The following is a 54,324-nucleotide window of genomic DNA, read 5'->3' on the forward strand; positions in this document are numbered from 1 at the left end:
CCTCGGAAGCGGGCGTCGCAGCCCCCAGGCGACCGTCGCCAGGCACAGCGTGCACACCGCGGCGACGATCGCGAGGCCCCCGGTGTACGGCAGGACGGGTGTGAGCGCGGCCAGCAGCGTCGGCAGCAGGAAGCCGAGATAGGCGAGCGAGTAGTAGACGCCGGTGATCCCTGCGAGGTCCCGCGGAGTCGCGAGCGACTGCGCGATGACCAGGCCCGCCACGACGCACACCCCGTAGGAGGCGCCGAGCAGCGCGGCGACCCCCACCACGAAGGCGGGGTGGCGGAGGTCGGCGGCGACGGCCGCGAGGATCATCCCGAGGCTCATCCCGGCCATGCCCACCACGAGCGCACGCCCGCGGGTGAGGCGGTCGATGAGGCCGACGGCACCCTGCGCGATCGCGCCGATGCCGAGGGTCAGCACCGTCAGGCCGGTCGCGTAGATCGTCGCGGCGTCCCCGATCTGCGCCTCGACGGTGGAGGGCAGGATCGCGTAGGCGACGCCCGCCGCGGCGAACACCCACGGCCCGGCCGGCAGCACGAGCCGCACGAAGGTCGGATGCCCGACCGAGGGGACCCGCAGGTCATCGCGCAGCGCGCCGCGGGTCCGCAGTTCGCGGGGCAGGCTCTCCGGCGCGCCGAGCAGCGCGAGGGCGGCCAGCAGGCACAGTCCGAGATGGACGAGGAAGGGCAGCTGCCCGGGCAGCGGCGCCCACTGGGCGAGCGAACCGGTCACGCCCGCGCCGATCGCGAAGCCGAGGGTGAGCGTCATCGAGGAGCGGCGCGCCCCGGCGGTCGGGGCCGCGTGGGGATCGTGCGGGGCGGAGGAGAGCTCCTTGATCCAGCTCGAGCCCACCGACATGCCCACGCCCACGCCGATCCCGGCGAGCACGCGGCCGACGCACAGCAGCACGAAGTCCGTCATGCTCGCCGCGAGCAGCACGCTCGCGAGCGCCGCGGCGAGGAGCCCGATGATCGCGATCGGCCTCCGGCCGTGCCGGTCCGAGAGACCCGCGGCCAGCAGCATCCCGGGGATCAGGCCCACCACGTACATCCCCAGCAGCAGGTTCGCCTGCCAGGGCGCGTAGCCGCCGACGGTCTCGTAGACGTGCAGCAGGGGAGTGAAGTGGTTCCCGCCCCAGGCGAGCACGAAGCCGGTGGGCGCGACGGCCAGCCAGGTGGGGAGGTGCCCGCGGCTCACTCGGCCACCACCTGGTAGCCGTCGTGCCCGGAGCGCAGGTGGCGGTCGATCATCTCGCGGAATCCGGCGACGTCGCCGCGTGCGACGGCGCCGGTGAGCTCGACGTGCTCGCGGTGCAGCGCGGGCAGGTCCGCGGTGGGGGAGAGGATCGCGAGATGGGTGAGGCGGAACAGGCGCGGGCCGAGCGAGCGCAGCACCTCCTCGACCACGCGGTTGTCGTCGTGCGAGGCGAGGGTGAGGTGGAAGGCGTAGTCGTGGACGGCGAACTCGGCGGGCTGCCCGACGGCGGACTGCTGGGCCTCGAGCACGGGGGCGAGCGCCTCGAGCAGGCTCTCGCGACGGGACTCGTCCGGGGCGATCCGGGCCACGGCGTGCCCCTCGAGCATCGCGCGCACCGACAGCAGCTCCTCCCGCTCCCGCGCGGTGGGCGTGGTGACCAGGGCGCCCTTCTTGGGGATCAGGCGCACCAGCCCCCAGGTCTCCAGCTGCAGCATCGCCTCGCGCGCCGGGGTGCGGCTCGCGCCGTGCTCTTCGGCGAGGTCGACCTCGCGCAGCAGCTCGCCCGGCTCGATCGCGCCGACGGCGATCCGTCGGGCGGAGTCCGCGGCGATCTGTGTCGCGATCGGGCGGTTCTCACGGTCATCGAGCCAGGGGAGGGTGGGGGAGGGCATGACGCACAGACTAATGCATGCATCAATGGATGCAAGATGGGGTCCGTCACGGGTCGCGGCGCCCTGTCGGCGCTGAGGCGAACGAGCGCGGGCGCGGCCGGGATGTCCGGACACGTGCCCGCGCTCGCGGCGATGCTCACCTCTCGAAGGGGTCATCCGCCTGGAGTCCCCAGTGGAACCCGCGGTCGTAGAGCACCGTGCCCCCCGCTGCCGGGGCGAGATCCTGGTCGATCCCCTCGCCCGCCACGGTGATCGTCCCGTCCTCGTGCTCCGTCACAGTGACCTTGTGACGCTCGGCGGGAGAGGCTGCATGCTCCGCGACGGTCTGACCGGGCCGCTGGAGCGGGCGGAGCTCGATGCTGAGGATGTCCCCCTCACGTCGGTACGTGCCCGACAGCAGCTCGCCCTGCGCGGTCCGGACCTGGACGCCGAGCTTGCCGTCCTCCGCGACTCGGCCCAGTGCCATGGCTCTCCACGGGCCGCTCTGGTCGATCGGCGCCTCAGCGGTCTCCTGCGCGATCCAGACTCCGCTCGGTGCCTGGTCATCGACCGTCCTCGCGGGCTGTGACGAGACCACCAGCCCCGCGACGATCAGGACCGATGCACCGCCGAGGACGGGTCCGGCGGCGGAGAGCAGCTTCGCGGCGCGGTGGGAGCGCAGCAGCACCGGCCGCCGGCGCGGAGCGGGTGTGCGGTCGAGCAGCAGTGCGGTCATGATGCGCTGCACCCACGGTGCCGCCGCTGTCCCCGCCAGCAGCAGGAGGCCGATCGAGAGCTCCTTGCCCGGCATGTCGTACCCGAGGTTCAGAACGAGGATGAACGACATGGAGGCAAGGCTGAGGAGGGCGCCGACGGCAGCTGTGCGCCACCACAACAGCGCCAGCGCGGCGCCGATCTCCGCGGCGCCGGCGAGGAACTGGAACAGGGGAGAGAAGCCCACCATGCGGGAGAGCAGGCCCATCGGGCTCATCTCGCCCTGGGTGATCAGAGCGTCGGCGACGTCCGGCACCCCGAACTGGTGGAGGCCGAGCTTGATGGCCCCGTTGTAGGCGAGCACCAGTGCGAGGACCACTCTGGCCGCGCCGTGCAGCCACCACATCAGCTGCACGCCCCGGGAGCGGTCGCCCTGCAGAGCCGTCGAGCTCTCGGCGGTCGGTGCGTTCGTGGTCGTTCCTCTCCTCGGTCCCGACTGTGCACTCATGCGATGCACCGCGCGTCTTCTTCGGGGACCTCCAGATCGACCAGGTAGTCGGCGACCGCCTCGTTGACGCAGTCGTTGGCACCGGACATGGCGATGGTGTGCTGCTTGCCCTCGACGGTCAGGTGCGCGCCGTCCAGCTGCTTGGAGAGGGACAGCCCGCCCTCGTAGGGCGAGGCGGGGTCGCCGGTGACCGAGATCGTGAGCGTCTCCGGGAGGCCCTCGGGGTGCTCCGCGTAGGGGAACCCGAGATCGGGGTCCGCGGGCCAGGCCTCGCAGCCGTCGCGTGCTCCGGCGACCCCGTCGCCGGGATCCATGAAGGGAGCCACGCCGCGCACCTCGGCGCGGAACTCCTCCTCCTGCTCAGGGGTGCGGCGCTCCTCGTCCATGCAGTTCACGGCGAAGTTGGCTTCGAGGTAGTTCCCCCACACCCCGTTCTCGTCGCGCATCCCGAACTCGTCGCTGATCGCGAGCAGGGTGTCCGCCCGCCCTGCGGCGAGCTCCTCGATGCCCGCGAGGACGTCGGGCCACTGCTCGGAGTTGTAGAGGCCCGCGGTCACCGCGCCGACCGCCACGTTGTAGTCCACCGTGCGGCCCGCCGCAGTGGTGATCGGCTCGTCGATGAGGGGCCGGGTGATCGACTGGAACTTCTCCACGGCCTGGTCGGGGTCCGTGCCGAGTATGCAGTCCTCCTCCTTGCTGCAGTCGGTCGCCATCGAGTCGAACGCCGCCTGGAAGCCGGTGTACTGGGTGATCCGTCGCTCGACGGTCCCGAGCGTCGGGTCCGCGGCGCCGTCGAGCACGAGCGCGCGCACGTTCTCGGGGAACATCTCCGCGTACACCGCGCCGAGGCGCGTCCCGTAGCTCTGGCCGAGGTAGCTCAGCGTCTCGTCGCCGAGGACTTCGCGCAGCACGTCCAGATCGCGTGCTGCATCCCGTGTGCCGACGTTCGCCAGGAAGTTCTCGCCGCCGCTGGCCTCGGCGCAGCGCTCGACGAGCTCCTGCGTCTGCTCAGCGCTCCAGCTGCCCTGGAGCGCCGCCTGGGGGAAGAGGTTTCCGCCCTGATCGGCCGACTCGTCGCTCACGCAGTCGGCGCTCGGCGTCGAGGCGCCCACACCTCGGGGGTCCATGCCGATGATGTCGAAGTTCTCCGTGATCGGGGTGCCCGCCAGATTCGCATCGGCGACCACTCCCTGCAGGAGCCCGGAGCCTCCGGGCCCGCCCGGGTTGACCACGAGCGAACCGATCGGGTTGCCGTCGGCGGCGAGCCGTGTGACGGCGACCTGCGCGGTCTCCCCGCGGGGATCCTCGTAGTCGACCGGGACCTGGAGGTAGGCGCATTCGGCCTCCTCCACGGCGTCGAAGACGAGATCCTCGAGGGCTGTGGTCGCGAACTCGGCGCACGAGCCGAACGCGAGGTCCTGCTTGTAGTACTGGGCGAGCGGATCGCTCTCCGTCGGGTGCGGTACGCAGGAACCGGCAAGGCCCGCGACGAACAGCACCGGCACCATCGAGATCGCCAGGCGACGTAGGGTCGTGTGTCTGGTGGTCATGTCTCTCCTCGTCATCGCGCCCTCGTGGCGCGTCTGAGCCCATGGGACACTTGGCCGTCGCGGCACAGTCAAGGCCGGCGTGCCGGATGCGATCGAGGGGTGGACGTGATGGGGTGGAGCACCAAGGAAGTGGCGACGCTCGCCGGCACGACGCTGCGTGCGGTGCGCCACTACCACGAGATGGGACTTCTGGCCGAACCCCCGCGCTCGTCGAACAACTACAAGAACTACGGCGTCACCCACCTCACCCAGCTGCTCCGCATCCGTCGCCTCGTGGCGTTGGGCGCCCCGCTCGCAGAGATCCGCGACATGGCACCCGAGGCCGAGGACTACGCGGACACGCTGCGCGCTCTCGACGCCGAGGCGAGCGAGACCATCCAGCGCCTGGAGCAGGTGCGGCGCGAGATCGCGGAGCAGCTCGCGACGCCAGCGGCCGAGGTCCCGGCCGAGAGCCCTGCCCTGCTGCGAGCGGATGAGGACTTCCTGATGGTCCTCTCCCGACTGTTGGAGGACGACTCGTACGAGGCCTGGCGTGAGATGGCGGACCACGCTCCTGCCGACGGTGCGCTCCAGGAGTTCGCGCATCTGTCCGAGGACGCCTCCGATGCGGTGCGTGAACGGATCAGCAGGCGTCTCGCCGAGGTCGTGCGGAACCTCCACCAGGAAGCACCCCTCCTCCGCGCCCCCGACTTCCGGCCGAGCGGGAAGGCGGGCCTGGCGCGCAAGAGCCTCCACGTGGCCCTCGCCGAGCTCTACAACCCCGCCCAGACGGACGTCCTGGCGCGCACCGGTCGGCTGCTCGAGACGCCGCGGGGGTAGATGCGCGGCGAGCCCCGCCACTCGCGGTCCCGGGGGACATGCACCGAAGAGCGCCTGCGCGGGACGGACGCTCACGGACGGTGTCCGCACGGCCATCCGGTTCCGCGCCCGAGGCGATGTGCGGTTGACTGGCCGCATGAGGGACTGGACCGCCACGGCGGAGAGCTGCGACCGCTCCTTCGCGACGCTCTGCGAGCGGCTGCGCGGGCAGGCTCTGCAGGCGGTGCTGCCCGAGCTGCCGCTCGAGGAGGTCTGAGAGATGCTCGCGACCCTGTTCCTCACCGTCGGCCTGCCCGGCACCGGCAAGACCACCGCCGCCCGCCGGATCGAGGCGGAGCACGATGCGCTGCGCCTGACCAAGGACGAGTGGATGAAGGCGCTCTACGGCAGTGGCAACCCTGAGCAGGCCTCCGACGTCATCGAGGGGCGGCTGGTGGAGATCGCGCTGCGCCCCCTCGAGCTCGGAGCGAACGTCGTGCTCGACTTCGGGCTCTGGGGGAAGGACGAGCGCTCCAGCCTCCGACAGGCCGCCGCCGACCGCGGCGCCGAGGTCGTGATGCTCTTCTGCGACCTCGACCCTGTCGAACAGCGCCGCCGCCTGGATCGGCGCCTCGCCGAGGAGCCGCGCACCACCTGGCCGATCTCCGAGGCCGAGCTTGCCTCCTGGGCCGACGTCTTCCAGCGCCCCACCGAGGCGGAGGTCGACGGCAGCGAGCCGATCCCGGCGCCGCCGGATGGCTTCGCGGACTGGGGTGCGTGGCGCGAGGAGCGGTGGCCTCCCGCGATCCTCTGAGCCGAGTGTCAGTCGCAGCTCGGGTAGCGCTCCGTCGCGACCTGCGGCTCCAGCCCGAGATTCTCCGCGATCATGGCGGCCGAGGACTCGGCGTCGTGGTGCTCGGTGTCGACCTCCAGATCCACCGGCGGCTGCTCGACCTCGTGATCGTCGAGACGGGTTCGGCGGAGAGTCTCGAGGTCGTTCAGCTTGTGGAACTCGCCGCGGTCGGGGTTCTCGATCCGCCGCTCCTGCTCCCGCTCGCTCACGGCGAGCCTCACGAAGCGGACCGAGCCGCCGTGGCGCTCGACCGTCTCCCGCACGCGGGCGGGAAACCCGGGACGCACGGTCGCCTCCGGAGTGAAGGTGAAGAGCAGGGAGCGACCGGTGCGCGCGGCCTCCTCGAACACGTCGAGCCAGAACTGCTCGCGCAGTCGGACGAACGGCTCGCTGCCGAAGGGGAACATCGTGGTCAGCGTGTCCACCACGAGATGGTTGTGGAAGACCGGATAGCCCAGGCGACGCTCGAGCGCCCGTGCGGTGGTGAGCTTCCCGGCGGCTGCGGGGCCGTGGAGGACGATCAGCTGCATCCGAACATGGTGGGGCCCCGAGACGGTCGAGACATGAGGAAGACGGGGCCGCGGCCCGGTCCCGTCCGTCACGATAGGGGGATGATGGTCCACGCCTCCCTGGTCACGCTCTTCGAGGGTGTGCGGAACCTCCCGTACGACACGGCCGCGGCGTACGACGCGGAAGGTCTGCGCGCCCAGGGTCGGGGGAACTGCGTCGCGAAGGCCGCGCTCCTGGCCGAGGAGCTCGGCGCGCTCGAGGTGCCGTGCAGGACAGTCTCCTGGGAGTACGAGCTGCCGCTGCTGGTGGACGTGCAGCAGCGTCTCGGCTTCCGCACCGACATCCACACCGCGGTGCAGGCCCATGTCGGTGGCCGGTGGGTGCTCGTCGACGCGACGCACGATCCGCCACTGGACGCCCTGGGTCTGCCGGTCGGCCGCTGGGACGGTCGCAGCGCGACGGAGCCCGCCTATCGGCCCATAGGGCCGCGCGTCGTGCTCGGGCAGAAAGGACCAGGTTCCGAGCAGCTCCAGGAGGCGGGGGAACGTATCGGGCGCCAGGTCGAGGCCACCCGCCCAGAGCTGATCACGCAGTATCGGGATGAGCTGAACGCGCTGTTCGAGGGCTGTCGGCAGGGGCGAGAGCCGTTGCCGATGCGGGACGGCGACGGACCTCTCGCCTCAAAGGCCTAGCCGGCCGAACGGGCACGGAGGAGGTCGGGCCAGGACTCCTTCCCGTCTCCGGAGGTGAGCGCGAGGAGGTCCAGGAGTGTCGCGCTGCGGGGAGCGGCCCAGTTCCTGTCCTCCGAGGTGGAGGGCTCTTTCAGGAGACGCGCGAGCGCCAGGTAGAGGTGATACCAGAGTGCGTCCCGCTCGAGCTCGAGCTCGAGGTCGGAGCCGTCGTCAGTGCGATATCCCGCGAGGAGATCGGGCAGGTCCTCGAGCGGCAGGCCGACGAGATCACGGGCCGGGGAACCCCACTCGGCGCATCCCCAGTCCAGCAGGGCGGTGACCTCTCCCGCGCCGTCGACCATCACGTTGGAGGGGGCCACGTCCCGGTGCACCAGCACGGGGTCCGCGAGCGAGGGGCCCTCGGGGCGGAGGCGCTCGAACTGTTCACGCAGCCAGACGTGCTGGGCGCCGCCGATCTCTCCGGCCTCGACGAGGCGGTCGAGCAGCTCGGGGAGGGAGAAGGCGTAGGGCTCGGGAAGCGCGTCGAGGGGGCCGACCCGCTGCATGCGGATCTCGTGCAGCGCCCGCAGGATCTCGCCGAGCGCGCCGAGCGTGCGTCGGCGCCCCGTCCTGTTGAGGGGCCGTGCCGCGAGGGTCTCGCCGCGGGCGCGGCGGAGGACCATGTAGGGCACGCTCGCGTGCCGCAGGGACGTGTCGAAACTGATGATCTCCGGCGCCGGCAACCCGGCGTCGCGGACGAGCGGGATCACCAGGGACTCCTTCGCCAGCAGGCCCTCGGCCCGAGTGGTGCGCGGGAGTCGGAGGACCAGCTCGTCGCCTAGGAGGAGCGAGAGGTTCACCTGGCCCTGGACGGGGACCGGCACCACGTCCGAGGGGGCGACGCCGTGCTGCCCGGCGACCGCGCGCGCGATCTCGCGGGCATCCTGGGGCAGGTCAGGGGGCTGTGGGGCCGCGCGTGCAGCATCCACCCTCGAGCCCTCCCTTCGCATCGGCCGTGCACTGTGGGTACAGAGTTCGCGGCTCGCGGTCAGCGCACCACGTCGTAGACCAGCTTCACCACGCCGTTGCCGTAGGCGACGGAGTCGCGCAGGCGCAGGTCCTGCCGGTCGTGCGCCGAGGTGGGGAGGAACCGCTTGCCGGTCCCCAGCGTCACCGGGAACAGCAGCAGGTGGTAGCGGTCGATGAGGCCCGCCTCCCCGAGCCGGCGGGCGAGCTCGGCGCTGCCGTGGATGAAGATCGTGCCACCGTCGCCTGCCTTCTCCGTGGCGACGTCCTCGGTGGAGCGGAGGATCCGGGTCTCGCCCCAGCCCTCGTGCAGGTCTGCCTCGTCCAGCGAGGAGGAGACGACGATCTTCGGGATGTCCTGGTACGCGGCGTGATCGGGGGAGCCGTTCCACTCCGGGGCGAAGTCCTTGTAGCTGCGCCGGCCGAACATCAGCGCGGAGGTCTCGGCGATCTCCTCGCCCTTGAGGGAGAACGCCTCCTCGTCGAAGGGCGTGCTGAGCACCCAGCCTCCCTGCGGATGCCCCTCCACCACCCCGCCGGGGGAGTCGACGATGCCGTCGAGCGTCATGAAGCCGGTCCAGACCAGTTCTCGAGCCATGATGTCTCCTGGGGTGAGACGGCTCGGGGGCGTCTCCGTCCGGGTGCCCGATGCACCGGGGCCGTCACGTGCACAGTAGTCAGCCGCGGGTGAGGGCGCACCCCCTGCGGGCCGGTGGTCAGTCCCGGCGCTCGCCGCGTCGAGGCCGCGCGCCGCCGTCGGCCTGCCGGACGCCGGAGGCGATTGCTGCCCGCACCACGAGGTGCAGCCCGCCCACCACGGAGACCACGGCGAGGGCGATGCCGAGCAGCACGACGATCTCGAATCCGTCGATCCCCAGGACGTCCATGTCCTGACTCTATGCGCCGAGAGATCGTATCGAGGTGTCCCGCGGCGTCTCGGCACGCATATCCGCGGGGCGATGCTCGTCGGTCGGCGCGCACAAGGCGTTCGGCGCGAGCATGGGGAGGAGTCTGGCAAGCCGCGGGGGTGGTCTCGCCGAAGGATGGGAGATCCCAGGTCCGCCCGGCGGGTCAGAGCTTCCGCGCCGCGGCGGCTCGCAGCATCGAATGGACGACCGGGCCGTCGGGGATCTGCGTCGTCGCGGTGACGGTGAAGCCGTGGCGGGAGTAGAGCTCCACGTTGCGGGGGTCCGAGGTCTCCAGCACGCAGCTCCCACCGGCCGCATCGACTCGGCGCAGGCCCTCGACGAGCAGTGCGGAGCCGATGCCCTGCCCGCGTGCCGAGGGGTGGACGCCGAGGGTCGCGAGCTCCCAGGCCTCGGGCGGACGCGGCGGCAGCTCGGCGGCGAGGAACGCGTCGAGCCGCTCGCCCAGCAGGTGCACGACCCGCGCCTGCGCTGCGTCGGCCGGGGCGGGGGAGTGCGGCCGGAGCAGGGCGGCCACCCCGTCCAGCCGCTCACTCACGAGCACGATGCCACTGGTCAGGGCATGCTCGAGATAGATCGACTGCAGCTCCTCGAGCCGTTCCGCATAGTGGTCCTCGGGGATGGACCACCGTGTCCACGGGTAGTCGTCGAAGGCCGTGGCGAGAGTGCCCGCAGCAGCGGGAACGTCGGCGGGCAGGGCATCGCGGAGTGGGATCGGCACCCCGGTACGGTAGTCCACCTCGTCCAGGGCGCGGCCGGCCGCTGCACTCATGACGACTCCCGCATGCGCGCCCTGAGCACGTCGAACTCGCAGCCCGGGGCGTCGGGATCGAAGCCGTGCTCGAGCAGCCAGCGCGCCGCGGTGAGGCTCCGCAGCGACCACCAGGCGCGGATCGCGCCCCGGTCCACGTCCGTGCCGTAGCCCGCGAGCAGGTCCTCCAGGCGCTCCTCGTGGCCGAGGGTGAGGATCGCGAGATCGAACATCGCGTCTCCCGGCGCGCCCTCCGACCAGTCGATGATGCCGGTGACCTCGTCGTGCTCGACGAAGACGTGGGTGATCTGCAGATCGCCGTGGACGAATACGGGCCGCCGCGGCCGCAGCGCCCCGCGAGCGATCCGCCGATTGCGCTGCACCACCTCGGCGGGGAGAGGGGAGTGCGCGAGCAGCCACTCGCACTCCCGCTCGAGCTCCGCCTCGACCTCCTCCAGCGGCCGCCCGGGCCACGCCGGGAGCGGCGCCTCGTGGAGCCGACGGAGGGCGCGTCCTGCCGCGGCCCACGCCGCGGGCGATGCCTCCGACGGGGCGCCGAGCACGCCCAGGGCCGTGCCGGGCACCGCCGCGAGGGCGAGCGCCGGCGGCTCGTGCCACAGCACCTCGGGAGTCGGGACCGGGGCGAGCTCCATCGCCCGGACCTCCCGCGCGGAGCGCCCGGGATCCCCGTCGACCTTCAGGAACACCTCGCCCACGCGCAGGGTCGCCCGCTCGCTGTGCGCGACGACCAGCTCGACCTCGTCCATGCGGCCATCCTCCCCGCACGGCGGCGGGATGTCGCCGGATTTCGAGGAGGGCCGACGCGCCGCGTGACTCGCGCCCCGGGATATGAGACAGTTCCCTCCACAAAGTTCGGCATGCCGAACTCCGAATGACAGCAGAGGCGAAGAGGTGTGCTCGTGAGGCATGGAGGACGGGTCGGGACGAGGGCTGCGGCGATGGCGGCGGCGCTGGTGATGCTGCTGGCCGGGTGCGGGGGCGCGGGCGACCAGGACACGCGGGACGTGCCCGTCGTGCTGACCACCTTCACGGTCCTGCAGGACGTGGCGCAGAACGTCGCCGGGGAGCATCTCCGCGTCGAGTCGATCACCAAGCCCGGCGCCGAGATCCACGGCTACGAGCCCACTCCCGGCGACGTCGCCAGAGCCTCCGAGGCGGATCTCATCCTCGACAACGGCCTGCACCTCGAGGCCTGGTTCGCCCAGTTCGTCGAGACCGCCGACGTGCCCCACGCAGTGGTCTCCGACGGGGTCGAGGCGCTCGACATCGCCGGGGATCCCGGCACGCCCAACCCCCACGCCTGGATGAGCCCCGAGGCGGCGCAGGTCTACGTCGACAATATGGCCGGCGCCTTCAGCGAGCTCGACCCCGAGCACGCCGAGGACTACGCGAGGAACGCCGAAGAGTACTCCCGGCAGCTCCAGCAGATCCACGACGAGCTCGTCGAGACCGTCGGCGCCCTCCCGGAGAACCAGCGAGCGCTCGTGACCTGCGAGGGAGCCTTCTCCTATCTCGCCCGCGACGTGGGCCTCGAGGAGCACTACATCTGGCCCGTCAACGCCGAGCAGCAGGCCACCCCGCAGCAGATCGCCGCGGTCATCGAGACCGTTCGTGACCAGGACGTCCCCGCCGTGTTCTGCGAGTCGACCGTCTCCGACGCCCCCATGCAGCAGGTCGTCGAGGCGACCGGAGCCCGCTTCGGCGGCACCCTCTACGTCGACTCGCTCTCGGAGGAGGGGGGACCCGTCCCCTCCTATCTCGCTCTGCTCCGTCACGACGCCGACGTGATCGTCGAGGGCCTGACCGGGACGGAGGCCGCCGCATGAGCATCCACGTGGACGACCTCACGGTCCGGTACGGCGAGGTCACCGCCCTGGACGGCCTGAGCGTGCACGTCGCGGCCGGAGAGGTGACCGGCCTGGTCGGCATGAACGGCGCCGGGAAGTCCACCCTGTTCGGCGCGATCATGGGCACCGTCCCGATCGCCTCCGGACGGATCCGACTGGACGGCGACGATCCCGTCCGGGCTCGCCGTCGCGGCGCGATCGGGTACGTCCCGCAGGGCGAGGCGATCGACGTGGCCTTCCCTGTCAGCGTGGGCGATGTGGTGATGATGGGCCGCTACGGCCACCAGGGCCTGACCCGTCGGCCCCGCCCCGCGGACCGCCGCGCCGTGGCCGAGGCGATCGAACGGGTCGAGCTCGAGGGGCTCGCCCGTCGGCCGATCGGCGCGCTCTCCGGCGGTCAGCGGCGCCGGGCCTTCGTGGCCCGCGGCCTCGCCCAGGGCGCCCGCACCCTCCTGCTGGACGAGCCCTTCGCCGGCGTCGACAAGCGCAGCGAGGCACTGCTGGTCGGCGTGCTCCGCGAGCTCGCGGCCGACGGCTGCACCGTGCTGGTCTCCACCCACGACCTCCACGCGCTGCCCGACCTCGCGCACTCCGCCGTGCTGCTGCGGCGCCGACTCCTCTTCCACGGCCCGGTCGCCGAGGCGCTCGAGCCCGCCATGCTCGCCCGAGCCTTCGGCCTGGACCCGCTGACCCGGCAGGAGGCCGGCCGATGAACCCGCTCGACCTGCTCACCGAGCCGCTGCAGTACGACTTCATGCTGCGCGCGCTCGCCGCCACCTCCCTCGCCGCCGTGGTCTGCGCCCTGCTGTCCTGCTGGCTGGTGCTCATCGGCTGGTCGCTGATGGGGGACGCGGTCTCCCACGCCGTGCTGCCCGGCGTGGTCCTCTCCTACGCCCTCGGCCTGCCCTTCGCGCTCGGCGCGATCGTGTTCGGGATCCTCGCCGTGGTGCTCATCGGCGCGGTCCGCGACTCGCGACGGGTGGCGGAGGATGCCGCGATCGGGATCGTGTTCACGACCCTGTTCGCTCTCGGTCTGGTGCTGATCTCCGTCACCCCGAGCCACACCGACCTCGGCCACATCCTCTTCGGCAGCGTGCTCGGGGTCTCCCGGGGCGATCTCGTGCAGATCGCGCTGCTCGCCGCCCTCGTGCTGGTGCTGCTGCTCATGCGGCGTCGCGACCTCACGCTCTACGCCTTCGACCCCACCCACGCCCGGGCGATCGGCCTGTCCCCGCGCCGCCTCGGCGCCCTGCTGCTGGGGCTGCTGGCCGTCACGGCGGTGGTCGCGCTGCAGGTGGTGGGCGTGATCCTCGTGGTCGCGATGCTGATCATCCCCGGCGCCACGGCGCGCCTGCTCACCGACCGCTTCTCCCGCATGCTGCTGATCGCGCCGACGTTCTCGGTCGCGGCCTCTGCGGCTGGGATCCTGCTGAGCTACTGGCTCGACGCCGCCTCTGGCGGACTGATCGTGCTGGTGCAGGGGACGCTGTACGCGCTCGTCCACCTGTTCGCACCCCGCTACGGGCTGCTGGCCCGGCATCGGGTGTGGCGCGGGGACGGATCGGAAGGCTCCGTCTCGTCGGGCGCGGCGTCATCGGCCGACGGATCGGCGGCGACGGGATCCTCGGAGACGACGGGATTCTCGGAGACGACAGGAGTCGCGGTGCCGACGGAGCGTCAGGCGCCGCCGGTCTCCGACGCCCAGATCGCCTCGGTCGCCGAACGGCCCAGCGGCACCGCGCCGCTCGATCCGACCAGCGACACCTCGAGCGCGTCGGAGAACTCCGGCCCCTCGCGGACCTCGAGCTCCGCCCCCACCACGATGCCCTGAGCGGCGCAGAAGGTGAGCAGGCGAGGATCGGCGTCGGAGATCCGCTCCACGCGCACCCGCGTCCCCGCCGGGAGGGTGGCGAGAAGCTGCGCCTCGGGCTGGTCGACGGACCCGTCGGCCGCGGGGATCGGATCCCCGTGCGGATCACGGGAGGGCCGGCCCAGGTGGGCGTCGAGCCGCTCGACGAGCAGGTCGGAGACCGCGTGCTCGAGCTGCTCCGCCTCGTCGTGCACCTCCTCCCAGCCGTAGCCGAGGTCCCGCACCAGGAACGTCTCGATCAGCCGGTGCCGACGCACCATCGCCAGGGCGTGCGCACGACCCTGCGCGCTCAGCGCGATCGCGCCGTAGCGGGTGTGCTCGACCAGCCCCTGCTCGCCGAGCTTCCGCATCGCATCGGACACGCTGGAGAGCCGCACCCCCACCCGCTCCGCGATCGCGGAGACCGTCACCGACTCCTCGGACCACTCGCCGAGGCTCCAGACGGCCTTGAGGTAGTTCTGGGCGCTGGTCGACAGCTCGGAGACGGACATGGGAACACGGTAGCCAACGGCAGGCGGGTGCCGCGGCGGAGTGGGGGCGGGCGCGGCCCGGTTGCGTGCCGCCACCGGATCCAGTGACGTCAGATGACCCGCGAGCCCCGCATATGGGCCTCGTGGGTCATCTGACGTCACTTCTTTCGCGCCGCGGCGCGGCGCGGTGGCGGGCGCCGGGGATGCCCGGGCCCCGGCGCCGTCACTCGAGCGCGCTCCCGGGGACCCTCAGGAATCCGCGAACACCCCGAGCCGGTTCCCGCTGGGGTCGGTGAACTCGAAGCGTCGGCCGCCGGGGAACTCGTAGGGTCCCGCGACGACGGTGCCGCCCGCGTCCATCACGGCGCCGACCGTCGCGTCCAGATCCTCCGAGAACAGCAGCACGAGCGGCCCCTCGGCCGACGGGGCCGCGCCAGGGTTCAGCCCTCCGATCTCACCCTCCCCGTCCGGGGCGGCGATGCTGCTGTACGCAGGCCCGTAGTCGTTGAACCGCCAGCCGAAGGCCTGCTCGTAGAAGGCGCGGGCGGCAGACAGGTCGGTGACGCCGAGCTCGATGTAGCTGATCGCGTGGTGGGTCGGTGCGGGCATGGGATCTCCTCCGTGCGGTCGTGAGCCGGCCGAGCGGTGGCTCCGGCCTCGTGTCCCTGACGCTAGGCGTCGTCCCGGACGCCGTCTTCCAGGAATCGGACAGCAGTGATCCCTGTCAGGCGACGCACCTCGTCGTTCATGTGAGCCTGATGCGCATAGCCGGCACCGAGCGCGCGCTCGGCGGAAGTGCGGCCGGGCGACGCCCTCAGGCGCTGAAGCCGCGTCACCCGCGCCAGCAGCTTGGGTCCGTACCCGACGGCGTGCACCGTGCGACGGTGCAGCGTGCGCTCGGTGACCCCCAGGTCGGCGGCCACTTCGGCGACGCGAGCCCGCGGGCGTCCGAGGCGCTGCGCCGCGGCGGCGACGAGGCCGTCCGGGGAGGCACGACGCTGCGAGACCGCGGCGGCGAGCAGCTCCAGGCGCCGACGGGGAGAGGCGGCGGCGAGATCCTCGACGAGCCGACCCGCCCCCGTTCCCCAGACCTGCTCGAGAGGCACCCGCAGGTCCCGCAGTTCCGAGGCGGGCAGTCCCAGGACGGCGGCCGCGGCGCCCGGCCGAAGCCGGATCCCCGAGGAGCGCCGACCGGCCGGGAGCAGCACCTCATGGGCGGAGGTGTCGGGGCCGGCGACCACGAGCTCCTGCTCGGCGAGCCAGATCAGGTCGACGCAGCCGTCGGGGTCGATCCGTCGGCCCCGCGACACATCGGCCTCGTGCTCCCACACGCACGACACCAGCGGGCCGAGACCGCCGGGCGCTGGGAGCTCGCGGTAGAGATCCGACATGGTGTCAGAGCGTATCGGCGTGGCTGTCGACCACGCCCCGGGCTGCGCCTGCTCGCGTGCGGCCAGTCGTGGCCCTTCTCCGCGAGCCAGGCGGCGGCCGCCTGCTCGGCGGAGTCCTCTGCCGCCTGCGGATGAGCCGCGGACGATCAGGTCAGGGCCGTTCGATGCTGAACCGCTGCTCGACCGTCCCGTCGGCCTCGACCGTCTCCTCGAACGGCACCGGGATCGCTCGGCGCCAGAACGAGGTGGCCTCGGGGTTCGAGGCCAGCTGCGTGATCGACCAGGCCCCGGCGTGGGCCTCGAGCAGGTGACGCGCGGCAGCGAGGCCGACGCCCTCGCGCCGATACTTCCGGAGCACGAAGAACTCGGCCATCTGGATCCGCTCCGCCTCCCGCACCAGGGCGAATCCCGCAGGACGGCCCTCGACCCGGAACACGTAGGCGTGGCGGCCCTGCTCGTGGCGGTACGCATCGAGCCAGGCGTAGTGGAAGAGGCCGTGCTCATCGACGTCCCAGCCCGTGTGCTCGGAGAAGTCGTGGAGATAGAGCTGCAGCAGCCCGGCGAGGAGGTCGAAGTCCTCGCCCCTCGCCGGGCGGACCGTGGGAGCTGAGGCGGAGCGGGGAACGGTCATACGGTCACCGTAGATGTGGCTCCTACGTGAGAGCTCGTGCTTTTCCGGGGGAGACTGCCGCTGGGGACGGACGCCGCCCTCGCATCACTGCCTCTCCGCCCAGTCCTCGAGGAGCAGGTCGAACGCGCTGCGAAGTCCCGCGACCTCGCCCGGTCCGAGGAACGTGGCGAACTCCGGATACTGCTCGACGAGGATCAGCAGCTGCTGCGCGGTGATGGATCGGTGGACGGCCGCGGAAGCGGTGCCGGCGGCGGCGCTGTAGGCCTCGATCACCTGGTCGCGGGGGATGCTGCCGGCTGCTGCTGCCGCTCGGGTGAGGGCGAAGGCCACGTCGCCGATCGACGGCCCGACGTGAGCGGACTGCCAGTCCACCAGCAGGAGCGTCCCGTCGGTCGTCAGCACGACGTTCCCGAGGTGGCTGTCGCCGTGCACGAAGGATGCGGGTCCGTCCGATACAGCGTCGTGGAGCCGGTCCAGGGCGCTGCACGCGGCCTCGAGCCGGGCATCATCGCCCTCGCCGTTCCAGAGCTGCTGGGCGAACACGGCGAGCTCGTCGACGGGGCGCGAGCTCACGGCGTGGAGGGGAGCGAACCGCCCTGCGAGCTCGCGCGATCCCGCGTGCAGCTTTCCCAGCAGGACTGCGAGATCGTGCCACTGCGCCGATGTCCACTCCGACGCCGGAGGGGCGGGCCGGTGCCGTTCGAGGGCGATCGCGATCCACTCCTCCGTGCGGTGTGCGGCGACGAGGCGAGGAGCCGGGAGCGGCACCCGGAGCAAGAGCTCGGTGTAGACGTCGAGCTCGCGTCGGGCGCGGTGCGATGACTCCGGGGTTCCGAACGAGCTGACCTTCACCACCACGGGCTCTCCGCCGGGCGTCACCGCTCCCAGCACGCTCGAGCCCGACATCCCCCCGGTGAGAGCAGGGGCGACGGGGTCCGCATGCACGCCCAGCGCGTCGAGCACCTCCGCGACCGAGATCCCTGGCATGGCGGCAACGCTAGACCCTGTGGGGGACGGAGGACACCTCGCGTTCTCCGCGTCGGGAGCGCCGACGCGGTCAGTCGTCGCTCTCCGCGGCTGGGCGCTCGGCCTCGCCGGGCTGGGGTTCGTGCCGACCGCACTCCTCGCGGCCCTGAGCCCGACGCTGAGGCGGCTCGAGGCGGATGGGTGATCCTGCGATCCCCTGACGCAGCACGCCGGACTCAGGCTCAAGCTCGGCGGCAGCGCCCTCATCGAGGTCAGCCGACGAGCCGCTCGGCCGCTCGGCGCACTGCCTGCTCCCGGCGGCTGTGCGTCGCCGAGATGGTCTCCCGGACCTGTGCGGGGTCGGCCTCCGGTCGATCGGGACGGCCGGCATCGAAGGGCGGCTGCGGATCGTACTCCAGAGCCAACTGCGCACTGCGCGCCGTCTCCGGGTCGTACAGCTCGGCGGCGACGGAGAGCGCCATGTCGATGCCCGCGGTGACCCCGCCGCCGGTGATCACCGGGCCGTCCCGCACCACCCGGGCCCGCTCCGGGATCGCACCGAGCAGCTCGAGCATGGCGTGGGAGGCCCAGTGGGTCGTCGCGCGCCGGCCCGTCAGCAGGCCGGCCGCACCGAGGACGAAAGCGCCTGTGCACACGCTCGTCACGCACTGCGCCCCGCGGGCCTGACGGCGCACGAAGTCCAGAGCGCTCTCGTCCTCGAGCAGGTCGAACGCTCCCTGCCCGCCCGGGACGAGCAGCACGTCGGCCTGCGGGGCGTCCTCGAAGGACACCGTCGGCACGATCGAGAACCCCACGTCGGTGAGTACCGGCGCGTCGTCCCGCCAGGCGAGGTGCACGCGCGCTCCGGGCAGGCGGGAGAACACCTGCACAGGCCCGGTGAGGTCCAGCTGGGTCACGTTCGGGAACAGCACGGCCACCACGTCGAGGGTCATGGGGTCAGTATTCCCCGTGGGGTGCGGCGGGGCAGCGGGCGCCGCCCTGTTCGCGACGGTCCGGGGTCTGCGCTCAGCAGTCCAGGATCACCTCGGCGAGGAGATCCGGCTGCGAGATGTACGCCGAGTGGCTCGCTGTGAGGTGCCGGCTGCTCGAGCATCTCGCCGCCATCCTGCGCTGGAGCGTCGGGCTCACGGCGCGGTCGTCGTCACAGACGACGTAGTGGCTCGGAGCGTGCCTCCACGTCGCACGCCTGACCACTCCCCGACCGTGACCGCTGGCCTGCGGCACCAGCAGCGCGGTCGCGCGCTCGGCGTCCTCCTCCGTGCAGTCGGCATAGAACAGCTCGGACGCGTACTCGTCAGGGATACAGCTCCCACCGGAGGGGTGAGGACGCACCCAGGAGTTGACGAGCGCGTCGGGACCGCCGAGCTCGGCGCAGCTCTCCCCGGTCTCCGGCACGAACGCGGCGACGAAGACGAAGGACCGGCCGCCGAGCACGTCGGCGATCACCGCGCCGCCGTAGCTGTGCCCGACCAGCACGGGAGCGGACGGGCACCGGTCGACCGCCCGCTGCACGGCGCGGACATCCTGCTCGAAGCTCCCCCGGTGCAGCCTCGGGACGGAGACCCGAGCGCCCCTGCGCTCGAGCGCGGTCCTGAGCGCATCCATGTGGGCGGGCTGGTGGAACAGCCCGTGCACGAGGACGACCTCGGGCGGCGACATGGACAGCAGTAGAGCACGATCCTGCGCGTGCCGCTGTCCTCCCTCTCGCGGCCACCGCGTCGCCCGCACCGGGCACCCATGGCAACAGCCGGGCCGTCCTTGTCCCCGGCCTGGCCACGGCGCATAGTGGAACGATGAGCGAGACGACGGCGACCCAGCAGCCCACGATCCACCCGATCCCCGAGGGTCTCGCGGAACGCGCCGCGCTCCTCGGCGGTCCCGAGGGGATCCTCACCGACGAGCAGATCGCGGGCTTCGTCGCCGAGCAGCTCGCCGGGACCGACTACGACGGCAAGAGCGTCTGCCTGATCATCCCCGACGGCACCCGCTCCGTCCCGCTGCCGAAGGTGCTGCCCGCGATCCACGACGCGCTCGCCGGCCGTGCTTCCTCCGTCACCGTGCTCATCGCCCTGGGCACCCATGCCGCGATGAGCGAGCAGGCCATCGACACCCTCCTCGGGGCGACCGGGCGCGGTGCCGCGGCGACCTACCCGGAGTGGACCGTCCTCAACCACGCCTGGGACGACCCCTCCCAGATCGCGGACCTCGGCGAGATCCCCGCCGAGCGGATCGCCGAGCTCACCGGCGGTCTGCTCACCGACGTCCCCATGACCGTGCAGATCAACAGGCTCTGCGTCGAGTCGGACGTCAACCTGATCGTCGGCCCCGTCTTCCCCCACGAGGTCGTGGGCTTCTCCGGCGGGAACAAGTACTTCTTCCCCGGCTGCTCGGTGCACGACGTCATCGATATCTCCCACTGGGTGGGCGCGCTCATCACCGCCAGCCGCATCATCGGCACCCTCGGCATCACCCCCGTGCGTCAGCTGATCGACGCCGCGAGCGAGCTCATCCCCTCCGAGAAGCTCGCTGTCACCATGGACGTCGCCGAGGGCGGAGCGGATCTCGGGGCGATCGCCTACGGCGACCCGCAGGCCGCCTGGGCCGCGATGGCGAAGATCTCCGCCCGGACCCACATCACCTACGTCGAGAAGCCCTACCAGCGGATCGTCGCGCTGGTCCCGGAGATGTACGAGGACATGTGGACCGGGGCGAAGGGCTTCTACAAGTCCGAGCCCGTCTGCGCCGACGGCGGCGACGTCATCATCTACGCCCCGCACATCACCGAGGTCGCCGCGATGCACCCCGGCATCCGCGACATCGGCTATCACAACATCGAGTACTTCACGAAGCAGTGGGACCGGTTCAAGGACCACCCCTGGGGCGAGCTCGCCCACTCCACGCACGTGACGGGCCTGGGCACCTACGACCCCGAGACCGGCGTCGAGCAGCAGCGGGTGAACCGCTACTTCGCCACCTCCATCTCGAAGGAGGAGACCGAGGCGCACAACGTCCTCTACATGGACCCGGCCTCTCTCGACCTCGAGGCGCTGCGCGCGGATCCCGACACCCTCGTGATCGATCACGCCGGCGAGGTGCTGTTCCGCCTTGCCTCCGAGCGCGACGGGATCGCGGGGCAGCCGCGGTGACCAGCCTTCGTGAGCCCGTCACCCTGACCCTCGGCACCGCGCCGTCGGCCCCCACCTCGCTGTTCGCGCCCGGACATCCCGGCTTCGAGGTCGAGGCGATGACGCCCGACGCCCTGAACGGCGAAGCGCTCGCGCTGGCGGACGCGGTCGCCGCCGAGCTCGCGGGCGTCCGAAAGCTCGGCGTCGCCTATTCCGGCGGCGTCGACTCCGCCGTGCTGCTCGCGCTCGCGGTGCGCGCGCTCGGCGCCGAGAATGTCACCGCCCTGCTCGGGGTCTCCCCGTCCCTCGCCCGACGGGAGCGGCGCCTGGCCCACCAGGTCGCGCGCGTGATCGGCGCCGAGGTGCTCGAGGTCGCGACCCTCGAGGGCGAGAACCCCGACTACCAGAAGAACGACGCCGCGCGGTGCTTCCACTGCAAGGACGAGCTGTTCACCCGCATCGACGACGACGTGGTCGGCGCGCAGCAGCTCGACGCGGTCGCCTACGGCGAGAACGCCGACGACGCCACCCGCCACGACCGCCCCGGCGCGGGCGCCGCCACCCGCCATCGCGTGCTGCGCCCGCTCTCCGTCGTCGGCATGACGAAGTCGCAGGTGCGCGAGGTGGCCAGGCAGCTCTCGCTGCCCGTCGCGGACAAGCCCGCCGCCCCCTGCCTGGCCTCCCGGATCCCCTTCGGCCAGGAGGTCACCCCCGAGAAGCTGCGCCAGATCGACGACCTCGAGGACGCCGTCTACGAGCAGGGCTTCAGCGACTGCCGGGTGCGCCACCACGGCGCCGTGGGCCGCATCGAGCTGCCCACGGACGAGCTCGCGCGGGCCATGGAGCCCGAGATCCGCGCCGCCCTCGTCGCCGCCGGGAAGGAGACCGGGTTCCAGCACGTCACCATCGACCTCGACGGCATCCGCTCGGGCCTGTTCTCCCTGCAGGTCGTGGGCAGGGGCGGGCATGCCTGAGGGCGCGGCCGACGGGCGGATCGAGGGCTTCCTCGACCTCGATCTCGACCGGGCGCAGCGCCGCGGCGCGCCCGAGGCGGTGCTGTGCGACGCCAAGAGCGTCGAGCAGGTCGCCGCGATCGCGGCGGAGTACGCCCGCCTGCACGCCGAGGGTCGCGACGATCTCGGGCCGGTGCTGTTCACCCGGGCCGACGCCGACCGCGCCGAGGCGGTGCTCGCCGCCCTGCCGGACGCCTTCCACGACCCCGCCGCCCGCCTGCTCGCCTGGCCCGCCGCGCCGCCGGAGCCGACGGGAGGCCTGGTCATCGTGGCCTGCGCCGGCACCAGCGACCTGCCCGCGGCGCGGGAGGCGGAGCTCACCGCGCGCTACCTGGGCCGGCCCACCCGCCTCATCGCCGACATCGGCATCGCCGGACTGCACCGGCTCCTGAACCGCCTGCCCGAGCTGCGCGAGGCGGCGTGCGTGGTGGTCGCCGCCGGGATGGACGGGGCGCTGCCCACCGTGGTCGCCGGGCAGATCAGCGCGCCCGTCGTCGCGCTGCCCACCTCCGTCGGCTACGGCGTCGCCTCCGGCGGCGTCACCGCGGCGCTGACGATGCTCTCCGCGTGCGCGCCGGGCATCGGCGTGGTGAACATCGACAACGGCTACGGCGCCGGGCACCTCGCCGCGCAGATCGCGCGCTGGGCTCCCGCGCCGATCCTCTGACCGTGCCGACCCTCTGACCGCGCCGTCCCGGCGAGGTCAGTGCCACCGGGTGAGGGCGGCGGCGATGTCGGAGGGCTCCACGGCTCCCGTGGCGACCGCGATCACCAGGTCGTACGCGTCGTCGTCCGGTGCCTCGATCTCGATGTCGTTCAGGCCGTAGAAGACGATCACCCCGAGCCAGCCCAGACGCTTGTTCCCGTCGACCAGGGCGTGATTCCGCACGAGCGACTCGAGGAGAACGGCGGCTTTGGTGTCCAGGTCCGGATACGCCTCCCGCCCCCAGAGTCGGGTCGCGGGACGATGGGCGGCGGAGTCGAGCAGCCCGACATCCCGCACCGGCCCGACGCCCAGGTCGTCCACGAGGACGAGCAGGTCCTCGAGGGTGAGGAACGTGGTCACCGACCCAGCCGGTCGAGCAGATCGGCGTAGCGCTCCCGGCCCCGCACGGAGAGGGCCTGCACCGCCTGCTGGTGGCCGCGACGGGCGGCGGCTTCACGGATCGCCCGCACGGTGGCCTCCTGGCGGCTGATGCCCTCCTGCTCGGCGAGGTCGGCCAGGATCTTCTCATCGGTGTCGGTCAGTCGAAGTGTCATCGCCATCCCTGAATGATACCAACGTGGTATCGCGGAGTCGATGGTCCGTGGACCGTGCGCGCGCCCCGACAGGGCCCTGATCTCGCCCTCTTCCGTCGGCGGACGCCGTGCGTTCATGCCCACGACGCTGGAGCGATCCACCGGGCCCGTAGCGTTCCGCGCGTCCACCATCGCGCACCTGCTCGCCGCGCACCGACCGCTTCCGAGAGGCGCCCTCCCCGATGCATCACGACCCCGCCGACCCGTCGGCCCCGCAGACCGCTCCTGCCCCCGCCACCGGGGCCGAGAAGCCCGCACGGCGCGGCTTCCTCCGCGGGGCGGGCCTGGCCGGAGCCGGAGGGATCGCGGCCCTCACCGCACCCACCGCCGCCCAGGCGGACAAGGGCAAGGGCGCGGGGAAGCCCGAGAAGCCCGGGCCGCCGAAGGGGCCGGGCACGGACGGGTTCGTCTGGCTCGTGGGCGACCACCACCTGCACAGTCAGTACAGCAACGACGCCATGTACCGCATCGAGGACCAGGCGCGACGCGCCGTGGCCGGCGGCCTCGACTGGATCGTCATCACCGACCACGGCAACGAGCCCTTCGCCGCGCACAGCATCGAGCCCCAGCGCGAGGACATGCTCGCCGCCCGCGAGCGCTTCGGCGACGAGCTGCTGCTCTTCAACGGCCTCGAGTGGAACATCCCCGCCGGCGAGCACACCACGCTGATCATGGCGCCCGGCGAGCACGAGGCCGAGGTGCTCCAGGAGTTCGTGGAGCGCTACGACGCGAACGTGGTCGACGCCCGCCCCGGCACCTCGGAGAACGAGGCGCTCGCCCTCGAAGCGCTCGGCTTCCTCGAGCAGACCCGTGCGACGGGGCGGCTCGAGGACGTGCTCGTGCTGCCCAACCACCCCGCCCGCAAGGGCATCGACTCCCCGTCCGAGCTGCGCGCCTGGCAGGACGCCGCTCCCGAGGTCGTGATCGGCTTCGAGGGCGCGCCCGGGCACCAGGCCGCCTCCCTGCCCGCCGGGATGGCCCGCGGCCGCGGCCTCTACGACGGGGGCTCGAGCGAGCACTCCTTCCCCGGCTACCCCGAGGAGAGCTACCGCACCTGGGGCGGCTTCGACTGGATGACCGCGACCGTCGGCGGCGTATGGGACTCCCTGCTCGCCGAGGGCCGGCGCTGGTGGATCACCACCACCTCCGACGGCCACCAGGGCTGCGGCGACTGGGTGAAGAACCCCGTGGACGAGCTCCAGCAGACGGGCTACGACGACATCCCCTACAACGACGCCGGCGACACCTTCCAGACCACCGGGGTGTTCCCGCCGCCGGTCAACGCCGGGCGGCCCGTCGTGGAGTACAGCTCCTTCACGCCCGGCGCCTACAACCGCACCTGGGTGGGCGCGACCGACCGCAGCCACCGCGCGGTCATGGAGGGCATGCGCGCCGGGCGGATGTGGGTGTGCTTCGGTGACCTCATCGCCTCGCTCGACATGACCCTGCGCGTGGTGGGCCGCGGAGGGAAGCCGCACCGCGCCGGCCTCGGTGCGACCCTCGAGGTCGACGGTCCCACCGAGGTCGAGCTGGTGCTCTCGATCGAGACGGCCTCCCGGGTCAACCACGCCGGACTCCTCCCGCAGCTGGCGCGGGTGGATCTCATCCTCGGGAAGGTCACCGGCCCCGCCGAGGACCGCGAGACGATCACCGCCCCCGCGACGAAGGTCGTGACGTCCTGGGACACCTCCGGCCGGGACGGCACGCTCGAGCTCAACCACCGGTTCACCCTCGAGGAGGACTCCTACCTGCGGGTGCGCGGCACCGACGGGAAGCGCAGCCAGCCGGGCTTCCTCGGCGCGGACGTCGACCCCCACGGCCCGGCGATCGACGTCCCCGGCGAGGTCGATGCGTGGGAGGACCTCTGGTTCTACACGAACCCGATCTTCGCGAGCGTGCGCTCCGCGGCATCCGGCGGCTGAGCGGGAGCGGAGCCCGGCCGGGGGCGGCGCCGACCATCGGACGGTTGCCACTGGTTGCCCTTGCTGCGGGGTAAGGTGGTGCCTCGATGATCGGGCTCTCCCGGCCCTGCGCGGGTCAGGGCGGCGGCCCCCGAGGCAGCGCCGCGAGCGGCGAGGACGGAGCCGCACGATGGCGGAGAAGCGCGTGACGATCTACGACGTCGCGAAGGCGGCCGGTGTCGCGCCGTCCACCGTATCCCGTGCGTTCTCCCGCCCCGGCCGCGTCAGCGCCGCCACGCACGCCAAGGTGATGGACGCCGCCAAGGAGCTCGACTACCGCACCGAGGCGCCCGCCGCCCAGGAGCGCGGAGAGCGCCACCACCGCCTCGGCATCGAGGTCCCCGACCTCACCAACCCCTACTTCGCCGAGCTCGTCTCCGGCATGCAGGAGGCCGCCCACGAGCAGGACTTCCTGCTGCTCCTGCTCGACACCGTGGAGGACGAGGTCCGCGAGCGCTCGAGCCTCGAGAGCGCCATCAACGTGGTGGACGGGATCGTGCTCTCCGGCACGAGGCTCTCCGACGCCACCCTGAACCACCTCACCAAGCGCATCCCGGTGGTGGTGCTGAACCGTCGCGTGGCAGGGCTCGACTCGGTGACGCCCGACTTCGAGCACGGCATGGGGCAGGCCATGACCCATCTGGCCGAGAACGGGATCCGCACCGTCACCTATGTGGCGGGTCCGGTGAACTCCTGGTCCGACGGGGAGCGCTGGCGGGCCGCCCGGGTCGCCGCGCGCCAGCACGGCCTGCAGGTGCAGCGGCACGGACCCTTCGCCCCCACCACCGCCGGCGGCGAGCAGGCCTTCGAGGAGCTGCGCGACTCCCTCCCGCATGCCGTGATCTGCTACAACGACCTGGTCGCCTTCGGCTTCCTGATCTCCGCGCTGCGCGCCGGGATCCGGGTCCCCGGGGAGCTGTCGGTCATGGGGCACGACGACATCCAGCTCTCCCGCCTCGTGGGCGGCGGCCTCACCACCGTGGTCAGCCCCAAGCGGGCCCAGGGACGCGCGGCCGTCGAACGGCTCGTGCGCCGGATCGAGAACCCCTCGGCGCATCGCAGCCCCGTCGAGGGCACGCTGCCGGTGCGGCTCGTCCCGCGCGGCACCACCGGCCCCCGCGAGGGCGCGCGCTGAGGGTCTCGCGCTGAGGATGTCGACCCGTCGGCCGATCAGGATCGTCTGCTCGGCACCGGCAACCAGTGACAACGCCGCGCAGGAGTTTCGCCGGCTTGCGAGGATGGCGGGATGAGCAACGACGCCTACGTCCCGCACCCTGACCGCCTGCTGCCTGCGGACCCGGGCGTCCGCGAGATCGCCCGGACGCTGTACGAGCTGGAGAAGGACCAGCCGATCGTGTCCCCCCACGGCCACGTCGACCCCCGCATGCTCCTCGACGACGAGCCGTTCCGCGACCCGACCTCGCTGTTCATCACGCCCGATCACTACGTGAACCGCCTGATGCACTCCCGCGGCGTGGACCTCAAGGACCTCGGCGTGGGCCAGGGCCCGCTCGACGAGGCCGCCTCCCGCAGGGCCTGGAGCCTCATGGCCGAGCACTGGCATGCCTACGCCGGCACCCCGTCCCGCTACTGGATGGAGCATGAGTTCTCCGAGGTCTTCGGCCTCGGGACGGTGCTGAACCCGCGCACTGCCGACGCGATGTACGACGCGATCGCGGAGAAGCTCGCCCAGCCCGCGTTCCGCCCCCGCGCACTCTTCGACCAGTTCAAGATCGCGGTCATGGCGACCACCGACGACCCGGTCGACGACCTCGCCCCGCACGACGCGCTCGCCGCCGACGAGTCCTTCACCGGCAGCGTCATCCCCACCTTCCGGCCCGACAAGTACCTCGAGCCCGCCCGCGCAGACTTCCGCGAGCTGACCGACGCCCTCGGCGAGGCCGCCGGCGTCGACACCGGCACCTACGACGGCCATCTCGAGGCGATGCGCATCCGCCGCCAGTACTTCCGCGACCACGGCGCCGTCTCCTCCGACCACGCCCACATCGACCCCGGCACCGCCCGCCTGAGCGACGAGGACGCCCGCCGCCTCTACACCGCCGCCCGCGACGGCGCCATCGGGGCCGACGAGGCTGTGGCCCTGCGCCGCCACCTGCTCGCCGACCAGGCCCGCCTGGCCTCCGAGGACGGCCTGGTCATGACGATCCACCCGGCCGTCGCCCGCAACCACAGCGACGCGATGTTCGAGCAGTTCGGCGCCGACGTCGGCTTCGACATCCCCGTCGCGGTGGACTACGTCCACCATCTCCGCCCGATGCTCAACGACGTGGGCCACCACCCGAACTTCCGCACCGTGCTCTTCACGATCGACGAGACGGTGTTCTCCCGCGAGATCGCGCCGCTGGCCGGCGTGTACCCCTCCGTGTACGCCGGAGCTCCCTGGTGGTTCATCGACGCGCCTGACGCGATCCTGCGCTACCGCCGCGCCGTCGCCGAGACCATCGGCTACAGCCGCACCAGCGGCTTCATCGACGACACCCGCGCGTTCTGCTCCATCCCCGCCCGCCACGACATGTCCCGCCGCCTCGACGCGACGCACCTCGCAGGCCTGGTCGCCGAGCACCGGATGCGTCTCGAGGACGCCCAGGAGCTCGTGGTCACCCTGCCCGATCAGCAGCCGCGCGAGGTCTTCCGCCTCGACGCTGCAGGAGAGAAGAACTGATGAGCACACCCAGCCCCTCCGACGTGGGCCGCCTGGTCCACCTCGGCATCGGCAACTTCGCCCGCGCCCACACCCTGCACGCCACCGACATGGCCGGCGGCTGGTCCGTGGTCGCGTTCACCGGCCGCTCGGCCGCGATGGCCGATGCGCTGAACGCCCAGGGCGGCAAGTACGGCCTGATCGTCCGCGGCGCCGAGAAGGACGAGGTCAGCGTCATCGACGTCATCGACGAGGTGTTCCCCGCCTCCGACGTCGACGCCCTCGTGCGCCTGCTCGCCGATCCCTTCACCGCCGTGGTCACCCTGACCATCACCGAGAAGGGCTACGCCGCCGGCTCGGACCCGGCCACCTCCGCCCCGGCTCGTCTCGCGCTCGGCCTGAAGGCCCGCCGCGAGGCCGGGGTCACCGAGCAGATCGCGCTGGTCTCCTGCGACAATCTCACCGGCAACGGCGAGGTGCTGCGCGAGGCCGTCCTCGCCGAGCTCGACGAGGAGACCGCCGCCTGGTTCGCCGACCACGTCGACGTCATCTCCACGATGGTCGACCGGATCACCCCGTCGGCCGACGAGAAGGCGGGGGACACCGTCCGCGAGCAGGCCGGCTTCGAGGACTCCGTCCCCGTGGTCACCGAGCCCTTCACCGAGTGGGTCATCGAGGACCGCTTCCGCGGCCGTCGCCCCGAGTGGGAGAAGGCCGGCGTGCAGTTCACCGACGACATCGAGGTGCATGAGCTGCGCAAGCTGCGCCTGCTCAACGGCGCCCACACCCTCATGGCCTACGCCGGACAGGTCGCGGGCGTGGAGCGCGTGGACGAGGCCATCTCGCACCGCGAGGTGCGGGCGCTGGTCGAGCAGCTGTGGGCCGAGGCCCGCGAGACGCTGCCGCTCCCGGCGGACGAGCTCGACGCCTACACCGCGGCTCTCGAGGAGCGCTTCCGCAACCCGCGCCTGGCCGACAACCTCCTCCGCATCGCCGCCGACGGCTCCGTGAAGCTGCCCGTGCGCGCGCTGCCCGTGATCGCCGAGCTCGGCGGCCCGGACCAGGCGCCCGGCGAGGTCGCGGCGGTCGCCGCGTGGACCGCCTGGGTCACCGATCGCGTGGCCGGCGGCGGCGAGGTCAAGGACCCGCGGGCCGCGGAGATCGCCTCGGCCGCCGCGCTCGAGGACGCCACCGAGCGGGTGAGCTCCCTGCTCGCCCTGCTCGACGTCCCCGCGATCGACCCGCTGGTCGATGCGGTCCTCGCCGAGGAGCGGCGCCTGCCGCGTCCCTGAGCGACGCCCCACAGCGCGGTCGGCGCCCCTCTCGCCCCCGCCGCGACGACTGGTCGGCGGGTCGGCGGGCCGACCGCACCGACGGCATTGTGCGCCTGGCTTCCACTCGTGGAAGCCAGGCGCGCAAAGCCGTTCAGGGCCCGGGGCGATGCCCGGCCCTGCCCGCCCCTGCCCGCCCCTGCCCGCCCTCGGCCCGGCCCGGCTCGGCCCTGCCCGCCCTCGGCCTCGGCCCTACCGGCATGCGCGGAGGCGAGGGGTGCCGAGGTGCTCGAGGCGGCCGAGGAGGTCGTCGGGTGATCCGAGGTCGCTGTCGGTGACCCGCACGACCCTCCACCCCAGCTCGTGCAGGACGTCATCCTTGCGGCGGTCCCTCCGGAATCGTGCCCTGTCGGTGCGATGCCAGTCGCCGTCGTACTCGATCGCGATCTTCAGTGACGGGTAGGCGAGATCCAGCCGGAACTGCTCGCCGGTCGCCGGGGCGCGCACCGGGACGTTGATCCCGGGCTCCGCGAATCCCTTCCCGATCAGGAGGAGGCGCAGCTCGGTCTCCTTCGGGGACTCCACCCGCTCCCTGGCTGCGAGGATTGCTCGGCGCACCTTCTTGATCCCTGGCATCGGCGTCGCCTCCTCGACGAGCCTCGTCAGCTCGCCCAGGGTGACTCGGGGGCGCGCCGTCACCGGGCCGATCAGGGCGTCGCAGGCCTGGACCAGCTCGAGAGGAGTCAGCACGCCGGCGAGATCGCTCAGCAGCCTGACCGGCGAGCTCATCGTCAGCCCGAGCCATCGTCGGGTCGCCTCGGGGCGCCTGGCGTGGACCTTCACCTGCGGCCCCATCCTCCGGCGCCGCTCGGGCGGGACCGTGCAGTGGAGCTGCTTCAGGATCGTGTACCGCTGGACGGCCGGGAGCGGGAGCCCGAGCACCTCAGCGGCCGTGGCATGGCTGATGACCGACCCGGGCCCGGCCTCGCGCTGCAGCACGCGAGCGATCACCTGCAGCTCGGCAGGCGCCGCCGTCGGCGTGCAGAACCCGGGGATCACCTCGGTGAACTCGGTCGAGGCGAGCCGACGCGGATGGACACCGCTCGCGAGGAGCAGCGTCCGGGGCAGGAGGCTTCTTGGCGGCGGGGACCAACGGGGCGTCATGGCCCGACGCTAGGGAGTCTTCGCCGCCCTCGCCGACCATCGGCTGGCGCTGTGGATGACAGGCCTCTGTGGAGGATCGGTCAGATCCGCCAGCGCCGAAAGCTTGGTGCGGGGCCCGCCGTCACTCCACTCACGTTCCCTGCGCTGACGGCGTTGTGCGCCCTACTTCCCTGTGTGGAAGCAGGGCACACAACGCCGTCGCAGATCGGACGTTGTGGCAGGCGGGGGGCGGTGGGGCGCTACCCAGCGCCTTGCCGACCGGCTCAGCTCCGACCCGTTCCTCCCCGCTCACGACCCCTCGGGCACCCTCACGATCTCGTTCTGGTAGGCCCACACCACGGCCTGCAGACGTGAGCGCACGCCGAGCTTCGGCAGCATCCGTGCCACGTGGGACTTCACGGTGGAGATCTCGACGACCAGCTCCCGGGCGATCTCCTCGTTGGACATGCCCTGGGCGAGCAGACCCAGGATGTCGACCTCGCGGGCGGTGAGGAGCCCGTCGGTCCCCTGGACGGTGACCGGCCGGAGGCTGCGCCGGCGCACGAACTCGGCGAGGATGCGCCGCGTGAGCGCCTGGTCGAGGGTGCCCTGGCCGGCGGCGACCCTCCGCACGGCGCTCACGATGACCTCAGGGTCGGCGTCCTTGAGGAGGAACCCTGCGGCGCCGGCCTCCAGGGCCCCGAAGACGTAGTCGTCCAGGTCGAAGGTGGTCAGGATCAGCACCGGGACCGGCGGGTCCATCGCCGTGAGCTGCCGGGTGGCCGCGATCCCGTCGAGCACGGGCATGCGGATGTCCAGGCAGGCCACGTCAGGGCGCAGCTCGCCGACGAGGTGCACGGCCTCCTGCCCGTCAGCCGCGGCGGCGACCACCTCGAGATCGGCCTCGGTGCTGAGGAGGCCGGTGAGGCCGGCACGGACCAGGGGCTGATCATCCGCCAGCAGCACTCGGATCATCGGTGGGCTCCCTCGGTCGTCGTGGTGGCGATGTCGACCGCATCGTCCTGTGAGGGGGCCCCGACCGTGTCGCGGGGGATCGTCAGCTCCGCGACCCAGCCCCCGTCGGCCGACGGGCCGGCCTCCAGCCGGCCGCCGACCAGCTGCGCGCGCTCGAGCATGCCGATCAGGCCGAAGCCACCAGCTCCTCCCGAGGACGTGGCCGGGGCGGGCCCGTCGGGACGCTCGTTGCGCACGGTGACCTGCAGGGCCGCGGCGCCCGAGTCATCGACCGTGACCAGGCACGGAGCACCGGAGGCGTGCACGGCGGCGTTGCTCAGCGACTCCTGGACCATCCGGAAGGCCACGAGCTGCGCGAGCGGGCCCACGCCCGCCGCCTCCCTCCTGGCGTCGGCCGGACCGCGCCGTTCGAGCCGCACGGGCTGACCGGTCGCGGCACGGGCGGTCACCAGCTCAGGGACGGTCGAGAGGGACTCGACGGTGCGTTCGGCCGCGCCGTCGCCGCGCAGCAGCCCCACCACGCGGCGGATGTCCTCGAGGACGGTCCGGGTTTGGCTGCGCACCTGCCGCACGGACTCGTGCGCGGCGTCGGGATCCGTGTCGATCTGCCGGTCCGCGGCGGCGGCCAGGAGCGTGATGCCGGAGAGGTGATGGGCGGCGATGTCGTGCAGCTCGCGGGCCATCGCGGCGCGCTGCTCGGAGAGGACCGCACGGGTCGTCGCCTCCCGCTCCCGGATCACCGCGTCCCGCTCCCGCTCGGCGGCAGTCCGCGCCCGATCCACGGCTTCCCGCTCGCGGGTGAGCGCCGCGACTTCCTTGCGCTGAGCCTCACGGGCCGTGCGGATCGATGCCAGGGCGAGGGAGATCAGCGCCGTGATGCCCACCAGGCCGATGCCCTGCACCAGCGCCTCGACGAGCACCCCCGGCAGGGTGCCGAGGCCGCTGCGCAGCGTGTTCATCAGCGTCCCGAGCGCGACCGCGAGGGCCGCCGCGGCCAGCACGGTGCGCGTCGTCCGCCACCGGCCGCGCGGCGCGGCAACGAACACCGCCACCAGAACCGGGAGGTGGCTGAGCGTGTACGGGACACCGGGGGCGAATGCCGCGAGCACGAGCGCGAGGCCGGCCGTGACCAGCACGGACACTGTCGATGAGCGGTGGACGGCCAGCAGCGCCGCGCCCTGGAGCGCGAGGGTCGCCGCGACCGTCCACCAGGAGGCGGAGCCGACGGAGACTGCCCCGGGACCGAGGGAACCGATGGAGGAGGAGCCGCCGTCGGTCGCGACGAGGAGGGGCAGCAGGAGCAGCAGGACCATCCCCGTCGTCCACGTGCCCAGGGCGGTCGCGAGGGCGACCGGCCTGGGTGATCGCGCACCGGGTGTCATGGGCGCGAGCTTAGTGCGGCTCGGCTGCGAACCGGTCCGAGCCGCGGGGGCGTCAGGGCGCGGAAGCCCAGGCGGCCTCGTGTGGCGAGCACCAGCACGATCGAGGCGATCACGGCGGCGACGGTCATCGACAGCAGCGAAGCCTCCGGATCCAGGGACGGGAACATCTCGGCGCCCAGCGAGGACGCGAAGGTGTTCGTCCCGGCGTGCATCAGCATCGACATCGGCAGAGACTCCCCGGTGCGATTGAAGACCCAGCTCATGACGATGTTGAAGGCGAAGCAGAAGACGAGGAACACCACCGGGCGGGTCCAGGTCGCGTCCGGCCAGCCGCCCCAGTCGGTCAGGAACAGCGGCAGATGCCACAGCCCCCACAGCGGCCCGAGCACAAGCGCCGAACGCAGCGGGCCCATCGTGCGCTGCATCCGGGACAGGGCGAAGTCCCGCCAGCCCGGCTCTTCCGCGAGGCCGGTCGTGACCATCTGGAGCAGGAGCAGCGGGAGGTAGGCGACGAGAACCGTCGCCGAGGGTGCGAGGACCTCGCCACCCGAGAACACCAGCCCGGCCAGCAGGGCCGCCGCCGGCACGGCGAGCAGGGTGACGGCGTACCAGCGCCAGTTCACGTTCCACCTCAGCAGACGCTCGGCCCAGCTCCTCAGGCCGGCCCGACCGTCGACGATCGCGGTGACCAACAGGGCGGAGCCGATCGGGCCGAGATACGCGCCGGGCAGTACGCCGAGCAGCTGGCTGGTGCCCAGCATCGCCGGGAACTCCACGCCCCACACGCCCAGCCCGTTCAGGGACAGGATGTACGGCAGCCAGGCCAGCCAGCTGAGTCCGTTGGCCAGGAGGAAGAAGGTCAGCAGCGGGTGACGGCGAATGGCTTCGAGCAGGCCGACGCCGCCGTCATGGGCGGTGGGCCGCGGCGCCGGGGGCCGGTCGATGATGGTCATGGGAGCACCTCTCGTCGTGGTCGGTGCCCGGGGAAGGGCACGCCTCAACGCTAGGTATCCGTGCAGGTGACAGCCAGATCACGAAGGATGAATCCCGAAGGTTCCTCCTAAAGGAGGCATCAGGTGACGGTGACGGTGCGACCCGGCCCCGCCCCGCCGGCCCCGGACCCCGTGCCCGTGACGCCGTTGTGCGCCTGGCTTCCAGTCGTGGAAGCCAGGCGCACAACGCCGTTCGTGAGGCGGCGGGGGAGACGCAGGGCCCCGCCGGACTCCCGATCCCGATCAGGCCAGGTCGGCGAGCTTCTCGAAGCGCTCGAGGCGCTCGCGGTAGTAGTCCTGATGGGCCGCGACGGGCTCCACCCGGGTCAGCACCGGCACCTCGGCGACGGGGACGCCGGGAGCGGCCTGCTCGAGCGCCATCACCGCGGCGCCGCGCATGGTCGAGCGGGACACGGCGACGTGGTCGATCGGCATGGCCAGCGCGTCGGAGAGCAGGTGCAGCCAGCCGGGGATCGCCCCGGTCATGCCGCCGGAGAGCACGATCCGCTCGGGCTCGCCGCCGGCCTCGCGCATCTGGTCGGCGATGCGCAGGAACGAGAGGGCCACGCCCTCCATCGCCCCGAGCAGCATGTCCTTCCAGGTGGTGGACGCACCGACGTTCACGAACATCGCCCGCGAGCTGCCCCGCCACTTGGTGCCGCGCTCCCCGGAGAAGAAGGGGATGACCAGCGGGGTCCCGGCCGACGGCGGACCGGAGAAGAGGGTCGCGGTGTCGGTCTGGTCGATGTCGAAGGGCATCGCGAGCTCGTTGCGGCACCAGTCCAGCACCCGGCCGCAGTCGCTCATCGCGGAGCCCACGAGGGTGCGCTGCTGGTCCACGCGGTACGCCCACAGGCCGCTGGGCAGGGTGGGGATGTCGGTGGAGAGCAGCTGGCGGATCGCGCCGGAGGTCGCCGTGGAGATGCCCCAGGTGCCCTCGCCGAGCGCGCCGATGCCGAGGTTCGCGGCGAGGCCGTCGCCGATCACCGGCAGCCACACGGCGTCCGCCAGCTGCGGGAACTCGGCGGCGAGCGGGGTACCGGCCACGGGCAGCGCCTGATCGGGGTCGAGCGACTCGCCCATCGTCGCGGCGTCCACGCCCACGGCCTCGAGCAGCTCGGGGATGTACTGCCCGGTGCGGCGGTCGATCATCCCGGACCAGGCCGCGGAGGCGGTGCCGAGCGCGGCGGTGCCCAGCAGCTTGAAGGCCACGTACTCGCCGAGGGCCATGAAGCGCTCGGTGCGGGCGAACACCTCGGGCTCCTCGGCGCGCAGCCAGGCCAGGCGGGGCGCGGTGTACGAGGAGTGGAGACGGGCGCCCGTACGCTCGTGCAGGTCGTCGACGTCCAGGCGCGAGGCGAGCTCGCCCACCTGGGCGTGGCAGCGGGTGTCCGCATAGGTGATGCAGGGGGTCAGCGCGTTGCCGGCGGCGTCGACCGCGACCAGCGAGGAGGCGAAGGTGTCGAAGCCGATCGCGCGCACCTCGCCCGGGAGGGACTCGGCGGTGAGCACCGCCGCGAGGGAGGCACGGATCTCGGCGACGATCTGATCGGCATCGATGGTGCTCGTGCCGTCGTCGTCGACCGTGAACTCGTGGGTCTCCTTGTGGTTGAGCTTGCCGACCTCGCGGCCGGAGACGTCGTAGACCGCGGCGCGGGTGCCGCCGGAGCCGATGTCGATCCCGACGACCAGGGGACCCTGGGCGTCCTCGGCCGGGATGTTGAAGCGGGGCATGGACTCTCCTGCAGTCGTCGGTGCGCCTGCGCTCGCGCGGCGTCATGGCGCCGGCGCAGGTCGTCGGGACAGCATACGAGCTGGGCTGATGCCGGCCGGAGGGTTCGCCGCGGGTTGCCATGCGAGCGCCGTCTCACTCGGCGCTCGCGCCCGCGACCGTGCCGGGCCCGTGCCCGCGGAGGTGAGGACCCCCGCCGGCGCGGGCCCGGGCGGCCTGCGCATCAGGTAGCGCCTACTCCAGCACCGACTGTCCCAGGAACTCGCCCTCCGCGCACCCCGGCGGGATCGCGAACACGGCGGAGCCGATCGGGGTGGTCCATTCGTTGAGCAGGTCCAGCTCGTCCAGCCGGCGCTGGATCGGCAGGAACTGGCCCGGGAGGTCCGCCTGGAAGGAGACGAAGATCTGCCCGGCCTCGGAGATCGCCCCGCTGCCCGGCGGCGGCGCGATGTCGTAGTTGTACGGCCGACGGAGGATCTCCTGGTGCTCGCCGTCGTCGACCCCTCGCGCCCTCCGCATGTGGGAGAACTCCCCGATCAGCGGGAACCCGTAGGCCGAGGTCAACGAGAAGTCCGCCGGGGTGCGCTCGGTGCCGCCGCTGAGCGGGGCCCCGGTGTCGAGCCTGGTGCCGGTGGACTGCTCCCGGGCGGAGCGGTCCACCTCGTCCCAGCGGTCCAGGTCCATCCGGATCCGCCGGAGCACCATCGAGGTGCCGCCGGCGAAGGGACCGTCGGGGATCCACACGACGCGGTCGAAGTGCTCCGTGCCGGGCTGCGCGTTCGCACTGCCGTCGAGCTGGCCGAAGAGGTTCCGCATCGTGGTGCCGGGGGCCTGGGTCCCCGGGGAGCGGCGGAATCCCCGCTGCAGCCAGCGCAGACGCGCGTAGGCGCGGGCGTCCTTGAGCAGCATCCGGGCCGCGTGGGAGACGGTCAGCGGATCCTCCGCCGCGATCTGCAGCAGGAGGTCGCCGTCGTTCCACTGCTCCTCGAGCTCATCGATCCCGAAGGCGGGCAGCGGAGCCAGCCAGTCCGGGACGGGCCGCTCGGTCCGCTCCATGAGCCCGGGCCCGAAGCCCGCCGTGATCGTGAGCGAGGCGGGCTGGGCCGCCATCTCCGGCTCGGTGTCCGCCAGGGCGGGCTGACCGCGGGTGAGGCGGGAGGCGTCGTCGGTGAGCAGGCGCAGCAGTCGCAGCACCCCCTCCCGGTCCACCTCCTCCCGCAGGTCGAGGGCCAGGAAGGTCGCCGAGGCCGGGGCGGGCGTCCCGATGCCCGCCTGATGCTCGCCGTGGAAGGGGACCGTGACCTCGCCGAGGAGCGGGCTCGGCCCGGTCGCGGAGCGTCCGTCGGCCGGGTTCCGATCCTCGCGCAGTGAGCGGTCCAGACCGACGGAGGCGGCGCCCACGCCGAGCGCGCCCACGCCCACCGAGCCGGCCCGCAGCAGATGGCGGCGACCCCACCGGCGCGGGTCGGCGGGGGAGTCCTGGCCCGTCATCGGTCCTCGCCGTGACCGGCGTGCTCGCCGCCGCCGTCCGAGGCGCCGGAACCGGAGTCCTCGGGGGCATAGTGCTCCTGCGCACCGGAGAAGTCCTTCACGGTCGCGGTGAAGGGATGCTCGGTGCCGTCGGCGAACTCGAGCACCACCTCGATCTCGTCACCGGGCTGCAGAGGAGCGGTGACCTCCATGAGCATGAGGTGGTTCCCGCCGGGCTCGAGCGCGAGGTCCTCGCCGGCGGCGACCGGGAAGCCGCCCTCCTTCTCCTGCATGCTCATGCCGCCGGATCCGTCGGAGGTGGTCTCGTGCAGCTGCACCGAGGTGCTCGCGGGGGTGCGCGCGCCGATGAGCACGAGGTCGTGGCCGGTGCCGTTGGTCAGGGTGCCGAAGGCGGCGGTCATGCCCTCCTCGACGGCCTTGACCCACGGATCGGTGACGGAGAGGGCGCCGGTCGGGGTGGCGGCATCCCCGTCGGAGGTGCCGCCGTCGGATGCGCCGGCGCCGGCGTCCCCACCGCTCCCGGAGCTGTCGGCGCAGGCCGCGAGCGGGAGCAGGAGCGCGGCGAGGGCCGCGCGGCGGGGGATCCGCACCGGGCCCGGAGCGGATCGGCGGGACGGGCGGGAGGACAGGGTGCTGCGAGACATGAGAGGTCCTTTCGGGGCGCTCCGCGGGCCGTCGGCGAGAGCACGATCGGCGGCGGGCGTGACGAGGAACCGCACGGCGGTGCCGCGCGGGGTGATCGACCGGAGGGCGGCCCGAGCAGGTGCGGGATCGCAGCCGACGACGCGAGGCGTCGCCGGTGCTCAGGCGGCCAGGACCAGCGGGGGACCCCGACGCAGCTGCGGGGTGAGCACGGCCCGTCGGGCGTGCGGGAGGTGCGCGACGCCGGGCACCGGGAGGGGCCGACGGGGGAGCACGAGGCGCGGCCGCGCCGGGGAGTGCGGCGGGGTGCGCAGCAGGTCGAGGACCGAGCCCACCAGGCCCGCGCAGCGCAGCAGGAAGCTCTCCCCGGAATGCAGCAGCACCGTGGTCACGAGGGCGGCCACGAGGTGCCACAGCAGCATCTGCAGGTCGGCGTGCTGGCCATGGAGCGTGTGCTCGGCGACGGCGGCGACCCCGTCGGAACCCGCAGCGCCGTGGACGGCATGGGACGAGCTGAGCGCCCCGGCCGTCGGCAGGCCGTGGCCCAGATGGGAGCCCGGCGGATCGACGAGCGTGCGCGTCGGATCGCCCGGGGCGCCGACGGTGAACAGGGCGTGGAACAGCGCCTGGCTGCTCAGCACCGCGAGACCCATGCGCGGGAGCGAGAACCGCGAACCGGCCAGCACCGTGCAGACCGCCACGGCGAGCCACCAGGGCACCGCCACCCCGAGCCACGAGGGCACGGTCCCGCCGCCCACCAGGTGGCCGCCGAGGGCGACCGCGGTGGCGAGGGACGCCGCCATGCCGCCGCGCAGCAGGCGCAACGGGGAGCGGCTCGAGGTCATGACCCCATTGTGCTCCAGGTCGGGCGCCCGCGTATCAGCCGATCAGCGGGGCGCCTCCCCGTCGGCGTCGGGATCCTCCGAGCACAGCGGGGGGACCACCATCACCGGGCCCTCGGCGCGCTGCAGCACCGCCTGGGAGATCGAGCCGAGCAGGGTGCTGGCCACCCGGCCGTGCCCACGGGTGCCGAGCACCGTGAGCTGGGAGGCCGGGGTGCGGGCGAGCAGCTCGGAGACCGGCTCGGCCATCACCGCCTCGGAGGTGATCGTGAGATCCGGGTGCTCGGCCCGCAGCGCCGCGGCCTCCTCCTCGAGCCGCGTCTCGAGCTCGCGCCGGTGGCGGTCCATCAGATCCGGGTCCGGGAGCCAGGCCATCGACGCCCCGCCCCAGTCCTCGATCGAGGAGATCACCATCAGCAGGTGCAGCGGCGCCTGGCGGGTCCGCGCGGCGATGACCGCGTGGCGGACGGTGCGATCGCTGTGCGCGGAGCCGTCCACGCCCACCAGCACCGGGGTGTCCTCGTCCCGCGGGGTGAAGCGACCGGCCCCGGTCAGGTCGCCCAGCTCGTACTGGCGGGGGACCACGACGGTGGGGCAGTGCGCATGGCCGGGCAGGGCCGAGGAGACCGAGCCCAACAGGCGGCCGAGGAAGCCGCCCCGGCCGCGGGAACCGACCACCACCATCCGGGCCTCCTCCGAGAGGCGCACCAGCACCCCCGCCGCGTCGCCGTGCTCGGTGCGCAGCTCGACCGGGCCGGGATAGCCCTCCAGGTGCTGACGCGCCCCTTCGAGCTGCTCCTGCGCGGCCGCGAGCCGGGCGACCTCCGCGGGCACCGCGGGAGTCGTCGCGACGTCGGAGTAGGCGAGGTTCGGGACCGTGAAGGCGGTGACGACGGTGAGCGGGCGCTCGAGCCGTCGGGCGGCGCGGGCCGCGTAGTACAGGGCCCGGACGGACTGGTCCGAGCCGTCGTAGCCGACCAGCACGCCGAGCGGGCGGTCCGCGGGATCGGAGGGGTTCGTGGACGGAGTGCTGACGTCGTCGTCGGGCATCTCGACCTCCTGCGTCGGGGGCTCCATCGTAGGCCCGACGGCGGGGTCTACGCTCGGTCCATGGACCTGACCTTCACCGCGACCACCATCGAGTGGCGCGGGCCGGCGCCCTTCGTCTTCGCGCCCGTGCCCCCGGACGAGGCCGACGCGATCGCGGCGATCGCCTCCTCCGCCACGTACGGCTGGGGATGCATCCCGGCGAACGCCCGCATCGGCGGCACCGACTTCACCACCTCGCTGTTCCCCCGTGACGGCGGCTACCTGGTGCCGGTCAAGGTCGCGGTGCAGCGCGCCGAGGGCGTCGAGGTGGGGGACACGGTGGAGGTCTCGCTCCACATCGAGGCGCGCTGAGCTCAGCCCACCTCGGGCTGGTCCGGCAGGTCCAGCTCCTCGGCGTAGCGGTCGCGCAGCTCGCGCCAGCCGTGCTCGAGGGCATCCATGCCCACGATCCGCTCCTGGTCCTCGCCGTCGAGGCGGGCGTCGAGCACCGCGAGGCACACCTGCCAACCGGCGAGATAGGTGGGGGCGTAGCGAGGCTCGGCGAGGTTCATCTGGAGCGTCAGGCGGGCCTCGTCGACCAGCCATTCCAGCAGGTCGTCGCCCCAGCGGTGGCTCAGGGCGTGGTCCCCGGCGGTGGCCAGGACGTCGGCCGAGACGGGATCGTCGCCAGGGTTCTCGCGGGCGAGCACGGGGCCCACGTCCGTCAGCGGACGCTCGGGCACGATCGGCGACCAGGTCGCCAGGAGCTCCGGGTCGGTCAGGTGCTCCCAGATCTGCGCGCCGGTCCCGGAGAGGTCCACCTCGAGGATCACGGCGTCCTCGGTGCGGTCCACGGCGACGGGCAGCTCGGCGATGCGCTGGTCGATGGGGGTGGCGGTCATGGGGTGTCCTTCCAGTCTGCCGCGAGAGGGCGCGGCGGGCGGCTCTCCCATTGTCCACCCGGAGGTTCAGAGCGCGACGACGCCGGGGATCCGCCCTGCGGTCTCCTGGGCGAACTCCTGCAGCCGGCGGACGATGAACCGGGTCGCCGGGTTCTCCGCGATCGAGCGTCGCACCCGTATCTCGACGCGCCGCTCCGGGCAGGGGCGCCGCAGCGGGACGGTGACGATGCCCGGCTGGGAGGTGGCGGCGATGAGCGAGGGCTGGACGCTGACGTAGTCGCCGGTGGCGACGAAGCCGCCGACGGCCGCGTAGTCCGAGGGGTTCGCTGCGATCTCCGGGACGAAGCCCGCCGCCCGGCACGAGGAGAGGATGCGCTGGAACCACCAGGAGTCCAGCGGGTCGTCCGTGGTCCAGGGCAGCGACGCGATGTCGTGGAGCGTCAGCTCGGCCCGGTCCGCGAGGGGATGGCCCTCGGCGAGCAGCACCGAGTAGACCTCCTCGACCAGCTCGATGGAGGACCAGTCCGGGCCGAAGGACGGCGAGCCGGCGTCGGCGAGCACCACGTCGAAGCGATGTCCGGCCTCCTGCACCGTGCAGTCGCGGTGCATCAGGTCGAGGGTCAGATCCGGGAAGGTGCGGCGCACCTCGTGCGAGATGGAGGGGACCCAGGTCGCCGCGACGGAGGTGACGTAGCCGAAGCCGAGCCTCCCGGTGCGGCCGCTCGCGAGCTCCCGGGCCAGGCGCTCCACGTCGTCGAGGGCCTCGAGCGCGGTGCAGGCCCGCTCGGCGAGCTGCTGCCCGGCGGAGGTGACCACGATGCCGCGCCCGCTGCGCTCCACGAGCGCGACCCCGGTCTCCCTGCCGAGCGTGGACAGCTGCTGGCTCACGGCCGACGGGGTGTAGCCGAGCGCCTCGGCGCTCGCACGGATGCTCCCGGTCTCGACGACGGAGCGGAGCACGCGGAGCTTGGTGGGATCGAGCATGGGGCGACCCTACAACTGTTCACCCGAGCTGAACAGAGGCGTGCCAATCATCGCTTGTCCTGAATGATCGCGGGGTCGAGGATCGAGGCATGACCTCCGCACTGATCGGCCTCGCCCTCATCCTCCTCATCGCCGTCGTCACCGTCGCGCTCGGTGCGCTCACCCGCCTGCTCGCCGCGCGGATCATCGCCCCCGAGGCTCCGGCCGACGGTCGCCCGCTCACCCCGCTCGAGCGCATCGCGCTGGGCAACGAGATCATCGCCCGCGACCTCCAGCCCGACGACACCCACCCCGTGGCCCGCACTGCGGACCGGGCCGCGGACCACGGTCCGGCCACGGCGTACGACGACCGACCGATGCTGCGCCAGGACCTCGCCCTGCGCTACCCGAGCATCGCCGCCCACTCCCTGCGGTGAGAGGTGGCGGTGGAGGGCGTCGCCTTTCGCCGTCCGGCCCGCCTCACGGTGTCGTCCGCCCGTCGACTGCTCGCCGCTGCCCGGCCCGCCTCACGGTGTCGTCCGCCCGTCGTCCGGCCCACCGCCGCTCATCGCTGGCGCCCCGGGGCAGGTCGACTGTCAGCTGGCGAACCAGATTTCAGGCTGAAGCGGTTCGCCAGCTGACCGTTGAGTCCCGCACTGCTGTCGCGCGGGTGGCGGGAGCGGCGGCGGAAGCGACCGCCGGTCAGCGAAGTCAGGCCGCGACGGTGTGAGCGGTGAGCGCGTAGCCCTCGGGGCCGACGAAGGCCACGGTGCGGCCGAACGGCGAGTCCGACGGCGGGCCGAGCACCTCGACGCCGGCGGCGACGAGGCGCGAGTGCAGGTCGTCGGCGTCGTCGACGCCGAACCACATCGCGACGCCCGCTCCCGGTCGCGGCGAGACGGACGCGAGGTCGACGCCGGGCAGGGGCTCCCGCACGGCGAAGGGGATCGGGGCGGTGTCGAACACGATCGCCCCGGGCGGGCCGGCGGGGACGCGTGCCAACCCCAGGTGCTGCTCGAAGAAGCCGGCGGCCGCCTCGAGATCGCGCACCTGCAGGGCGAGGAAGTCGGGTCCGGTGGTGGTCATGGGGTCCTCCTGGTCTCGGAACTCCTGTATGTCAGGACCCTTATATGGAACATCGGCAGACGGGGGTATGTCAAGATGCTGATATGCAGACGCCGGACGCTCCCCGCCCCGACAGCACCCCTGCCCCGGGATCCGACCTCGGGCGCCGCCTCGGGTACGTGCTCAAGCAGGCGCAGTCGGCGCTCCGCTCCCGCATGGACGGCGCGCTGCGGCCGCTGGGACTCACCGTTCCGCAGTACGCCTGCCTCGAGCTCCTCGAGCCCGGACCGCTCTCCAGCGCCGAGCTCGCGCGCGGCGTGTTCGTCACCGCGCAGTCGATGAACGCCGTGGTGAAGTCGCTGCAGGAGCGGGGGCTCGTGGCGCGCGACGATGTCGCCGCGAGCGGACGTCGGCGCCCTGCCGAGCTCACCGCCGCGGGGCGCGCGCTGCTCGCCGAGGCGGACGGGTCGGTGCGCAGGATCGAGGCGCAGATGGTCGAGGCGATCGCCGGAACGGACGTCGATCGCCTGGTCGACGAGCTCGCGGCGATCGCCACGCATCTCCCGTCGGCCGCCGACGACTGAGAGCGGCCGCTGGCGCCGACGACTGAGCCCGGCCGCTGGCGCCGACGACTGATACCGGCAGCTGGCGCCGACGACTGAGCGCGGCCGTTGGCACCGACGACTGATACCTGCTGCTAGCGCCGACGACTGAGCGCGGCCGCTGGCACCGGTCACCGAACGGTGTCCGCTGGCGCCGGCTGGTGTCGGTCGTGCGGGCGGGCGCGGGAGTCGACTGTCAGCTGGCGAACCAGATGGCAATCATTTTTGGCTCGCCAGCTGACAGTCGGACGGGCTGGGCGCCGAGAGGAGGCGCCCGGGCCAGCATCAGCTGCGGCGGGCAGCGAGCGGCGGGCGGCGAGCGGCGAGCGGCGAGCGGCGAGCGGCGCGGGAGTCGACTGTCAGCTGGCGAACCAGATGGCTATCATTCTTGGCTCGCCAGCTGACAGTCGGACGGGAACGGGAGCGAGCGCGCGCGGAATCGTCAGGTGTCGAACCAGAATCCGGTGCCCAGGATCCGGTGCCCAGGATCCGGTGCGGAGTGGTTCGGGACCTGACGATTCCGTGGCCAGGACTGCGGCGGGCCGACCGGGAGCCTTCGCCCCGGCCTGGTCGGCCCGGTCGGCCCAGCCCGCCGACAGGCCCGGCCGGATCAGCGGCGGAAGCGCGGGGCGGGCAGCGGGGGTGCGACCGCGGCGGGCTTCGCCTCCAGCAGCGCGAGCGCCTCGGTGACGCCGCGCTCGAGCTGCGGATCCTGCCCGCCCACCCAGGCGTTCGGCGGGAAGTGCACCTCGATGTCGGGCTCGACGCCGTAGTTCTCGATCGCCCAGTCCTCGCCCTCGAACCAGCTGGCGTACTTCGGCTGGGTGACGCCGGTGCCGTCGACCAGGTCGTAGCGGCCGTCGATGCCGATCACGCCGCCCCAGGTGCGGGTGCCGACGATCGGCCCGATCTCCAGGGCGCGCGAGACCGCGTTCACGATGTCGCCGTCGGAGCCCGCCTCCTGGTTCGTCACCAGCACCACCGCGCCGCGCGGCGCGAAGGACGGGTAGGTGCCCGGCCGCTCGTGCCGCGGGTAGCCCCAGGAGAGCACCCGTCGGGCGATCCTGTCGGTGACCAGCTGCGAGGTGTGGCCGCCGCTGTTGTAGCGCACGTCCACGACCAGGCCCTCCTTGGTGGAGGCCTCGCGCAGGTCGCGGTGCATCTGCGCCCAGCCCGAGGAGACCATGTCCGGGATGTGCAGGTACCCGAGGCGGCCGCCGGAGAGCTCCTGGACCCGCTCGCGGCGGGCGGCGACCCAGTCCTGGTAGCGCAGGGCGGAGTCGTCGGGGAGCGGGGTGACCGCCACCCGGTGCTCGGCGCCGTCGCGCAGCAGCACCAGCTCGGTGGCCTTGTTCGCAGCGCCGATCAGCGCCGCCTCCACGCCCTCGCGGGGCACCGGCCGGCCGTCGACCCGGATCACCGCGTCGCCGACCTCCGCTCCCACGCCGGGGGCGAGCAGCGGCGAGCGGGCGTCGGGGTCCGAGGAGTCGCCGGGGAGGATCCGGGTGATCACCCAGCGGCCGTCCACGAGCTCGACCTCCGCGCCCAGGTGCCCGGGCAGCATCGGCGGATCCGCCTGGTACACCCCGCCCTGCACGTAGGCGTGCGAGGTCCCGAGCTCGCCCTGGACCTCCCACATCATGTCCTGGAAGTCGTCCTCGGTGACCAGGCGCTCCACGACCGGGTCGTACCAGGACGTCATGGCGTGCCAGTCCATGCCGTCCATGTCCGCACGCCAGTACTGCTGGGCCATGATCCGGTAGTTGTCCCAGAGCATCCCGCGACGCTCCAGCACCGGATCCACGGTGAGCCGCATCCGGGAGGTGTCGATGACGATGCGCGCCGGGTCCTCGTCCTCGGCCTTGCGGGTCGCGGGCACCTGCACCCACTGCTCGCCCTGGCGGATCACCAGGGTCTCCCCGTCGCCGGAGGCGGCGAGGTCGGAGACGTCCTCGGCGAGCACGGTGAGCTTGCGGTCCGCGAGGCTCCAGTGCTCGAGCGTCGGCGTGGGCGCGTCGCCCGTGACCCCGGCGCGAGCGCTGCCCAGCACGCCCTGCTGCGGGTGGCGCAGCCAGACGAACCCGCCGGTCACCGCGGTGAGATGCGAGTAGTAGCCCGAGATGACCGGGAAGGGCACCAGTCGCGACTCCACGGCGTCGGTGTCGATGCGGGTGGTGGGCGGCCGATGCGCCTCGTCGGCCCCGGCGGCGCTGTGCGAGGTGGCGGGCTGCGTCGAGGCGTCCTGCGTCTCCGCGCGCGTGGTCGCCGCGGTACCGGCGCCGTGGGCCCCGCTCGCGGACTCCGAGGATCCCGTCGAGCCCGTGGCGTCCTTGCCGGCGTCGGCGGCGCCCCAGCCGTCGGGGTGGGGGCCGAAGGGGTCGGGGGTGGTGCGCTCGAGCGGCAGCAGGAAGGGCCGCTCGGCGTTGACGAACCCGAGGTCGAAGACCATGTCGTCGTACACCGTCTCGAAGGTGCGCAGGCTCAGCAGGGCCAGGTGCTTGCCGTCGGCGCTGAAGGCCGGGGCGGAGTCCTGATACTTCCCGGAGGTGAGGGCGCGGCCGGTGGGCTCGTGGTCCTCGGTGTCCGAGAGCATGAGGCGGCTGAGCTGCCAGGAGTTGGGCTCGGCCCACACCAGCCAGCGGCCGTCCGGGGACCAGGCGAGGTCCTGCACCTCGCCGCCGGTGGAGCGGCCCACCTCGCGCACGTGGTCCAGCCGCGGGGCGGGGACGGCGCTGTCGGCGTCCTGCTCCCAGGCGGAGGCGGCGGGGGTGGTCGCGGGAGTGCGGTGCGAGGCCTTCGCGGGGTCCTCGGTGCCGCGCAGGGTCACCAGGCGCACCACGTTGTCGTGGGAGGCGATCGCGATCTTCGACCCGTCGGGGGAGGGGATCGCGTGCAGGATGCGGCCCACCTCGCCGAGGTCGAGCCGGATCTCCTCGCCGCCGCCGTCGAGCCGGGCGAGGGCGAGCACGTCGGAGCCGACGCCCCCGTTCTCGCGGTCCGCGAGCGCCTCCGCGTCCGAGACGAACACGGCGAAGGGGGTGCGGCCCAGCGGGTGCACCTCGCGCAGGCGCAGCCCGCAGCTCCCGGCGAGCAGCCGGGAGGGGCCGCCGCGGTGGGTGAGGGCGTGGACGCTGCCGCGCCACTCGACGACGCTCGCGCGGGCGTCGTGGAGGGGGCGCACCGCCAGCACGTTCTCCTGCGGGGAGGCCGGGCGGGGCAGCCGCGAGGCGCCGACGCCGGAGACCAGGATCTCGACCTCGCGCGGGGCGTCGTCCAGGGAGTCCATCGCGAACAGCTGCCCGCGGGAGGTGAAGACGATGGTGGAGCCGTCGGTCGCGGGTTCGCGCAGGTACCCCTGCTCGGAGGTGAAGGAGGTGTGGGAGCGCAGGTCCGAGCCGTCGGCCGCGGTCGACCAGAGGTTCGCGGAGGCGCGGTCGGTCAGCGCCGCGCCGGCCCCCGGGGTGTCCGAGGCGAACAGCAGCCGGTCCCCGTACCAGGCGATGCGCAGCTTCGAGGCGAGCACCTCGTCCAGCAGCGGCTCCCAGGCGCGCGCCGCATGGGCCTCGGCCGGGGCGTCCAGCGGGACGTCCTCGCGGGAGACCCAGAGCTTGACCGCGGTGCCGCCCTGGTAGTGCTTCCAGGAGGCCTGGTCGCGGCGCCACGGGGTGGAGACGACGGTGGTGCCCGAGGGGTGGATCGCCACCTCGCCGCTGCGGCCCAGCGGCAGCAGCTCGGCGGAGCCGTCGAGGTCGATCGCCCACAGCTGCGCGTCCCGGGCGATGGGGGCGCCGTAGCTGGTGGTGGCGAGGACCCGGCCGTCGGGCAGCCAGCCGGCGACCTTCGTCGAGGGGCGGCCCCAGGAGGTGAGGCGGCGCGGGGCGGAATCGCCCTCGGTGGCGATCACCCACACCTCGGGGCCGCCGGAGGTGCGGGAGGTGTACGCGACGTGCTCGCCGTCGGGCGAGAAGCGGGGGTACCCGACGGGGGCGCCCTCGTCGGTCAGGCGCCAGGCGCGCCCGCCGGCCAGCGGGGCCAGCCAGACGTCGTTCGCGGCGGTGAAGGTCAGGAGGTCTCCGCGGACATCGGGGTGGCGGAGATAAGCAGCATGTGCGGGCGTCGTCGGCATGCGACCCAGCCTATGTCCGTGCTGTGACGGGGCGAACGGATTTTGTGTCGCGGCGCGATCAGCCCAGAGCGGAGGCGATGACCTGGTCCGCGCGGTGCAGGGACAGGGCGAGGTCGGCGCGGGTCACGCCCTCCTCGCCGGCCCAGTCCGCGAGCGACTCCAGCGCCGGGACCATGCCCGCGGCGGTGAGCCAGGCGACGTCGGCGAGCGCCGGGTCGGCCACTTCGGCCTGCGGCAACGAGGACTCGGGGGAGGGGTCCCAGGTCACGCCCATCCCGGCGAGGGCCGGGCGCATCAGGGCGGTGAGCATCATCGCCGTGCAGTCCCGGGTGGCGGGCTCGTCCGGATGCACCCGCAGCTCGGCATCGCCCCACAGCGCCCCGTGGCCGTGCAGCCACAGCAGCGCCGCATCGGTGGCGGGATCGTCGCCCAGGTCGGTGAACAGCGCCGGGGCGGCGGCGAGGTCCACCGCGGGCGCGCCGGCCAGCCGATGCAGGGCGAGCGCCGCCTGACCGCGGGTGACCGGCGCGTGCGGGGAGTACGCGGTCGCGCTCGTCGCGGGCTGGACCCCGGTCTCGTGCGCCCAGCGGATCGCCGCCGCGGCGGGATCGCCGGAGTCGACGTCGGAGAACGAGACGCGCGCTCCGCCCGCGAGGAACGGCGGGAGGTCCACCCCGGCGCCGCGGAGCAGACCGGTGACGCCGATCGTGCCGCCGACGGCCGCGGCCGCGCCGACGAGCAGCACGGTGCGCCGCCCGGCGAGGGAGCGGGCGGGGGTCGCCGGGGCGGGAGCCGAGATCGGGCCGACGGGCTCTGGTGCGAGGGGCGGTGCCGGGGTCTGCGGCGCGGACGCCGCAGAGGCGGCGGGCGCCATCGGGGCGATCTCGGTCGGGATGGACGTCGGGCCATCGTCGGCGACCGGCGCGACCTCCGTCGGGACGACGGGCGGAGCCGGGGCCGACGGGGGAGGCGTCGGCGCTCCGGGGCGACCAGCCCGCAGATGCGGGGCGGCCGGTCGTCTCAGAGCCATCTCAGCTCCCGCAGACGCCGCACGATCGCCCAGCTCACGGCCAGGTTCCCCCAGCCGTTGAGGTGGATGTCGTCCGGGGCGCGGAGGTCCGCCGGGACGATCCCCTGCTCGAGGGCGGCGTGCGTGGTGGCCTGCTCCAGCAGACGCAGCGGGGCCAGCGGCGGACAGCTGAGCCCCGACTCGGAGGTCAGCAGCTCGCCGAGGTCGAGGAAGTGGTCGCCGTAGCGGCGCTGCTGCTCGGCGCTGACCTGCGCCACGGCCTCGGCGGTCGCGGAGCCGACGGGGTCGGAAGGGGTCGCCCACTGGCCGAGCACCAGGGTGTCGTGCTCGGGGTCCGCGGCGGCGTCCCACATGCGCTGGGTGTCCTCGAGCACGCGCTCCACCTGGTGGATGTTGTTCTTGCCCATCCACAGCACCTGCCGGGAGCCCTCCGCGACGGTCGCGAGCGAGGAGCGGAAGGTGCCCGCTTCGAGGGAGGCGGCCGGGTCGTCGGGCGCGAACAGCCAGCTGCCGCTGGAGCCGTCCAGCATGCCGGGGACCCCGGAGAGATCGCCCGGGATGCGCAGCGGACCGGCCGGGGTGAGGCCGGAGTCCAGCTCGACGGGCACCTGCCCCGTGCCCGGGGCGGGATCTCCCAGCAGGGCCAGGTGCGGGGTGTCCAGGCCGCGCATGAGCACGGTGTGCGGGGAGCGCGTGGCGCCCACGCCGTAGGCGTGCACCACCGCAGGGGCGAGCGCGAGGGCGAGGTGCTCGTGGATCCGTACCGTCAGCGGGGTCGCGGCGTCGCCGCCCTCCGAGCTCATCGAGGAGGAGCCCCACAGGGTCAGCGGCCGGGCGTCGCCCTCCGGGGCGAGCAGCCGACGGGAGGCCTCGGTGCCGGGAAGGGAGCGGGCGCCGCCGTCCGCCAGAAGGGGTGCGGCAGGCGCGGCCGGGGCGGCGGCGTGCTGCGGCATCACTGGCCTCCGAGGGGCTGGGCAGGGCGGGCGCCCCACCGGCGCTCACGGGCCTCAGCTTACGGGACCGCAGGCGGCTCGCACGAGGAGTCGGCGAGGATCACGTGGGCGTCGCGCGCTCCTCGCCGCGGAGGCCCGCGAACGCCCCGACGACGTGGAGGGCGGAGAGGCCTTGACCGCTCAAGCACACGGTGGCAGGCTCGGCGGCGGCCGCACCCGAGCACCATGCGGCCTGTGCACGGACAGGCATCCAGCCCTCCGACCTCTGACCCGGAGCCCATCGATGACGATGACCCGCCGTACGCTCGCCACCCTCTCCGCCGCCGCCGTGCCGATCCTCGGCCTGGCCCCGGCCGCCTGGTCCGCCCCGCCCGGCTCCCTGTCGGCCGGCGGTGACGCCTCCCGAGCGCTGTCCCGGGCGCGCGCCGCCGCCGAGGTGCTCATGGCTGATTACGACCCGGACAAGGCCTGGTTCCCCTCGAGCTGGTGGAACTCCGCCGTCGCCCTCCAGACCATCGGCGACTACATGCTGCGCAGCGGGGATCTCCGCTTCCTCGACCAGCTGGAGCGCACCTTCGAGCGCAACAAGGGCCCCTTCCCTGCCGGGGAGCTCTCCGGCGACGAGATCTACGGGAGCTTCTGCAGCCGCGCGATCGACGACTCCGGCTGGTGGGCGCTGACCTGGATGCGCGCCTACGACCTCACGGGCGAGCAGAAGCACCTCGACATGGCCGTGACCATCGGCGAGTTCATGAGCGACTTCTGGGACCCGAGCACCTGCGGCGGCGGCATCTGGTGGGACGAGGAGCGCACCTACAAGAACGCCGTCACCAACGGGCAGTGGATCCGCCTGACCGCCCAGCTCCACGCCCGCATCCCCGGCGACCGGCAGTGGCTCGAGCGCGCGCTCGAAGCCTGGGAGTGGTACGCCCACGGGGCGATGATCGGCGAGGACGGCCTGCTCAACGACGGTCTCACCGACGCCTGCGAGAACAACCACGACCGCGTCTACACCTACAACCAGGGCCTCGCGATCGGCGGCGCGCTCGAGCTGTGGCGCGCCACGGGCGATGAGACCCAGCTGGAGCGGGCGCGCTGCTTCGCCGACTCCGCGCTGGCCGAGGGCGCCCTCGTCGAGGACGGCATCCTGGTGGAGTGGACCGACGCGCTCGGCGAGTCCACGAACGACAACCACAAGCAGTTCAAGGGCATCTTCCTGCGCTACCTCATGGACCTCGCCGACACGACGGGGGACGCACGCTACCGGGAGTTCGTGGCCCGCCAGGCCGCCTCGATCTGGGAGCGCGACCGCACCCTCGACGGCCGGCTCGGGGTGCGCTGGAGCGGTGAGGAGTCGGCGGACTCCCCGAACGTCGCCGACTGGCGCACGCAGGCCAGCGCCCTCAGCGCCCTGATCGCGGATCTCCCGGCCGACGGGGCGGACAGCTCCCTCACCGCCGCGCTCACCCAGCCGTCGGTCGTGATCCCCGACGGCGAACCCACCGCGAGCAGCCTGCAGCTGGAGGTCACCGCGACCACCGCAGCGGCGCGGAAGCTGGTGGTGCACCTCGAGGTGGAGGCGCCCGACGGGTGGATCGTGGACCTGGCCTCCCGGATCCGGCTCGACCTCCCCGGCGGCGACGCGGTCGTCGCGGTGGAGCTGCCGCTGACGGTGACGATCCCGCCGGACGCTGCCGACGGCGTCCATGAGATCAGCGTCCGCGCCCGCACCTCGGCCCAGCAGGACTTCACCGCCGGCGCCCGCGTGGTGGTGGCTCGCGAGATCGCCTTCGCCGGCGGCACCGAGGACGGCCCCTGGCTGTGGGAGGACCGGGGGTCGGGCGTGACCGACGAGCCCGGCCGCTTCGCCGACGGGACCAGCTCCTTCACCTACCGCTTCCCCTTCCCGGCCGGCACCACGACGGCGCAGGCCACCGTGACGATCTCGAACCAGTTCGTGGTCGAGCTCAGCGCCGACGGCTCGGAGTGGACCTCGGTGCTGCGCGAGACGGAGCAGATCCGCGACGCCTCCAACCGGGGCGACCGCACCCTCGACCTCACCCCCTATCTCGGCGGCGAGGACAAGGACGTCTACCTCCGGGTCTCCGACGCCTTCGCCGAGGACGGCTGGGGTGGGCAGGTGCACCGCGTCACCGCGGAGCACAGCGCCGGCTGAGGGCCGGGGCCGGTCACGGCAGGTCGTAGTCGACGACCACGGGCGAGTGGTCCGAGAGCCGTTGCCCGCGGAACTCCCGGTCGACCACGGCCTGCCGTGCCGTGCGCGCGAGACCGGGCGTGGCCAGGTGGTAGTCGATCCGCCAGCCCGTGTCCTTGGTGAAGGACTGCCCGAGCCAGGACCACCACGAGTAGGGGCCGTCCTCCTCCGGGTGGAGGCTGCGCACCACGTCCACGAGCGTGCGCGGGGAGAGCTGCTGACCGAACCACTCCCGCTCCTCGGGCAGGAAGCCGTCGTTGCTCTGGTTGCGCCGCCAGGCGGCGAGGTCCTGCCGGGTGTGGGCGATGTTGAGATCCCCCATCAGCAGGAGCTCGCGCCCGTTCGCGGCGGCCGCGCGGCGCGTGCTGGTCAGGTAGCGGCTGAACGCGGCGAGGAAGCCCATCTTGCGCGCGTACTTCGCTCCGCCGTCGGGCGCCTCCCGCATCCGCTCCGGGCGCTGCAGGTGAGCGGGCAGACCGCCCTTCGGGAGGTAGAGGCAGGCGATGGTCACGGGGGCGTCCGCAAGGTCCACCTCGAGGTAGCGGCCCTCCGCGGCGAAGGGGCCGAGCCCGCGGGAGAGCGGCACGTGGTCGGGGGCGTCGACCGAGATGAGCGGCGCTCCGGGGGCTGCAGCCGTTCCGCCGGCTCCCGCCGTTCCGCCCGCTGCCGCCGTTCCGCCGGCTGCCGGGCCTGTCGCGCCCGCAGCACTGCCAGCTCCCGACGTCGGGTGGCGAGCGGTCGTGTCACGGAATGGCGTATGGCGACGAGAGGTGGCTATATCGCCACCTCTCGTCGCCATACGCCCTTCCATGACGCCGCCGTCCGGTGCGACCCCCGGTTCCGGCGAGTCCGCGGGCCCCGGTGAGCCCGCCGGGGCCGCCGAGACCGGCTGGCCATCCGCGCCGCCCGCGCCGTCCGTGCCGCCCGGCGCGCCGAGCAGGGCGGTGCCGCTCCAGGTCCGCACCGCCGCTGGGGGCTCGCGGGTGAGCACCGCGACGCCGTTGCGGCCGGGGAGCGTGCCGGTCTCGAGGGCCACGTGATAGTCGCCGAAGGCGGCGTCGGGCAGCTTGTCCGCCTGCGCCCGGACCTCCTGGAGCGCGACCACGTCGCAGTCCCGGTCGGCGAGCCACTCCCCGAAGCCCCGGCGGTGCGCGGCGCGGATCCCGTTGACGTTGGCAGAGGCGATGCGGAGCATCCCCCGAGGTTACGGCCCCGGGGTTCGTACCGCCCAGCCCGACGGCCGGCCCGCCAGGCCAGCTCGACGGCCGGCCCGACGGCCGGCTCGCCGGGCCAGCCCAACGGCCGGCCCGCCAGGCCGGCCCGCCGACGCGACCGACCGGCCCTCAGCCGATCGCGTCGCCGATGACGGGGCCCTCCGTGTTGGGCTTCCAGCCCAGCGCCGGCGCGACGTGCTCGGCGAAGCTCTGCAGGATGTTGAGGTTGATGTCCACCCCGGCCTGGCTGGGGATCGTGAGCAGCACCGTGTCGGCGGACTGCACGGCGGCGTCGGCCTTCAGCTGCTCGATGAGCTGGTCCGGCTCCCCCGTGTAGGAGCGGCCGAAGGTGGAGCGGGTGCCGTCGATGATGCCGATCTGGTCCGAGTCCTCGCCCGGGCGCGTGCCGAACAGCATGCGGTCCTGCTCGGTGACGATCGGGAACACGCTGCGCGAGACGGACACCCGCGGGGTGTGGGTGTGCCCGGCCTCGCGGAAGGCGGTGCGGAAGGCGTCGATCTGCTCGGCCTGGAGGTCGCCGAAGGCGGCGCCGGTGGCCTCGGTGAGCAGGGTCGAGCTCATCATGTTCAGGCCCTGCTGCCCGGTCCACTCGGCGGTGCCGCGGGAGCCAGCGCCCCACCAGATGTGGCGCAGGAGGTCCTCGGACTGCGGCTCGATCGCCAGCGGCGCGTGCGGCGAGGCATCGGACATGTACGGCTGCGCGGCCGCCCGGGTCATCGGCTTGCCCTGGATGGCCTGCAGGAACACGTCGAATTTGGCGCGGGCGATGTCCGCGCCGCGAGGGTCGGTCGAGCCCGTGTAGCCGAAGGACTCCCAGCCCCGCTCCGCCGCCTCGGGGGCACCGCGGGAGATGCCGAGCGCCACGCGGCCGTCGGCGATGAGGTCGAGCGCGGCGGCCTCCTCGGCGAGGTAGAGGGGGTTCTCGTAGCGCATGTCGATCACGCCGGTCCCCACCTCGATCCGCTGCGTGCGCGCGGCGACGGCGGAGAGCAGCGGCATGGGGGAGGCCGCCTGGCGGGCGTAGTGGTGGACGCGGAAGTACGCACCGTTCACGCCCAGCTCGTCGGCGCCGACGGAGATGTCGATCGCGTCGTGCAGCATCTGGCGGGCGCTCAGGCCGCCCTGCGCGGGGCTGCCGCCGTAGTGACCGAAGCTGAGGAATCCGAAGGCTCGCATGCGCCCACCCTACCTTCTTGTTGAAAAATGCACTATGCCTCGCGGCGGTGCGTCACGCCCTGTCGCCGTCAGCCCACATCGAGATCGAGGTCGGACAGGTCCAGCACCAGGCGGTAGCGCGCTTCGCCCCGCTCCAGCCGGGCCAGCGCCTCGTCGACCTGGGACGACGGGAGCACCTCGACGTCCGCGGTCACGCCGTGCGTCGCGCAGAACTCGAGCAGCTCTGCGGTGCGGGGCATCCCGCCGCTCCCGGCCGACGTGAGCTTCTTCCGCCCGACCAGCAGTGACATGGTCTCGAGCGAGATCGGCCCGAGGTGGCCCAGCTGGGAGAGCGTCCCGTCGAGGGCGAGCAGCTCGAGCAGGGGAGCGAGGTCGTGCGGCGCGGACACCGTGTCCAGGATGACGTCGAATCGCCCTCGGGCGCGGCCCATCTCCTCCTCGTCGGTGGAGAGCAGCAGGTGATCGGCGCCGAGGCGCCTCGCGTCGTCGGCCTTGGCGGCCGTGCGGCTGAGCACGGTCACCTCGGCGCCGAGGGCCGACCCCAGCTTCGCCGCGAGATGGCCGAGGCCGCCGAGGCCCACCACGGCGAGCCGGGTCCCCGCGCCCACCTCGAGCGCCCGCAGCGGCTCCCAGACGGTGATCCCGGCGCAGAGGAGAGGAGCGGCGGCAGCGGGGTCGAGGCCGGACGGGAGGGGGTGGGCGAACTCCTCGCGCACCACGTGCTCACGGGAGAAGCCGCCGAGCGTGGGGGTGCCGTCCCGGCGGTCCGTGCCGCCGTAGGTCAGCGTCGGGAACTCGCGGCAGTAGTTCTCCTGACCGCCGAGGCACATGTCGCAGCGCAGGCAGGCGTCGACGATGTTGCCGACGGCGACCGCCTCGCCCACGGTGAACCTCGTCGCGCCGGCCCCGACAGCCACGACGACCCCGGTGAACTCGTGGCCGGGGACGAGCGGGCCCTCGCGGTCGGCGCCGTGTGCGGCGTGGTCGTCCAGGGCGTGGAGGTCGCTGTGGCAGACCCCGCAGTAGTCGATCCGCACGGCGACATCCTCCGGGCGCAGGTCACGCCGCTGCAAGGTGGTGCGGTGCATGGTGCGCGGCCCGCGGGCCGCCCATCCGGTGGTGGT

Annotated in this window: 53 protein-coding genes and 1 pseudogene (2 of these 54 running past the window's edge); 17 read left to right on the plus strand and 37 right to left on the minus strand. The window is 73.0% G+C overall.

The features are described 5' to 3' along the window. The 4 genes from CFK41_RS00285 to CFK41_RS00300 all read right to left on the minus strand — a co-directional run. A protein-coding gene (locus tag CFK41_RS00285; RefSeq protein WP_096797863.1) for an MFS transporter crosses the window boundary here: on the minus strand, window positions 1–1,200 show its 5' portion. Its footprint begins 75 nt before the window's first position; only the first 1,200 of its 1,275 coding nucleotides appear in the window; it begins with the start codon at window positions 1,198–1,200; the stop codon falls past the left edge of the window. Then, window positions 1,197–1,871, minus strand: coding sequence for a GntR family transcriptional regulator (locus CFK41_RS00290; RefSeq protein ID WP_096797864.1), 675 nt, complete (start codon window positions 1,869–1,871; stop codon window positions 1,197–1,199). The genes CFK41_RS00285 and CFK41_RS00290 overlap by 4 nt, the downstream gene beginning before the upstream one ends. A gap of 136 nt (window positions 1,872–2,007) precedes the next feature. After that, window positions 2,008–3,072, minus strand: coding sequence for a hypothetical protein (locus tag CFK41_RS00295; RefSeq protein ID WP_151904618.1), 1,065 nt, complete (start codon window positions 3,070–3,072; stop codon window positions 2,008–2,010). Next, window positions 3,069–4,622 carry an alpha/beta fold hydrolase gene (locus CFK41_RS00300; protein WP_227873145.1) on the minus strand — a complete coding sequence of 518 codons (1,554 nt, stop codon included), beginning with the start codon at window positions 4,620–4,622 and terminating at the stop codon, window positions 3,069–3,071. Before CFK41_RS00300 ends, CFK41_RS00295 begins: the two co-directional genes overlap by 4 nt. Before the next feature lie 108 nt (window positions 4,623–4,730). Here CFK41_RS00300 and CFK41_RS00305 point away from each other — a divergent pair, with 108 nt between their 5' ends. Together CFK41_RS00305 and CFK41_RS00310 are read left to right on the plus strand one after the other, a co-directional pair. Beyond that, the gene (locus tag CFK41_RS00305) at window positions 4,731–5,441 is read left to right on the plus strand and encodes a MerR family transcriptional regulator (RefSeq protein WP_151904619.1); all 711 of its coding nucleotides are present in this window, start codon (window positions 4,731–4,733) and stop codon (window positions 5,439–5,441) included. A gap of 259 nt (window positions 5,442–5,700) precedes the next feature. Beyond that, window positions 5,701–6,234, plus strand: coding sequence for an AAA family ATPase (locus CFK41_RS00310; RefSeq protein ID WP_096797867.1), 534 nt, complete (start codon window positions 5,701–5,703; stop codon window positions 6,232–6,234). Window positions 6,235–6,242: 8 nt separating this feature from the next. Here CFK41_RS00310 and CFK41_RS00315 read toward each other — a convergent pair whose 3' ends face one another. Then, the gene (locus CFK41_RS00315) at window positions 6,243–6,803 is read right to left on the minus strand and encodes an AAA family ATPase (protein ID WP_096797868.1); all 561 of its coding nucleotides are present in this window, start codon (window positions 6,801–6,803) and stop codon (window positions 6,243–6,245) included. 81 nt (window positions 6,804–6,884) lie between these two features. Between CFK41_RS00315 and CFK41_RS00320 the strand changes: the two genes are divergently transcribed. Beyond that, window positions 6,885–7,475 (plus strand): transglutaminase domain-containing protein, encoded by a 591-nt coding sequence (locus tag CFK41_RS00320; protein WP_096797869.1) that lies wholly within the window; start codon window positions 6,885–6,887, stop codon window positions 7,473–7,475. Here the strand turns inward: CFK41_RS00320 and CFK41_RS00325 are convergent. The 5 genes from CFK41_RS00325 to CFK41_RS00340 form a co-directional block, all read right to left on the minus strand. Beyond that, window positions 7,472–8,443, minus strand: coding sequence for a phosphotransferase family protein (locus tag CFK41_RS00325; RefSeq protein WP_169928757.1), 972 nt, complete (start codon window positions 8,441–8,443; stop codon window positions 7,472–7,474). The two genes, CFK41_RS00320 and CFK41_RS00325, sit on opposite strands and share 4 nt — an antisense overlap. A 59-nt stretch (window positions 8,444–8,502) precedes the next feature. Then, window positions 8,503–9,078, minus strand: coding sequence for a dihydrofolate reductase family protein (locus CFK41_RS00330; protein WP_096797871.1), 576 nt, complete (start codon window positions 9,076–9,078; stop codon window positions 8,503–8,505). Between the two features lie 118 nt (window positions 9,079–9,196). Continuing rightward, window positions 9,197–9,367 carry a hypothetical protein gene (locus CFK41_RS17870; RefSeq protein ID WP_169928758.1) on the minus strand — a complete coding sequence of 57 codons (171 nt, stop codon included), beginning with the start codon at window positions 9,365–9,367 and terminating at the stop codon, window positions 9,197–9,199. A 184-nt stretch (window positions 9,368–9,551) separates the two neighbouring features. After that, complete coding sequence (locus CFK41_RS00335) at window positions 9,552–10,178, minus strand: GNAT family N-acetyltransferase (RefSeq protein WP_096797872.1); 627 nt, start codon at window positions 10,176–10,178, stop codon at window positions 9,552–9,554. Beyond that, window positions 10,175–10,924, minus strand: coding sequence for a phosphotransferase family protein (locus tag CFK41_RS00340; RefSeq protein ID WP_096797873.1), 750 nt, complete (start codon window positions 10,922–10,924; stop codon window positions 10,175–10,177). The genes CFK41_RS00335 and CFK41_RS00340 overlap by 4 nt, the downstream gene beginning before the upstream one ends. Before the next feature lie 192 nt (window positions 10,925–11,116). On the opposite strand from CFK41_RS00340, the gene CFK41_RS00345 reads away from it, so the two are divergent. From CFK41_RS00345 to CFK41_RS00355, 3 genes and pseudogenes are all read left to right on the plus strand, one after another. Beyond that, complete coding sequence (locus CFK41_RS00345) at window positions 11,117–12,004, plus strand: metal ABC transporter substrate-binding protein (protein WP_096797874.1); 888 nt, start codon at window positions 11,117–11,119, stop codon at window positions 12,002–12,004. Further along, window positions 12,001–12,738: a metal ABC transporter ATP-binding protein gene (locus CFK41_RS00350; RefSeq protein ID WP_096797875.1), complete on the plus strand. Its 738-nt coding sequence runs from the start codon at window positions 12,001–12,003 to the stop codon at window positions 12,736–12,738. Before CFK41_RS00345 ends, CFK41_RS00350 begins: the two co-directional genes overlap by 4 nt. Further along, a pseudogene (locus tag CFK41_RS00355) lies at window positions 12,735–13,562 on the plus strand (metal ABC transporter permease); the annotation flags it as partial. The gene CFK41_RS00350 and the pseudogene CFK41_RS00355, both read left to right, overlap by 4 nt. 140 nt (window positions 13,563–13,702) lie before the next feature. On the opposite strand, the gene CFK41_RS00360 reads toward CFK41_RS00355, so the two are convergent. From CFK41_RS00360 to CFK41_RS00390, 7 genes are all read right to left on the minus strand, one after another. Continuing rightward, entirely contained in the window at window positions 13,703–14,386 is a 684-nt protein-coding gene (locus tag CFK41_RS00360; protein WP_096797876.1) for a metal-dependent transcriptional regulator, read from the minus strand. Window positions 14,387–14,614: 228 nt separating this feature from the next. Further along, window positions 14,615–14,974 carry a VOC family protein gene (locus tag CFK41_RS00365; RefSeq protein ID WP_096797877.1) on the minus strand — a complete coding sequence of 120 codons (360 nt, stop codon included), beginning with the start codon at window positions 14,972–14,974 and terminating at the stop codon, window positions 14,615–14,617. Between the two features lie 62 nt (window positions 14,975–15,036). Further along, entirely contained in the window at window positions 15,037–15,756 is a 720-nt protein-coding gene (locus CFK41_RS00370) for an AraC family transcriptional regulator (protein ID WP_096797878.1), read from the minus strand. A 151-nt stretch (window positions 15,757–15,907) separates the two neighbouring features. Beyond that, window positions 15,908–16,387 carry a GNAT family N-acetyltransferase gene (locus tag CFK41_RS00375; protein ID WP_096797879.1) on the minus strand — a complete coding sequence of 160 codons (480 nt, stop codon included), beginning with the start codon at window positions 16,385–16,387 and terminating at the stop codon, window positions 15,908–15,910. 84 nt (window positions 16,388–16,471) lie between these two features. Beyond that, window positions 16,472–17,374 carry a phosphotransferase family protein gene (locus tag CFK41_RS00380; protein WP_169928759.1) on the minus strand — a complete coding sequence of 301 codons (903 nt, stop codon included), beginning with the start codon at window positions 17,372–17,374 and terminating at the stop codon, window positions 16,472–16,474. A 251-nt stretch (window positions 17,375–17,625) separates the two neighbouring features. Beyond that, window positions 17,626–18,306 carry a DJ-1/PfpI family protein gene (locus tag CFK41_RS00385; protein WP_096797881.1) on the minus strand — a complete coding sequence of 227 codons (681 nt, stop codon included), beginning with the start codon at window positions 18,304–18,306 and terminating at the stop codon, window positions 17,626–17,628. Window positions 18,307–18,379: 73 nt separating this feature from the next. Continuing rightward, window positions 18,380–19,033, minus strand: a complete 654-nt coding sequence (locus tag CFK41_RS00390; RefSeq protein WP_096797882.1) for an alpha/beta hydrolase — start codon at window positions 19,031–19,033, stop codon at window positions 18,380–18,382. A gap of 134 nt (window positions 19,034–19,167) precedes the next feature. Here CFK41_RS00390 and CFK41_RS00395 point away from each other — a divergent pair, with 134 nt between their 5' ends. Genes CFK41_RS00395 through larB form a run of 3 tightly spaced genes read left to right on the plus strand, consistent with a single transcriptional unit; the run spans window position 19,168 to window position 22,179 of the window. Beyond that, entirely contained in the window at window positions 19,168–20,520 is a 1,353-nt protein-coding gene (locus CFK41_RS00395; protein WP_096797883.1) for a lactate racemase domain-containing protein, read from the plus strand. After that, a complete protein-coding gene (gene larE / locus CFK41_RS00400) occupies window positions 20,517–21,473 on the plus strand; it encodes an ATP-dependent sacrificial sulfur transferase LarE (RefSeq protein ID WP_096797884.1) in 957 nt (318 codons plus the stop codon). The genes CFK41_RS00395 and larE overlap by 4 nt, the downstream gene beginning before the upstream one ends. Continuing rightward, on the plus strand, window positions 21,466–22,179 hold the full coding sequence (larB, locus tag CFK41_RS00405; RefSeq protein ID WP_096797885.1) for a nickel pincer cofactor biosynthesis protein LarB: 714 nt from the start codon (window positions 21,466–21,468) through the stop codon (window positions 22,177–22,179). Before larE ends, larB begins: the two co-directional genes overlap by 8 nt. Window positions 22,180–22,215: 36 nt before the next feature. Here the strand turns inward: larB and CFK41_RS00410 are convergent, their stop codons facing one another. Next, a complete protein-coding gene (locus tag CFK41_RS00410) occupies window positions 22,216–22,578 on the minus strand; it encodes a type II toxin-antitoxin system death-on-curing family toxin (RefSeq protein ID WP_096797886.1) in 363 nt (120 codons plus the stop codon). Further along, window positions 22,575–22,778 carry a CopG family transcriptional regulator gene (locus tag CFK41_RS00415; protein WP_096797887.1) on the minus strand — a complete coding sequence of 68 codons (204 nt, stop codon included), beginning with the start codon at window positions 22,776–22,778 and terminating at the stop codon, window positions 22,575–22,577. The genes CFK41_RS00410 and CFK41_RS00415 overlap by 4 nt, the downstream gene beginning before the upstream one ends. A gap of 215 nt (window positions 22,779–22,993) precedes the next feature. Between CFK41_RS00415 and CFK41_RS00420 the strand changes: the two genes are divergently transcribed. The 4 genes from CFK41_RS00420 to CFK41_RS00435 all read left to right on the plus strand — a co-directional run bounded on the left by CFK41_RS00420 (window position 22,994) and on the right by CFK41_RS00435 (window position 28,726). After that, window positions 22,994–24,733 carry a PHP domain-containing protein gene (locus CFK41_RS00420; RefSeq protein WP_151904621.1) on the plus strand — a complete coding sequence of 580 codons (1,740 nt, stop codon included), beginning with the start codon at window positions 22,994–22,996 and terminating at the stop codon, window positions 24,731–24,733. A 169-nt stretch (window positions 24,734–24,902) separates the two neighbouring features. Continuing rightward, entirely contained in the window at window positions 24,903–25,907 is a 1,005-nt protein-coding gene (locus tag CFK41_RS00425) for a LacI family DNA-binding transcriptional regulator (protein ID WP_096797888.1), read from the plus strand. Window positions 25,908–26,018: 111 nt separating this feature from the next. Beyond that, on the plus strand, window positions 26,019–27,455 hold the full coding sequence (gene uxaC / locus CFK41_RS00430; RefSeq protein WP_096797889.1) for a glucuronate isomerase: 1,437 nt from the start codon (window positions 26,019–26,021) through the stop codon (window positions 27,453–27,455). Further along, a complete protein-coding gene (locus CFK41_RS00435; protein ID WP_096797890.1) occupies window positions 27,455–28,726 on the plus strand; it encodes a mannitol dehydrogenase family protein in 1,272 nt (423 codons plus the stop codon). The genes uxaC and CFK41_RS00435 overlap by 1 nt, the downstream gene beginning before the upstream one ends. A 231-nt stretch (window positions 28,727–28,957) precedes the next feature. On the opposite strand, the gene CFK41_RS00440 is transcribed toward CFK41_RS00435, so the two are convergent. The 9 genes from CFK41_RS00440 to CFK41_RS00480 form a co-directional block, all read right to left on the minus strand. Then, complete coding sequence (locus CFK41_RS00440; RefSeq protein WP_227873146.1) at window positions 28,958–29,869, minus strand: DUF559 domain-containing protein; 912 nt, start codon at window positions 29,867–29,869, stop codon at window positions 28,958–28,960. A gap of 288 nt (window positions 29,870–30,157) precedes the next feature. Then, window positions 30,158–30,823, minus strand: coding sequence for a response regulator (locus tag CFK41_RS00445; protein ID WP_096797891.1), 666 nt, complete (start codon window positions 30,821–30,823; stop codon window positions 30,158–30,160). Beyond that, the gene (locus CFK41_RS00450; RefSeq protein WP_169928760.1) at window positions 30,820–32,136 is read right to left on the minus strand and encodes a sensor histidine kinase; all 1,317 of its coding nucleotides are present in this window, start codon (window positions 32,134–32,136) and stop codon (window positions 30,820–30,822) included. The genes CFK41_RS00445 and CFK41_RS00450 overlap by 4 nt, the downstream gene beginning before the upstream one ends. Before the next feature lie 65 nt (window positions 32,137–32,201). Further along, window positions 32,202–33,158 carry a CPBP family intramembrane glutamic endopeptidase gene (locus CFK41_RS00455; RefSeq protein WP_096797893.1) on the minus strand — a complete coding sequence of 319 codons (957 nt, stop codon included), beginning with the start codon at window positions 33,156–33,158 and terminating at the stop codon, window positions 32,202–32,204. 282 nt (window positions 33,159–33,440) lie between these two features. Next, the gene (locus CFK41_RS00460; protein WP_096797894.1) at window positions 33,441–34,931 is read right to left on the minus strand and encodes a gluconokinase; all 1,491 of its coding nucleotides are present in this window, start codon (window positions 34,929–34,931) and stop codon (window positions 33,441–33,443) included. A 232-nt stretch (window positions 34,932–35,163) separates the two neighbouring features. Beyond that, window positions 35,164–36,420: a Dyp-type peroxidase gene (locus CFK41_RS00465; protein WP_096797895.1), complete on the minus strand. Its 1,257-nt coding sequence runs from the start codon at window positions 36,418–36,420 to the stop codon at window positions 35,164–35,166. Further along, entirely contained in the window at window positions 36,417–37,064 is a 648-nt protein-coding gene (locus CFK41_RS00470) for a copper chaperone PCu(A)C (RefSeq protein WP_096797896.1), read from the minus strand. Before CFK41_RS00470 ends, CFK41_RS00465 begins: the two co-directional genes overlap by 4 nt. Window positions 37,065–37,223: 159 nt before the next feature. Next, window positions 37,224–37,907, minus strand: a complete 684-nt coding sequence (locus CFK41_RS00475; protein ID WP_096797897.1) for a hypothetical protein — start codon at window positions 37,905–37,907, stop codon at window positions 37,224–37,226. Window positions 37,908–37,949: 42 nt separating this feature from the next. Then, the gene (locus CFK41_RS00480) at window positions 37,950–38,954 is read right to left on the minus strand and encodes a universal stress protein (protein WP_096800866.1); all 1,005 of its coding nucleotides are present in this window, start codon (window positions 38,952–38,954) and stop codon (window positions 37,950–37,952) included. Window positions 38,955–39,014: 60 nt separating this feature from the next. Here CFK41_RS00480 and CFK41_RS00485 point away from each other — a divergent pair, with 60 nt between their 5' ends. Next, window positions 39,015–39,305, plus strand: a complete 291-nt coding sequence (locus tag CFK41_RS00485; RefSeq protein WP_096797898.1) for a DUF1905 domain-containing protein — start codon at window positions 39,015–39,017, stop codon at window positions 39,303–39,305. 2 nt (window positions 39,306–39,307) lie between these two features. Here CFK41_RS00485 and CFK41_RS00490 read toward each other — a convergent pair whose 3' ends face one another. Together CFK41_RS00490 and CFK41_RS00495 are read right to left on the minus strand one after the other, a co-directional pair. Next, a complete protein-coding gene (locus CFK41_RS00490) occupies window positions 39,308–39,835 on the minus strand; it encodes an SRPBCC family protein (RefSeq protein WP_096797899.1) in 528 nt (175 codons plus the stop codon). A 66-nt stretch (window positions 39,836–39,901) separates the two neighbouring features. Next, window positions 39,902–40,819, minus strand: coding sequence for a LysR family transcriptional regulator (locus CFK41_RS00495; protein WP_096797900.1), 918 nt, complete (start codon window positions 40,817–40,819; stop codon window positions 39,902–39,904). An 89-nt stretch (window positions 40,820–40,908) separates the two neighbouring features. On the opposite strand from CFK41_RS00495, the gene CFK41_RS00500 reads away from it, so the two are divergent. Further along, window positions 40,909–41,235: a hypothetical protein gene (locus tag CFK41_RS00500; protein WP_096797901.1), complete on the plus strand. Its 327-nt coding sequence runs from the start codon at window positions 40,909–40,911 to the stop codon at window positions 41,233–41,235. A gap of 274 nt (window positions 41,236–41,509) precedes the next feature. On the opposite strand, the gene CFK41_RS00505 is transcribed toward CFK41_RS00500, so the two are convergent. Then, entirely contained in the window at window positions 41,510–41,884 is a 375-nt protein-coding gene (locus CFK41_RS00505; protein ID WP_096797902.1) for a VOC family protein, read from the minus strand. Window positions 41,885–41,967: 83 nt separating this feature from the next. Here CFK41_RS00505 and CFK41_RS00510 point away from each other — a divergent pair, with 83 nt between their 5' ends. Continuing rightward, window positions 41,968–42,447 (plus strand): MarR family winged helix-turn-helix transcriptional regulator, encoded by a 480-nt coding sequence (locus CFK41_RS00510; protein ID WP_151904622.1) that lies wholly within the window; start codon window positions 41,968–41,970, stop codon window positions 42,445–42,447. 628 nt (window positions 42,448–43,075) lie between these two features. On the opposite strand, the gene CFK41_RS00515 is transcribed toward CFK41_RS00510, so the two are convergent. The 3 genes from CFK41_RS00515 to CFK41_RS00525 are packed head-to-tail and all read right to left on the minus strand — an operon-like array spanning window position 43,076 to window position 48,574. After that, window positions 43,076–46,591, minus strand: a complete 3,516-nt coding sequence (locus tag CFK41_RS00515; RefSeq protein ID WP_096797903.1) for a S41 family peptidase — start codon at window positions 46,589–46,591, stop codon at window positions 43,076–43,078. 58 nt (window positions 46,592–46,649) lie between these two features. Beyond that, complete coding sequence (locus CFK41_RS00520) at window positions 46,650–47,621, minus strand: S-layer homology domain-containing protein (protein WP_151904623.1); 972 nt, start codon at window positions 47,619–47,621, stop codon at window positions 46,650–46,652. Continuing rightward, a complete protein-coding gene (locus CFK41_RS00525; RefSeq protein WP_096797904.1) occupies window positions 47,612–48,574 on the minus strand; it encodes a hypothetical protein in 963 nt (320 codons plus the stop codon). Before CFK41_RS00525 ends, CFK41_RS00520 begins: the two co-directional genes overlap by 10 nt. Before the next feature lie 283 nt (window positions 48,575–48,857). Between CFK41_RS00525 and CFK41_RS00530 the strand changes: the two genes are divergently transcribed. Then, window positions 48,858–50,750: a glycoside hydrolase family 76 protein gene (locus CFK41_RS00530; protein ID WP_096797905.1), complete on the plus strand. Its 1,893-nt coding sequence runs from the start codon at window positions 48,858–48,860 to the stop codon at window positions 50,748–50,750. Window positions 50,751–50,763: 13 nt separating this feature from the next. On the opposite strand, the gene CFK41_RS00535 is transcribed toward CFK41_RS00530, so the two are convergent. The 3 genes from CFK41_RS00535 to CFK41_RS00545 form a co-directional block, all read right to left on the minus strand. Further along, the gene (locus CFK41_RS00535) at window positions 50,764–51,984 is read right to left on the minus strand and encodes an exodeoxyribonuclease III (protein WP_096797906.1); all 1,221 of its coding nucleotides are present in this window, start codon (window positions 51,982–51,984) and stop codon (window positions 50,764–50,766) included. Window positions 51,985–52,132: 148 nt separating this feature from the next. Then, window positions 52,133–53,200, minus strand: a complete 1,068-nt coding sequence (locus tag CFK41_RS00540) for an LLM class flavin-dependent oxidoreductase (RefSeq protein ID WP_096797907.1) — start codon at window positions 53,198–53,200, stop codon at window positions 52,133–52,135. A 68-nt stretch (window positions 53,201–53,268) separates the two neighbouring features. Further along, window positions 53,269–54,324, minus strand: the 3' portion of a protein-coding gene (locus CFK41_RS00545) for an NAD(P)-dependent alcohol dehydrogenase (RefSeq protein WP_096797908.1). It continues 6 nt past the right edge of the window; only the last 1,056 of its 1,062 coding nucleotides appear in the window; the start codon falls outside the window, past its right edge; its stop codon occupies window positions 53,269–53,271.

The sequence above is a fragment of the Brachybacterium ginsengisoli genome (assembly GCF_002407065.1).
Lineage (GTDB): Bacteria > Actinomycetota > Actinomycetes > Actinomycetales > Dermabacteraceae > Brachybacterium > Brachybacterium ginsengisoli.

What these genes read in the sequence shown, in the direction of transcription:
- CFK41_RS00290 (WP_096797864.1), bottom strand. Translation starts at nt 1,871, where the DNA reads ATGCCCTCCCCCACCCTCCCCTGGCTCGATGACCGTGAGAACCGCCCG.
- CFK41_RS00295 (WP_151904618.1), bottom strand. Translation starts at nt 3,072, where the DNA reads ATGAGTGCACAGTCGGGACCGAGGAGAGGAACGACCACGAACGCACCG.
- CFK41_RS00300 (WP_227873145.1), bottom strand. Translation starts at nt 4,622, where the DNA reads ATGACCACCAGACACACGACCCTACGTCGCCTGGCGATCTCGATGGTG.
- CFK41_RS00305 (WP_151904619.1), top strand. Translation starts at nt 4,731, where the DNA reads ATGGGGTGGAGCACCAAGGAAGTGGCGACGCTCGCCGGCACGACGCTG.
- CFK41_RS00310 (WP_096797867.1), top strand. Translation starts at nt 5,701, where the DNA reads ATGCTCGCGACCCTGTTCCTCACCGTCGGCCTGCCCGGCACCGGCAAG.
- CFK41_RS00315 (WP_096797868.1), bottom strand. Translation starts at nt 6,803, where the DNA reads ATGCAGCTGATCGTCCTCCACGGCCCCGCAGCCGCCGGGAAGCTCACC.
- CFK41_RS00320 (WP_096797869.1), top strand. Translation starts at nt 6,885, where the DNA reads ATGATGGTCCACGCCTCCCTGGTCACGCTCTTCGAGGGTGTGCGGAAC.
- CFK41_RS00330 (WP_096797871.1), bottom strand. Translation starts at nt 9,078, where the DNA reads ATGGCTCGAGAACTGGTCTGGACCGGCTTCATGACGCTCGACGGCATC.
- CFK41_RS17870 (WP_169928758.1), bottom strand. Translation starts at nt 9,367, where the DNA reads ATGGACGTCCTGGGGATCGACGGATTCGAGATCGTCGTGCTGCTCGGC.
- CFK41_RS00335 (WP_096797872.1), bottom strand. Translation starts at nt 10,178, where the DNA reads ATGAGTGCAGCGGCCGGCCGCGCCCTGGACGAGGTGGACTACCGTACC.
- CFK41_RS00340 (WP_096797873.1), bottom strand. Translation starts at nt 10,924, where the DNA reads ATGGACGAGGTCGAGCTGGTCGTCGCGCACAGCGAGCGGGCGACCCTG.
- CFK41_RS00345 (WP_096797874.1), top strand. Translation starts at nt 11,117, where the DNA reads ATGGCGGCGGCGCTGGTGATGCTGCTGGCCGGGTGCGGGGGCGCGGGC.
- CFK41_RS00350 (WP_096797875.1), top strand. Translation starts at nt 12,001, where the DNA reads ATGAGCATCCACGTGGACGACCTCACGGTCCGGTACGGCGAGGTCACC.
- CFK41_RS00360 (WP_096797876.1), bottom strand. Translation starts at nt 14,386, where the DNA reads ATGTCCGTCTCCGAGCTGTCGACCAGCGCCCAGAACTACCTCAAGGCC.
- CFK41_RS00365 (WP_096797877.1), bottom strand. Translation starts at nt 14,974, where the DNA reads ATGCCCGCACCGACCCACCACGCGATCAGCTACATCGAGCTCGGCGTC.
- CFK41_RS00370 (WP_096797878.1), bottom strand. Translation starts at nt 15,756, where the DNA reads ATGTCGGATCTCTACCGCGAGCTCCCAGCGCCCGGCGGTCTCGGCCCG.
- CFK41_RS00375 (WP_096797879.1), bottom strand. Translation starts at nt 16,387, where the DNA reads ATGACCGTTCCCCGCTCCGCCTCAGCTCCCACGGTCCGCCCGGCGAGG.
- CFK41_RS00380 (WP_169928759.1), bottom strand. Translation starts at nt 17,374, where the DNA reads ATGCCAGGGATCTCGGTCGCGGAGGTGCTCGACGCGCTGGGCGTGCAT.
- CFK41_RS00385 (WP_096797881.1), bottom strand. Translation starts at nt 18,306, where the DNA reads ATGACCCTCGACGTGGTGGCCGTGCTGTTCCCGAACGTGACCCAGCTG.
- CFK41_RS00390 (WP_096797882.1), bottom strand. Translation starts at nt 19,033, where the DNA reads ATGTCGCCGCCCGAGGTCGTCCTCGTGCACGGGCTGTTCCACCAGCCC.
- CFK41_RS00395 (WP_096797883.1), top strand. Translation starts at nt 19,168, where the DNA reads ATGAGCGAGACGACGGCGACCCAGCAGCCCACGATCCACCCGATCCCC.
- larB (WP_096797885.1), top strand. Translation starts at nt 21,466, where the DNA reads ATGCCTGAGGGCGCGGCCGACGGGCGGATCGAGGGCTTCCTCGACCTC.
- CFK41_RS00415 (WP_096797887.1), bottom strand. Translation starts at nt 22,778, where the DNA reads ATGGCGATGACACTTCGACTGACCGACACCGATGAGAAGATCCTGGCC.
- CFK41_RS00420 (WP_151904621.1), top strand. Translation starts at nt 22,994, where the DNA reads ATGCATCACGACCCCGCCGACCCGTCGGCCCCGCAGACCGCTCCTGCC.
- CFK41_RS00425 (WP_096797888.1), top strand. Translation starts at nt 24,903, where the DNA reads ATGGCGGAGAAGCGCGTGACGATCTACGACGTCGCGAAGGCGGCCGGT.
- uxaC (WP_096797889.1), top strand. Translation starts at nt 26,019, where the DNA reads ATGAGCAACGACGCCTACGTCCCGCACCCTGACCGCCTGCTGCCTGCG.
- CFK41_RS00435 (WP_096797890.1), top strand. Translation starts at nt 27,455, where the DNA reads ATGAGCACACCCAGCCCCTCCGACGTGGGCCGCCTGGTCCACCTCGGC.
- CFK41_RS00440 (WP_227873146.1), bottom strand. Translation starts at nt 29,869, where the DNA reads ATGACGCCCCGTTGGTCCCCGCCGCCAAGAAGCCTCCTGCCCCGGACG.
- CFK41_RS00445 (WP_096797891.1), bottom strand. Translation starts at nt 30,823, where the DNA reads ATGATCCGAGTGCTGCTGGCGGATGATCAGCCCCTGGTCCGTGCCGGC.
- CFK41_RS00450 (WP_169928760.1), bottom strand. Translation starts at nt 32,136, where the DNA reads ATGGTCCTGCTGCTCCTGCTGCCCCTCCTCGTCGCGACCGACGGCGGC.
- CFK41_RS00455 (WP_096797893.1), bottom strand. Translation starts at nt 33,158, where the DNA reads ATGACCATCATCGACCGGCCCCCGGCGCCGCGGCCCACCGCCCATGAC.
- CFK41_RS00460 (WP_096797894.1), bottom strand. Translation starts at nt 34,931, where the DNA reads ATGCCCCGCTTCAACATCCCGGCCGAGGACGCCCAGGGTCCCCTGGTC.
- CFK41_RS00465 (WP_096797895.1), bottom strand. Translation starts at nt 36,420, where the DNA reads ATGACGGGCCAGGACTCCCCCGCCGACCCGCGCCGGTGGGGTCGCCGC.
- CFK41_RS00470 (WP_096797896.1), bottom strand. Translation starts at nt 37,064, where the DNA reads ATGTCTCGCAGCACCCTGTCCTCCCGCCCGTCCCGCCGATCCGCTCCG.
- CFK41_RS00475 (WP_096797897.1), bottom strand. Translation starts at nt 37,907, where the DNA reads ATGACCTCGAGCCGCTCCCCGTTGCGCCTGCTGCGCGGCGGCATGGCG.
- CFK41_RS00480 (WP_096800866.1), bottom strand. Translation starts at nt 38,954, where the DNA reads ATGCCCGACGACGACGTCAGCACTCCGTCCACGAACCCCTCCGATCCC.
- CFK41_RS00485 (WP_096797898.1), top strand. Translation starts at nt 39,015, where the DNA reads ATGGACCTGACCTTCACCGCGACCACCATCGAGTGGCGCGGGCCGGCG.
- CFK41_RS00490 (WP_096797899.1), bottom strand. Translation starts at nt 39,835, where the DNA reads ATGACCGCCACCCCCATCGACCAGCGCATCGCCGAGCTGCCCGTCGCC.
- CFK41_RS00495 (WP_096797900.1), bottom strand. Translation starts at nt 40,819, where the DNA reads ATGCTCGATCCCACCAAGCTCCGCGTGCTCCGCTCCGTCGTCGAGACC.
- CFK41_RS00500 (WP_096797901.1), top strand. Translation starts at nt 40,909, where the DNA reads ATGACCTCCGCACTGATCGGCCTCGCCCTCATCCTCCTCATCGCCGTC.
- CFK41_RS00505 (WP_096797902.1), bottom strand. Translation starts at nt 41,884, where the DNA reads ATGACCACCACCGGACCCGACTTCCTCGCCCTGCAGGTGCGCGATCTC.
- CFK41_RS00510 (WP_151904622.1), top strand. Translation starts at nt 41,968, where the DNA reads ATGCAGACGCCGGACGCTCCCCGCCCCGACAGCACCCCTGCCCCGGGA.
- CFK41_RS00515 (WP_096797903.1), bottom strand. Translation starts at nt 46,591, where the DNA reads ATGCCGACGACGCCCGCACATGCTGCTTATCTCCGCCACCCCGATGTC.
- CFK41_RS00520 (WP_151904623.1), bottom strand. Translation starts at nt 47,621, where the DNA reads ATGGCTCTGAGACGACCGGCCGCCCCGCATCTGCGGGCTGGTCGCCCC.
- CFK41_RS00525 (WP_096797904.1), bottom strand. Translation starts at nt 48,574, where the DNA reads ATGCCGCAGCACGCCGCCGCCCCGGCCGCGCCTGCCGCACCCCTTCTG.
- CFK41_RS00530 (WP_096797905.1), top strand. Translation starts at nt 48,858, where the DNA reads ATGACGATGACCCGCCGTACGCTCGCCACCCTCTCCGCCGCCGCCGTG.
- CFK41_RS00535 (WP_096797906.1), bottom strand. Translation starts at nt 51,984, where the DNA reads ATGCTCCGCATCGCCTCTGCCAACGTCAACGGGATCCGCGCCGCGCAC.
- CFK41_RS00540 (WP_096797907.1), bottom strand. Translation starts at nt 53,200, where the DNA reads ATGCGAGCCTTCGGATTCCTCAGCTTCGGTCACTACGGCGGCAGCCCC.